We start from the raw sequence: 55,615 nt of genomic DNA on the forward strand, positions 1-55,615 counted from the left end.
CCCGAGTTCTGTTCGACGGGCCGAGATTTCTCGGAAATCCCATGGCGGCAGGAGATTTAGTGATGATGCGCAAGCAACTGCTCACTATCAAGGCGCTCGCCGAGCGCGAGGGGGCGCCGCGGGCTCGTCGCAGACGGGTGGCAGACGAGGATTCACGGCTTTTCGGCGGCCACTACGACTATGCGGACTCGTTCGAGGTCGACGTGCCCGAGGCCGACGCGCGCACACCGGAGCAGGCGTTCCGGGCGGCCCTCGCGCGAGGCCCGTCGGTCGCGCGGTACGTGCCCGTCGTCCCGGTCGTGCATCAACACATCCTCCGATTCCGGCTCGGCCCCCTCGACTCTGCGGATCATCTCTTCGGCTGGCAGGTGGTGACTTCCACTCCAACGGTGCTTCGCCTCGAGGCGGCCGGGCCGCTGCTGCGGGGGACCATCGTTGGGCGCAAGACTGATTCGTCGACTCTGGCATTCACGACGTTCGTCGACTACGTGCGGCCCGTCCCCGCGCGGGTCATCTGGACGCTCGTCAGCCCGCTGCACCGCCTCATCGCGCCGCACCTACTGGAGTGGGCCGCAGCACCTCAGGAGGTCAGCAGTGTGCGGACCTGATCGCTGAGCGCAACCCCGAGGTCATGGTTGTTCTCTGCGGTCAGATGCAGCCCGTCGACTCCGTCGGTGGTGATCACCGAACCCGCGTCGAAGAAGGGCACCTTCGCGAACCCGGCGAGCGCGCTGTACACCTCGGACAACTCGGCGGTTTTCTGGTGTGCGCCTTCGAAAATCAGAGCGAACCACGGGTCCGGCATGAGTGCCGTCGTCGGCGGCGAGACCACGAGCACTTTTGGTGCCGGATACACGGTGCCCACTCCGCCAGCGCTGGTGAGCACCTGTGTGAGGAGAACGCCCATCCCGAGACCGATGTCGAGCGACGTGCGTCGGAAGTACACCTTCGTGTCGTTGGTGCCGAGCAGCAGGATCACCAAATCCAGAGGCAGGTGGGTGGCCAGGCAGCCGGGCAGGTAGGCGGCCCCGTTGAGGCGCGGGTCGGTGGGGTCGTCGACGTTGGTGGTGCGGGCCGAGAGCCCCTCCTCGATGACCTCGTACTCGTCGCCCAGGCGGTCGGCCATCACTCCGGTCCACCGCACGTCGCGTGGGTAGCGCTGCGTGGGCATGCCGTCGGCGACCGGGATCCAGCCCCACGTCAGTGAATCGCCGAAGCACAGAACGCGTTTGCGTGGCATGGCCCTCCCGTCGCCGAACGTCGATTACCCGTCGAGATTTTGCGTAAAAATCGACGGGTAATCGACGTTCGCGCGTGTTCGGGAAGGACGTTACTTCAACTCGGCCGACGACAGGCCCAGAAGCCGGCGTGCCACCACCAGCTGCTGGATCTGCTGGGTGCCCTCGAAGATGTCGGTGATCTTGGAATCGCGGGCCCACTTCTCCAGCAGGGTCTGCTCGGAATACCCTATGGTGCCACACATTTCGACGGCCTTGAGGGTGATGTCGGTGGCCACTCGCGCCGCCTTGGCCTTGCCCATCGACGCTTCCTTGCTGTTCGGGATGTTGTTGTCGGCCTGCCACGCCGAGCGCACCGTCAGCAGGTAGCCCGCCTCCCAGTCGGCCTCCATCCGCAGGAATTCCGCGGCCGCGGCGCTCTGGGCGTGCGAGGGCTTGTCGTAGGAGATCTCGACGCCGGCCTCGGTGAGGACCTTGCGCAGCTCCTCCAACGCGGCCCGCGCCACACCGACGGCCATCGCCGCCACGATCGGCCGGGTGTTGTCGAACGTCTCCATGACGCCCGCAAACCCCTTCTCCACCTGGATGTCTGGGTTGCCGAGCAGAAAGTCCTTCGGGATGCGGGCGTTGTCGAAGCGGATCACCGCGCTGTCGGACGCCTTGATGCCGAGCTTGTGCTCAAGCCGCTCCACCGTCACCCCGGGATGCTCGCGCGGCACGACGAAGGACTTGATCGCTGCGCGACCCTTGGAATTGTCGAGCGTCGCCCACACCACGATGTGGCTTGCCCGTCCGCCTGCGGTGACGAAGATCTTCTCGCCGTTGATGATGTATTCGTCCCCGTCGAGCCGCGCTGTCGTCGTCACCGCGGCCGAGTCGGATCCGAATCCCGGCTCGGTGATCGCCATCGCCGCCCACACCTTGCCGAGCCGCTTCAGCTGCTCGTCGGTGGCCACGCCCGAAATCGCGGCATTACCCAAACCCTGGTAGGGCACGGACAACAGCAACGCGATATCGCCCCAGCTGATTTCGAGCGCATTCACCAGCGCCGACATGTTGGCGCCGTTCTGGTTCTCCTTATTGCCCTCGCCTTCGCGGAACGCATCGGTCCCGGCGAACGCCACGGTGTTGGCCTCGGTGACGCCCTCGAAAAGGTCTGCGAGAGTATCGAGTTCGACGGGATAGGCGTGCTCGGCCAGGTCGTACTTGCGCGAGATCGGCCGCAGCATTTCGGCCGCGCCCTCGTGCGCCATCTCGATCACTGCCTGCAGCTTGCGAGGCATTTCCAAGTTGATTGCCATGACTGAACTTTCAGTTCGATGAGGAATGACTACTCGTTCTAAATAACTACAACGCCCTCGGCGACGCCGAGCACGCGAAGATCGCGGTACCAGCGCTCGACGGGGTGTTCCTTGGTGTAGCCGTGCCCGCCCAGCAACTGCACGCCGTCCAGCCCGATCTGCATTCCCTTGTCGGTGCCCAGCCGTTTGGCCAGGGCGGCCTCCCGCGCGAACGACAGGCCCTGCTCGGCCCGCGCGGCGCCGCGCCAGGTGATCAGCCGCAAGCCGTCGAGCTCGATCGCGATGTTGGCGCACATGAACGCAACGGACTGTCGATGTGCGATCGGCTCCCCGAACGCGTGCCGCTCCTTGACGTAGGGAACCACGTAGTCCAGCACGGCATGGGATGTACCGACCGCCAACGCCGCCCAGCCCAGGCGCGACAGCGCGATGGCGTCGGAGTAGTCGGCGTCGGTGGCCTCGTCCTCACCCAGCCGCGCGCCCAGCGGCACGCAGACGTTGTCCAGTTCGACCTGTCCAAGCGCCGCGGCGCGGATGCCCATGCTCGGGTCGGCCTTGACCGACAGACCCTGTGCCGACGACTCGACGATGAAAAGTGCTGGCTTGCCGTTCAATTGAGCCCCGATGATGAACAGCTCGGCGTCCGCGGCCGCTGGCACGAGTGACTTCACCCCGGTGAGGCGGTAGCCGCTGGGCGTGCGTACGGCGGTGGTCTTCAGGGTCATCGGGTCGAACAGCGGTTGTGGCTCGGCAATCGCCACGCACGCCTGCGGCACGTTCTCGCCGGCGAACTCGGGCAGGTACGTCGCCTGCTGTGTGGCGCTGCCCCAGTTGGTGATCGCCGACGCGACGCCGCCAGGGGCGAGGATCGGAAGCGCCAGACCCATGTCGCCGTAGGCAAGTGCCTCTGCCACCAACGCGTTCGTGACGGTGTTGCGGTGCGCCGCGATTCCGTCGAAATCCTCGGGAATGTTGATCGCGGTGATGCCCAGCTCGGCGGCCTTGGCGATCAGATCCTTCGGGTAGGCGGCGGCGTCGTCGGCGTCGCGCGCAGCCGGCCGCAAGATCTCGGCGGCGAAGTCGTCGACCGTGTCGACGATCATCTTCTGCTCGTCGTCGGGGGTCAGGTCGAAGTAATCGCTGCCGCTGGTCTTCAGCCGCGTCGGTCCGCCGCGCAGGTCCTGCACGCGCTTGAACTGCCGGTTGCCGGCGCCGACGACCGAGAACGTCTGCTTGATCCCGTACCGCAGGGCACGGTTCAGGGGGTCACGCAGGCGGTGGCGGTCGAGGAATTCCTGGCCCACGATCGGGGTGATCAGCGCCAGCCCGATGGCCGTCGGAGTGCGCTTGTGCCTTTGCAGGCCGACAGCGCTTTCGCGGCCGGCCTTTTTGGCACGTCGTTTGCGGCGCGCGGAGCGCGGTTCAGTCATGTCTGCGGCCTCATTGTCAGTGGCAGTGCCGGGTAAACCGTACCTTACTCTGGAGTAAGGTCCGCTAGGCTAGGGCGCGCAATACCGCGTCGTGCAGCAGGCCGTTGGTTGCCACCGCGCTGCCGCCGTGCGGGCCGGGCGCGCCGTCGAGGCCGGTGAACGCACCGCCGGCCTCGCGGACCAGGAGGTCCAGCGGGGCCAGGTCCCACAGCGAGACCTCGGGCTCGGCCGCGATGTCCACCGCGCCCTCGGCCAGCAGGCAATACGACCAGAAGTCGCCGTAGGCGCGGTCACGCCACACCGCGTCGGTCAGCGCGATGAACTTGTCACGCCTGGGGCCCCATCCCGAGAGGCTGGAGAACGACAGGCTCGCCGCCGACACGTCGGAAACCGCCGAGACCGCAAGTCGCCGCGGCGACGAGCCCGCGACCGCCCCGTAGGCACCGTGCCCGGACGCCGCCCACCACCGCCGGCTCAGCGCTGGTGCGCTGACGATCCCGGTGACCGGCACTCCGTCGTCGAGCAGCGCGATCAGCGTGGCCCACACGGGCACGCCGCGGACGAAGTTCTTTGTGCCGTCGATCGGGTCGATAACCCACTGCCGGCCCGCGAATTCCGTTGTGCCACCATATTCTTCGCCCATGATGGCATCGCTTGGCCGTTCGCGGGACAACACCTCACGCAGCGCGGCTTCGACGGATCGGTCCGCGTCGGTCACGGGCGTGAGATCAGGCTTGGTGTCGACGCGCAGATCGACGGCGCCGAACCGAGCTGTGGTCAGGGCGTCGGCGCGGTCGGCCAACGCAAGCGCGAGCGCGAGGTCGTCGGGCCGGTCGCTCATGGGTGCAGTCCTACCATGAGGGTGTGTGGGAGATCCTATGGCTTGTCCTGATCATCGGCGCGATCGTGCTCGTTGCAGGCCCGTGGCTGATGCGGCGACGGCAGCCGGCAGGTGCGTTGCAGGGCACACTGCTGATCACCGGTGTGAGTCCGCGCCCCGATGCCACCGGCGAGCAGTTCGTCACAGTGACAGGGGTGATCAACGGCCCGAGCGTCAGCGAGCACGTGGTGTACCAACGGTGGGCCGTCGACGTCGAAAACTGGCCCAGCATGGGTGATCTCATCCCGGTGGTTTACTCGCCGAAGAACCCCGACAACTGGCGCGTCGCGCCTGAAGAGCCGCCCGCCTAGTAATGCGGCGTGTACGGATCGTAGGGCTGATATGGCGCATACGGTGCGGGCGCTGGAGTCTGGGCGGCGGGCACCTGGACCGGTATCGGGACCGGCACGAACGGCACGGTGATGTACGACGTCGTCATCGGATTCGTGGTTGACGTCGGGGTCGTTTCAGTCGTCGTCGTTGTGGTCGGGGTGGGTGTTGTGGTGGTCGTCGTCGACGTGGTGGTCGACGTGGTCGTGGTCGTCGTCGGGGTGGTGGCCTTTGGCGGGCTCGGGGTGATCAGCTTCGTGATCGTCTGCGTCATGGGCGGTGTTGGTGGCGGCGAGGGTGGCGGCGGCGGGGGAGGAGGGGCCGGTGGCGGGGTGCTGGGTTCGATCACCGCGGGCGCGACCGACGTCGGCGGCGCGACGGGGATTGCACTGGCCGGCGGCGGCGGGGCTGCCGTGACAGACGGGGTGGTCGCCGGTATGCGCCGTTCGTTACCGGTCAGCGTGAAGGCCAGCGCGCCGACGGTGACGAGGGGTATCAGGGCCGCGAACCCCACCAGCGCCAGCGGGCGGCGATGCCGGCGCGGCTTCGGCTTCTCGATCACGGGACCAGTCGCGGGCAGGAACTGCACCGCCGGGCGGGCGCCGAGGCCCTCTGTGGTGTAGTCCTCGCCGGTGTAGGGCACGAGATCGTCATCGGTGTCGGCGTCTTCCGACCACGCCAGCGCCCGGAACGTCGATGACCCAGCGTCGTCGACGGGTATCACGACGGCGTCGGTCGCCGATGACGCGACCGCAACCGACACCCCCGTGGCTGCATCTGGGTTCGGGCCGCGTGCGCTCATCAACGCGGCACCAATGGCCGCGTTGAGCTCTGGCCGGGGCGTCGACACCACCGGCACGCGGAATTCCTCCGAGAGTCGTTGGGTGATCACCGGAATGCTTGCCCCACCGCCCACGGTGGCGATGGCAGCGAGGCCAATATCGTTGCGTCCCAATACTTCCTGAACCGAGGAAAGCAAAAGTGTCAACGGGCCTGCGATTTGGTCTTCCAGCTCCGAGCGGGTCAGCTGAATCTGGCTGCGGTGGCCGGGAAGTTCGACGACGACCTCGGTCGTCGACTCAGCCGACAACGCTTCCTTGGCGCGCCGGCACTCGTCGCGCAGAAGTCGAAGCGCGCCGACGGCCGCGGTGGACAACGGGTCGAATCCGGTTGCGCCCGTGAGGCCGTTCACGACGTAGGTCAACAGGAATTGGTCGATGGCCTCGCCTGAGAAGTCGGTCAAGCGCACGGTCTCGTCGACGACGGCGAAGCCGGCCGCCGCGTCGGCCAGCGTGAGGCTTGTGCCACTGGCGCCGAAATCGAGAAGCGCGACGACGCCGTCCGACGGCAGGCCGGGGTCGGTTGCCAGCGCGGTCAGCGCTGCGGTCGCGTCGTTGACCAGTGGTGCGGCAACGCCGTTGGGCGCCAGGGTGGGATGGGATTCCATCGCCACTTGAAGCGCCGCCAACGCGCCGATGTTCCAGTGTGCGGGGTGGGCGATGGCGATATCCGATGCCGCACCCCCGGCGCCGACCATCGCGGCCAATGCGTCGGCCATCAACGTGTCCGCGCGATGTCGTGAGCCGTCGGAGGCGACCAGCGGAATCGGGTCGCCGACTCGCTCCACGAACCCGGTGATCGTGACGGCGCCCGCGTCGGGAGCCTGCGCACCGATTTCCGGCGCAGCGTCGTGGCGCAACGTCAGCGTCGCGCATCGTGTCCACGGCGGGCTTCCGACTCGCGCCGCGACCACGTTGGCCGTTCCGATCGACAACCCCAGCGGGCCGCTCATAGTGCACCTTGAGTCGACGACAGTCTTAGGCGGACACGATAACCGGCGATCGTGCTCAGAAGCCGCCGACACCCCGCCGCGAAACCTTAAGTGATGATGGCAATCCGCTGCGTGACTTAACGGGGCCCGGCCGTGGGGACGAGTAACTCGAGTATCTCCGAACTGGAGACCGGCCGGCAGAAGTGAAAGCCCTGGGCCATGTCACAGCCGTATTCGCGCAACCGGTCTGCGGTTTGGGAGTTTTCGACACCCTCGGCAACAGCGGCCACTCCGAGATCGTGAGCGAGATCGATGACCGCACGGACGATCGCCGCGGAGCGCGTGTCGGTCAATATGGATGCGGTGAAGTCATGATCCAACTTCACTTCGTCGATTGGCAGTTCGCGCAAGTTGCGCAATGCCGAATAGCCACTACCGAAGTCGTCGAGGGAGATCCGCACACCCGCCTCCCGCAGGGTGAGCAGGACGGTGCGTGCCCGCATCATGTCGTCGACCAACAGATCCTCGGTGATCTCTACGATCAATGCTTCGGGCTGCAGATCGCGCGCGGCCAGCGCATTCAGGATCCGGTCGGGCAGTCGCGCGTCACCAAGCGATGCGGCAAAGAGGTTGACCGCCACGGGTATTCTCCCGCCGTCGCGGTACCAGTTCAGCGCGTCGTCGAGCGCCATCTCGATGACGTGTTCGGTGACCGCGTGCATCAAGCCGTGTTGGCGCACCAGCGGGAGGAATTCCTCCGGGCCGAGGATGCCGCGATCGGGATTGGGCCAGCGCACAAGCGCTTCGACGCCGACGACCTCGAGCGTGACCAGATCGAACTTCGGCTGGTACACCGTGACGAGATCAGAATGTCCGATGGCGCGCCGCAATTCGCCGAGCAGCCGTACCGCCTCTGCCCCGTCGTGCAGCAATCTCGGATTGGACCCGTGGTTGCGGTGCGGCTCATCGAAGTCGGCCAAGTCCATGCCTGTGCCGAACGTCTGCAGTCCGCCGGTACGCAGCCGCTTCGCCGAATACATTGCCACGTCAGCTCTTTTCACCAGCACATCGCCGGCGATGGTGCGGTCGTCGTGGGAGGTGACGGCGAGCCCGACGCTCGGTTGCAGCAGAAGGTCTTGCCCGTCGATGTCGAACGGTACGGCGAACGCGTCGACAACCCGGCGCGCTACCGCATGCGCGTCATCGGCCGGGTCTTGGATCAGGACAACGAATTCGTCGCCGCCCAGGCGAGCAACCGTGTCGCCGTCGCGCACGCAGCCCTTGAGGCGCTCTGCCATCGATTTCAGCAACGCGTCTCCGGCGGAATGCCCCATGCTGTCGTTGACAACTTTGAAATCGTCGACGTCCAACGACAACACGGCGAGCGGGCGCTTGTGGGCGTGATAACGCGAAACGGCCTGCGCCAACTCGCTATCGAACAGGTCACGGTTCGCGAGCCCGGTCAAAGGGTCGCGCATCGCCCGGTCGGCGACGATTCCGAGCAGCCTCCGATTGTCGGTAACCACCACGAATTGGCGTGCCAGCACGACGATTACCAACGCCATGCCGATACCGAGCACCGGGCCCGATTGCACATGTTCGCGGTGCATGCCGGCGACGATGATGCCGGCGAGGATCAGCGGCACGTAGGGCAGCCACATCGACATCGACGCAGGCAACGACGCCCGACTTGGGGGTGTCTGTGTGGGTCGGCAGCCGACGAACGCCCCGAGGCCCAACGTGAGGATCCCGACCGCCCAGCCGGCCGCGACGAACCGCGCGCCTTCGGATGCGTGGTTGAAGGTCACGTGGACGAACAAGATGTCGGACACCGCCATTACCGCAAGGCCGGCGGCGAGCAAGACCAGCACCAAACGCTGGCCGGTGCGGGCGCGGCTCACTACCAGGACGGCCACCGTGATCGTCACCATGTCGGCAACAGTCGCCATCAGTGTCAGCGTCAGCGCCGACCGCGGTGCCGCACTGCTGTGGTACATCCGCTCCAGGACCACCACCCAGGCGATCAGGAAAAGCGAGCCCTCGACGATCAGTCCGTCGAGCAGGAATCGCCACTGCGATTGGCCGGCGTAGCCGACAGGGAAGGTGATGAGCGCGAGGCATCCCGCGATCGGCAGAGCGAAGGCCAGCACCCCGAGAGCCAGGTGGGGAACCTGGGGCAAGCCGAGGACCACGGTGTAGTAGGTCCAGACTGCGACCGCGGTGACCCAGCCGCCGATTCCCACCGCCAGGTAGGCCCAGGCCCGTCGCTGTCGGCCCTGCGAGCGTCTTGACGCCGCGATCGCGCAGCCGAGAGCAAAGCAACCGAACCCCAACAAGGTCAAATCGTTGACGGCGCGAATCGTCTGCGGATCGCCCCACCCGCCGATCCGGAATGTCGCGAAGATCGCGGCTGCAACGCACACGACTACGGGCAGCGCACCGGCCACAGGCCGCTTCACCCGTGACATCTCATGCGACTCCGAATCCGACTCAGACGACGGCCATGCAGGTCGTGAAATGCAAGCGATTGCCAGAGCGCTCTAGCAACCACCGAACGTACCTGAAAGCCTAGGGTTGTGCCAACTATTCGGTGTTTGCTGTGAGGCCGATGCCGAGGTTTTTACCGCGAGAATTCGGCTCGACCGCGTTGCCACCGTCGGTGTCAGCGAAATGGCGGCCGGGCAGGCGTCGCGCTAGCCGTGTCCGATGCGCAACAGGTCGGCGAGCTTTGCAAGCTTCACCCTCGGGCGGCCGTGCGGTTCGCCCGTGGTGCGCTCGTGGCGGTCGATCAGCTGCCAATGCTCGTCGGTCACCAGCTTCGGCTGCCGCTCGAGAAACCACTCCAGAAGCGTGTCGGAGTGCCCTTCGTCGAACTCGGTGTGAGTCCCGGCGGCCAGGTCGGCGGCCAGGGTGTCGACGGTGTGTTGCGAGTCGCTCTTGTTGCTTCCGATCACTCCCGACGGGCCGCGTTTGATCCAGCCGACGACGTACTCGTTGCGGCTGCCCTCGATACGGCCTTCGGTGTGCGGGATCGTGTTCGTGCGCTCGTCGAAGGGCAGCCCCGGCGTCGGCACGCCCTGGTAGCCGACGGCGCGTACCACCAGCTGCGCAGGAACAATCTCCCGTTCGCCGGTGTCTTTGGCGACCACGCGACCGTTCTCGTCGGCGATGAGTTCGTTGCGGCCGAGGACCACCTGCTCCACCCGGCCGTCGCCGCGGATTTCGATCGGCGAGGTGGCGAACTTGAAGACGATCCGGCGGTTGCCGGGCCGCGGCTTGGTCTTCGAGAACCCGCGCAGCACTTTGATGTTGTTGCGGACGGTCTTGCCGGCGGCGTCGGCCTGTTCGTCGGTGATGTCGGCCATGTCGGCGGGATCGACGATCACGTCGACGCCCTCGAGGCCCTTCAGGTCGCCCAGTTCACGCAGTTCCAGGGTCGTGAAAGTGGCCTGCAGCGGCCCGCGGCGCCCGATGATCACCACTTCCTCGACGCCGCGCGGGTCGAGGAGATCCAGTGCGTGGTCGGCGATGTCGGTGGTGCGCAGCTCGTCGGGATCGGTGACGAGAATGCGCGCGACGTCCAGCGCGACGTTGCCGTTGCCGACGACGATCGCGCGCTCGCCCGTCAGGTCCGGCGATATGTCCACGTACTGCGGGTGGGCGTTGTACCAGCCGACGAGCTCGGTGGCCGCCACGCTGCCCGCCAGGTCCTCGCCGGGAATACGCAACGGCTTGTCCGACTGCGCGCCGACGGCGTAGATCACCGCGTTGTAGCGCTCGGCCAGCTCATCAGCATGCACGTGCTCGCCGACCGCGATGTTGCCGAAGAACCGGAACTGCGGATGCGCGGCGGTCTTCTCGAACTGGGCGCTGATCGACTTGATCTTCGGGTGATCGGGGGCGACCCCTGAGCGCACCAATCCCCACGGCGTGGGAAGCATCTCGAGCATGTCGACGTGCACGTCCATCGGCTCGTCGGCCTCGGCCAGCTTCAGCAGCGATGCCGCTGCGAAGTAGCCCGACGGTCCCGAACCGACGATCGCCACGTAATAAGGACGCATCTTTGAGCCTCCCCCGGTTGCCCGGCCGCGCGATGGGGCTCTCGCTGGGCCGAGACGTTTCGGCTCCGATGGTAGACGGAGGCTACCCTTGTGCTCCGTGGATCCCGACCGTCAAGCCGACATCGCAGCGCTGGACTCGACACTGACCAGCGTCGAGGGCGTGCTCGACCTCGACGGATTGCGGGCCCGGATCTCCAAGCTCGAGCACCAGGCCGCCGATCCCAACCTCTGGGACGACCAGACGCGCGCGCAGAAGGTCACCAGCTCGCTGTCGCACGCCCAGGGCGAGCTCCGCCGGGTCGAGGACCTGCGACGCCGGCTCGATGACCTGCCGGTGATGTACGAGCTGGCCGCCGAAGAGGACGGAAGCGAAGGTGCCGATGCGCTAGTGGAGGCCGACGCCGAGCTGAAGTCCCTGCAGGCGGACATCGAGGCGATGGAAGTTCGCACACTGCTGTCCGGCGAGTACGACGAACGTGAGGCGCTCGTCACGATCCGCTCCGGCGCCGGCGGCGTGGATGCCGCCGACTGGGCGGAGATGCTGATGCGGATGTATGTGCGTTGGGCCGAGCAGCACAAGTATCCGGTCGAGATGTTCGACACGTCCTATGCCGAGGAGGCGGGCATCAAGAGCGCGACGTTCGCCGTGCACGCGCCGTACGCGTACGGGACGTTATCGGTGGAGCAGGGCACCCACCGGCTGGTGCGGATCAGCCCTTTCGACAACCAGAGCCGCCGCCAGACGTCCTTCGCGGAAGTCGAGGTGCTGCCTGTGGTGGACACCACAGATCACATTGACGTTCCGGAAAGCGATGTGCGCGTTGACGTGTACCGATCCAGCGGCCCCGGTGGCCAATCGGTGAACACGACGGACTCGGCGGTTCGACTCACGCACATCCCAACCGGTATCGTCGTCACTTGCCAGAACGAGAAGTCGCAATTGCAGAACAAAGTTTCGGCGACGCGGGTGCTTCAGGCAAAGTTATTGGAACGCAAGCGATTAGAAGAACGTGCCGAGCTGGATGCGCTGAAGGGCGACGGCGGCAGTTCGTGGGGCAATCAGATGCGCTCCTACGTGCTGCAGCCGTACCAGATGGTCAAGGACCTGCGCACCGAATACGAAGTCGGAAACCCGGCTGCGGTACTGGACGGAGACATCGACGGGTTCCTCGAAGCGGGAATCCGGTGGCGTAACAGAAAAGATGACGACTAACACCGACGCCTTTGGCGTCAATATGACCAGGGTCCTGGCTTTATCTCTGTCGGACCAGTGGCACACATTCTGGCGCGGCCAGATCGGCGAGTGGATCATCACCCGTGGGCTGCGGATCACGATGTGGGTGATCGCTGCGCTGATTCTCACCCGGTTCATCAACTGGACGGCTCAACGGATCACCCGCCGACTCGACGAAGGCTTCCAGGAGAGCGACGCCCTCGTCCGCTCAGAGGCCACCAAGCACCGCCAGGCCGTCGCGTCGGTGATCTCGTGGGTGTCGATCGCGATCCTGTACGTGATCGTGGTGGTGGAAATCACCGACATCCTCAACGTGCCGGTCGCGTCGCTGGTGGCTCCTGCCGCGGTGTTGGGCGCCGCGCTCGGTTTCGGCGCGCAGCGGATTGTGCAGGACCTGCTCAGCGGCTTCTTCATTATCACCGAGCGCCAGTACGGGTTCGGCGACTTGGTCTCGCTGACGGTCGCCGGGATAGCCGCGCCGGCCGAAGGCGCTGTCGAAGAAGTCACCTTGCGAGTCACCAAGCTCCGGTCCAGTGATGGCGAAGTGTTCACGATCCCCAATGGACAGATCGTGAAAACGGTGAATCTGTCGAAAGATTGGGCCAGGGCCGTCGTCGACATCCCGGTTCCGGTGAGCGCCGATCTGAACGCCGTCAACGAGGTGCTGCACGAGGTGTGTGAGAAGGCGACCGAGGACCGGCAACTCAAGGACCTGCTGCTCGACTCGCCGTCACTGATGGGCGTGGAGAGTATTGAGACCGAGCGCGTGACCCTACGCATGGTCGCGCGGACGCTGCCGGGCAAGCAGTTCGAGGTCGGCCGGCGGCTGCGTGTGCTCGTGGTCCGGGCTCTCGGCCACGCAGGCATCGCCGCATTTACGGAGTCGACGCCGATGGTGGCCGCGATCGCGTCCCCGGCGGAGACGTCTGCGGCGAAGGAAACCGGTGAGGGCGGCTCCGCGTGATCAAGGAAGACCGTGGCTGGCCCCGGTATCTGTTCGGTGGCCGGTTCCGTACCTCGACCGTGGGGCTGATCGTGGCTTTCGTCCTGTGTTTCTGGCTGTACCAGCAGTACAAGCCGCCAGCACCTCCGACGCCCGAGCCGGTTTCCAATATCGCGCCGCCGGACTACACGTGGGTGCCGCGCACAAACGTGCAGGAACCGCGCCGCACGCCCACCACGACGCCGACCACCACGACCACCCCACCGACGGAGACGACATCGCCGACGGACACCAGCGCCCCGACGCCCAGCGGAACTCCGACGAGCGGAACTTCGACGAGCGCACCCACCTCGCCGACGACCACGACGCCCGCGCCGCCGGGCGTGCCGCCGTCGGCCGTCCCGGGCCCCGGCCCAACAGTGCCGCCGTCGCGCTGACCGTGACCCTGTCGAGCCCCCGCTACACTGGCGTGCCGTGATGATCAGCCTGGACAGGGTCAGCAAGCAGTACAAGTCGTCGACTCGGCCTGCGCTCGACAACATCAGCGTGAGGATCGAAAAGGGTGAGTTCGTCTTCCTGATCGGGCCTTCAGGTTCGGGGAAGTCGACGTTCATGCGGCTGCTGCTCGCCGAGGAGAAACCCACCATGGGCGAGATCCAGGTGTCCAAGTTCCACGTCAACCGCATCCACGGCCGAAACGTCCCGCACCTGCGTCAGGTGATCGGCTGCGTGTTCCAGGATTTCCGGCTGCTCCAGCAGAAGACCGTGTTCGAAAACGTCGCGTTCGCCCTCGAAGTGATCGGCAAGCGGACCGAGGTGATCAAGCGGGTGGTGCCCGAAGTCCTCGAGATGGTGGGGCTGCTCGGCAAGGCCAACCGGCTGCCGCATGAACTCTCCGGTGGCGAGCAGCAGCGCGTCGCGATGGCACGGGCGTTCGTGAACCGGCCGCTGGTGCTGCTGGCCGACGAGCCCACCGGGAACCTCGACCCGGAGACCAGTAAGGACATTGTCGATCTGCTTGAACGGATCAACCGGACCGGAACCACGGTCGTGATGGCCACACACGACCACCACATCGTCGACGCGATGCGCCAGCGGGTCGTCGAACTCGACATGGGAAAGCTGGTGCGCGACGAGATGCGCGGCGTGTACGGGATGGACCGCTAAGTGCGCTGGCAATTCCTGCTTAACGAGATCTGGACTGGGTTTCGTCGCAACGTGACGATGACGGTCGCGATGATCCTGACGACCGCGATTTCGATCGGGCTGTTCGGCGGCGCGCTTCTGGTGTGGCGGCTGGCCGATCAGTCAAGCAAGATCTACCTCAGCAGGGTGGAAACCCAGGTTTTCATGGATGCTGATGTGTCCCAACGTGATCCGGATTGCCAGCAGAATCCGTGCCGGGCACTGCGGGAACTGCTCGAGAAAAAGAGCTCCTCCGAGGTCGAGCACGTCGTCTATCTCAACCCCGACAAGGCATACGACGACGCGATCAGCAGGGTCCCGTCGTTCAAGGATTTCGCGAGCAGATCAGCGTTTCCCGCGTCGTTCAAAGTGAGGCTGACGAATCCGGAGAACCCCGACGGATTCACCAAAGAGATGCTGGCTCAGCCCGGGGTAAAAGGCGTACTCAACCAGAAGGACCTCATCGACAAATTGTTCTCGCTGCTGTACGGAGTCCGCGACGCGGTGTTTGCGGTCGCTCTGGTTCAGGCGGTCGGCGCAATCTTGTTGATAGCCAACATGGTTCAGGTATCGGCCTTCAATCGGCGAACCGAGATCGGGATCATGCGGCTCGTCGGCGCGAGTCGCTGGTACACGCAGCTGCCATTCCTGCTGGAGGCGATGCTCGCGGCGTTGATCGGTGTGATCATCGCCGTCGTGGGCCTGCTGTTCGTCAGGGCATTCTTCCTTGAGAGTGCATTGAAGCGGTTCTACGACGTGCCGCCACCCAACCCGCCGCTGATTGCGCGCGTCGACTATCTGGACGTGCTGTACATCACGCCCTTTCTACTGCTCAGCGTGGTTATTGCGGGCGTCGCGGCGTATGCGACGCTGCGGATTTACGTGCGGCGCTAGCCGTGAGCAAGAAGAGCCCGGCCTCCAAGGGGCCGCCCAGACAGGTCGTCGCTACGAATCGTAAAGCGCGCCATGACTATTCAATACTCGACGTGTTCGAAGCCGGCGTGGTGCTGGAGGGCACCGAGGTCAAGAGCCTGCGCGAAGGCAAGGCGTCGCTGGTCGACGCGTTCGCGACCGTCGACGACGGCGAAGTGTGGCTGCGCAACGTCCACATTCCCGAATACCTCGCGGGCAGCTGGACCAACCACGCTCCGCGGCGGACCCGCAAACTGCTGCTGCACCGCCGCGAGATCGACGGGCTGATCGGCAAGATCCGCGACGGCAACCTGACGCTGGTGCCGCTGTCGTTGTATTTCACCGAAGGAAAGGTCAAGGTCGAGCTCGCGTTGGCCCGTGGCAAGCAGGCGCACGACAAGCGCCAGGACATGGCGCGTCGCGACGCCCAGCGTGAAGTCACCCGCGAGCTCGGCCGCCGTGCGAAGGGCATGACCTAGCCTCGGAGTTTGCTGTCTTTTGTGCCGGTGGGCGCCATTGGCGGTGGGCTAATTGGGCAGGTTGGGGCATCATGGCAGTTTGACGATCGCCAGGCAGCCCTACGGGAAGGAGTCGCGTGTCGGCAAATGCCTACCGGCTGCGGGTCGGACTGTTTGCCGCAGCCACCGTGCTGGTGTCAGTCAACGCGCTGGCCCTATGGGGGCAGGGCGTCGCGCGCTGGGGGGAACTGGCACTGCGGTCGATCGTCGGCCTCGGAGCTCTCGTCTGCGCGGTGGTGACGGCACGGCAGGTGAGTGGCATCGCGCGTTGGTGGCGATTGCTGGTCGTCGCGGCGTTTGTGAGTTGGCTGGTCGCCGAGCTTCTGTGGTGGTCGACTGGCACCGCACTCACCGGCGGCATCGCGCCGCCCGTGGCCGTCGCAGCGTATTTCCTCCCGCCGCTGGCCTCCTTCGCCGCGATGCTGCTGCTGGTGCGCGCGAGCAGCGGTGTGACCGGACAGCCCGACGGAATGTCACGCGGTGATTCGCCCGTCATCGCGGTCCTCGATGGGTTGGTGGCCGCCATCGCGTTCGCGTTGCTCGTGCTCATCGCAGGATTCGGCGCTTTGACCGGCAACTCCCTGCCACGATCGGGAAGCGCCGCCGTCGTGATCGCCTATGCCGCCTTGGAATTGATCGTGGTCGTCGCGGCGGAACTGATGGGACTGGCCTACCGGCCGGATCGCCCGTATCGATCGACCTATCTATTGCTCGCCGGCGGCGTCGTCGTCCTCGCGTCGTCCGACAGGATGGTCGCCTATTTCCAGAATGTCGGGGTGGAACGCGGCGAGCTGTGGGGCGGGATTGGATTCGTCCTCGGGCCGCTGTTGATCGCGTACTCACTGCTTGATCTGTCGCCCCGGCAGAAGCCCGACACGGCTCGTGGCCACGACGCCATGGACTGGGCACAGCTGGTGCTGCCGTACGTCGGGTTCACCGGAATCGCGCTGTTAATGGCCTACCACGTGCTGATCGGGCAGAAGCTGACCCCGGTGGTGATCGCAGGGGCGCTGGTAGTGGTGGTGCTGATCGCGGCTCGACAGGTGGTTGCCATGCGCGCGCAGCGGCTGCTGACGCTGCGGCTGTTCGAAGCGCAGAGCCGACTGGCCCATCAGGTACACCACGACGCGCTGACCGGACTGCCCAACCGGCTGTTGTTCGCCCAGCGGCTCGACGAGGCAATTCACGAGGGCCCGTTCGTGTTGATCTTCGTCGATCTCGACGACTTCAAAGACGTGAACGATCGGTTCGGGCACGCCGCAGGCGACGAGTTGCTTCGTGCGGTGGGGCAGCGGCTTCAGGGTTGCGTGGGGGATTCCGACACGCTGGCGCGCATCGGCGGCGACGAGTTCGCGATATTGGTCGACGGCGAACTCGAAGCGCCCGAAGTCGTCGCCGACCGCATCCGTGTGGCACTCCGCGATCCGTTCGCCATTCACGGGTCGTCGGTGCGAGTGCGGGCGAGTATGGGCCTGGTTCGTCCTGACGCGGACGAACCCACGCCGACGTCGGACGATCTGCTGAGGCGAGCCGACGTCTCGATGTACGCGGGAAAGCGGGTCGGCAAGGACACCGCCGTGGTCTATCGACCGTCGTTGGGGGTGTCCACGGATTTCGTCACCGCGCTGCGCCAGGCCGACGGTGGCATACCGCCTGGCTTCAGCCTCGTGTACCAGCCGGTCGTGCGGCTTCCGGATGAGACGCCGGTGGCGGTGGAGGCGCTGGCGAGGTGGACTGCGCCCGACGGAACCGAGATTCCCCCAGAGACTTTCGTGGCCGCCGCGGAGGCAGCGGGACTGGGGGCGACGGTCGACGGGTTGGTGCTGGATCTCGCTTGTCGGGACGTCGAAGCGGCGGGTTTGGACCTGCCCGTTCATGTGAACGTCAGCGCGGCCCGGCTGGGAAGTCTCGAGTTCGAGCAGCAGTTGCAGCACACGCTGATGCGGTGTGGCATGACGCCGAGCCAGCTCGTCATCGAGGTCACAGAGACGGTGCCGATCGTCGATCTCGCTGACGCGGCCGCGCAGATCGTCAGGCTGAGAGCAATGGGCATCACGGTTGCGCTGGACGATTTCGGCGCGGGGCACAACTCGCTGACGTACCTGCATGTGTTGCCGGTGCAAATCATCAAGCTCGACCGCAGCCTGGCGATCGCGGGCAGGCCAGGTGGACGATTGACGTTGTACCGCTCGGTGATTCGACTCTGTGCTGCCCTGGGCCTCGGGGTGATCGCCGAGGGCATTGAGTCGATCGATCAGGCCGAAACCGTGTTCGCCGCCGGATGTCGGTTGGCCCAGGGGCATTTGTTCGGGCGCCCGTCGGCGTTGGCGGACATCGACTGGTCGGCATCCGTGCGCGAGAGTCCGGTCAGGCAAACATTGTTTAGCCCCGGACCGGGCTAGCATCGTCCAATGGCCGAGCTGGACAAGCGCGCGGTACTCGAAGGGTTGTTCAAGTGCTGGGACGACCTAGAAGAGTTGCTTTCGGGGTTGTCCGATGAGCAGTGGGAAACGCAGACCGCCCTGCCCGGATGGCGGGTCCATGACGTCGTCTCCCACATGATCGGCACGGAGTCGTTCCTCATGGGGGTGCCGCCGCCGCAACCGGACTGCGACGTGTCGGCGCTGCCGCACGTGCACAACGAGATCGGCGTACTCAACGAGTGCTGGGTGAGGCACCTGCGCGACGAAGGGCACGGGGCGGTGCTCGACAAGTTCGTGTCGGTCACCGGAGAGCGGCGCAAGGTGCTGACCGACACTTCCGACGACGAGTGGAACGAGACCACCGCCACGCCGGCCGGCCCGGATACCTACGGCCGGTTCATGCGGATCCGCACCTTCGACTGCTGGATGCACGAACAGGACATCAGAGACGTGGTGGGGGTGTGGGCCAGCGATGACGTGGTGGCCGACGAGGCGGCGGAGCAGGTGTTCGACGAGATCACGTCGACGCTTGGGTACGTGGTCGGCAAGCTGGGCAAGGCGCCCGAGGGCAGCAAGGTCGCGTTCGAGTTGACGGGGCCACTGCAGCGGGCGGTGCGGGTGGCGGTGGATGGCAAGGCTCGCGTGGTCGACGAGTTCGATGGCGACCCGACGACGTCGATCCTGGTGGACGCGGTGTTGTTCACGCGTTTGCTCGGCGGGCGCACGACGGCGGCCCAGAACGTGGACGCGATCGAGATCACCGGCGATGTCGAGTTGGGGCGCCAGGTCGTCGACCGGCTGAGGTTCGTCATCTGATCTCCCGCGAGCAGACGCGGAATCGCGTTACCGCATGCGGTTTTGTGCGAGTTTGCGTCTGCTCGCGCGCGCGCCGGGATGGTTAATCGGTGGATTGTCGTTAGTGCATGGGTAAACTTGATTGTCCTGCCGAAATCCGGCAGGGGTGCGAGGGGCTGAAAGGTTTCGACTTCGCGCATCGAATCAAGGGAAGCGTGCCGGTGCAGGCAAGAGACCACCGTAAGCGTCGATGCAACCAATTAAGCGCCGATTCAAATCAGCGCGACTACGCTCTCGCTGCCTAAGCGACGGCTAGTCCGTCAGACCGGGAGTTCCCTCGGCCCGGAGCCTGACGTCAGCTAGAGGGATCAACCGGTGAGTCCGGTCGCGGGACTCATCGGGACATCTAACAGCGACTGGGATCGTCTTCCCGGCTAGTCCGTGAGACCGGGAGATCCGAGAAAGGCAAAGCGGACTGCGCACGGAGAAGCCTTGAGGACATGCCGTAGGACCCGGGTTCGATTCCCGGCAGCTCCACTCCACCAACGGCAGAGTGACGTGTTGCGCTGGGTGAGCAACGGACGTTCAGAGATGCAGCGGAGGCGCGCAACCTACGTGAGAAGGGCATCAACGCAACCGACATCGCGGGGCTGTTGAGTGTATCCCGCATCACGGTTTACCGGTACCTCGCCAGTAACGAGTCGCCTGTGTTGGCGACGGTTGAAAACCCGGCCAGTCGCGACGGGGTGGGTTCTAGTCAACGTCGCAACACTGACGGACCATTTGAGGCTAGCAAGGCAGCGAATAGGTCGGCGGGGCAACGGTCTTGGAGGACCATACGGGGACGGCGGTTGAGTTCGTTTTCAACGGCCAATAGGTGCTCTGGTGAGTGGTCGATGAGCGTGACGCCCTTGGGGAAGTAGTCGCGCAACAGTCCGTTGGTGTTCTCATTGCTGCCGCGTTGCCAGGGTGATCTGGAGTCGCAGAAGTAGACGGGGACCCCGAGTTTGTCGGTGGTGGCGAGGTGGCGCGCCATCTCGGTGCCCTGGTCCCAGGTAATCGACCGCATCAGCGCCGGTGGCAGATCCTGCATGCGAGCCACCAGAGCGGAGTGCAGGGAGTCGGAGTCACTGCGAGGCAAGTGCATCAGCCGCAACATCCGAGTCTGGCGTTCGACCAGAGTGCCGATCGCCGAGACGTGGTTGTTGCCGATGATGAGATCGCCCTCCCAGTGCCCGGCTTCAGACCGGTCGGCAGCCGGGAAGGGCCGGTCGTGGATGGTGAGCATTGGCTGCTGAAAACGCGGCCGCCGGCGCTGCTGGCACTGGTGCGCTCGGCGGTGATCCCGACCGGTGCGCAGCGGGGAACGTCGGTGCGGCGCCAACCGCGAGGGTCGCAAGAAGCGGGAATTCGGTTGGTATACAGCCTGATAGATACTCTCATGGCACAACCGCATCGACGAATCATCGGGGAAGCGGTGGCGAAGATGACGGCTGATCTGCTGCGGGCTCCACCGCTGACCAAGCAGCTCGGTGACCACGTCGCTGAGGTGATCGTTGGTGTCGACCCGGCGTCGATGGTGACGTGCTCGACGCGCGGTGGCACGCCGATGGGCATCGAAGGGCTGATATCCGCGGCCAGCTCGCGCGTTGCGCCGCAGCTCCCTCGAAATCGTCGACGGAGCTCGACCGAGCCGCGTGGCGATCGCCCGCAGGCTCAGCCCGGACTGACGCAGATCGGCGATCTCGATGCGCTCGTCCTGGGACAGGTATCGCGTGCTGATCTGGCGGACCGCTAGCCGATCCAGTGGCGGGACAAACCCGACCTCGACGCCGTTGCGGTAGGTCTTATAACCGCGCGTCCAGTTCGTCGCCGCGGACCGGGACACACCGACTTCGCGGGCCGCGGCGCGCACGCTCCACCCCCTAGCCCGCAATTCCATGAACCGCTGACGCTTGGCCGACTGCGGACGACGCCCCGGCCCCTTCTTCACACGACGCGACGATGCCAACACAACCTCCAGAACCTAGAGAAGTGTTGCGACCACGCCTAGAAACCACCCCGTCGCTTCTGGCCTAGGTTTGGACCGTCGTCAACAGCCTGCCGCCTGACGGAGCCATAGGGGTGTCCAAGTCGCGTGCCACCAGAACAGAGCACGGCGAGGCATCGTGTGCTTCGGCACTGCCAATCGCCTTTCCGCACTCGTCTCGATTCGTCGGCCTAGCCGCGCTTGGTCGCGCGGGGCACCGCGGCGTCTCGACGAGAGGCCCGCAGGCGCGGCGCACAGCTGAAGAACGCACGGGGCGCGGCGTCGAGGATTGTTTGCAGCAGGACACCTACCGGAGTTGTTCGATTGGGTGGCGCCGGAAGTACGAAGGCGGTGGCAGTCCCAGCACCGGTGGGAATCTGAATCGGCTGCCCAGGCGCACCGTAGACGCCGTCTCCGGTGCCCGCGAACATGTCGTTGATCCATCCGGCGGAAATCGTCTGTACCGCCTCGATGTTCTGTGGAAGCGAGAAGCCAGTGAACAGTTGAGCCGCCTTCTGGATCAAGACGTTTCCACTTTGCATGGCATCGATGTGCGATCCTCCAACTAGCGAAATGCCCACGAACTGGTTGGGTCGCGCCCGGACTAAATACCTACTGACGTCGCCGAGCTGGTTCCAAAAGTGCAGCGGTTCCGTGATCAGTAGCACCGGTCGGTTATTGACGCCGGTGAGTTTTGCCAGCGCCGTCGGCAGGGCGTTATTCAGCGAGACCGCGTCGAACAGCATCACGCCGGCCAGATCAGTAACCGCTCCGTTGTTGACACAGAAGCCGGCGGCGCCTGCAACGAGTCCACCGCCCATGGAATGGCCCGCGAGGACGAAGCGTTGCGGCAGCGTAACCGAGCTTCCCGCCGCCAACGTCGCACTGGCGGTAAGTGACACCCGCTCACCCACGAACAGGTCGGCCACCGCGTGTTGCAACGCCATCTCACCCAACCAGGCGGTGTCACTGGCGAAGAGGTTCGACGTCAACGACGGGGTGACAACGATGCTGTCGGTCCGCTGGGCTAGCACGGCGGCTGTGTAGCTGTACAGCGGGGCGCTGGCGAGGAAGCCGTGTTGCAGGTAGAGAAGCCGAGTCGGCGATCGTGGTTCCATCGGGAAGTACCAGTTCGCCGGCACGTCATGCCCTGGTCCGACGGGAATTTCCAACGTGGACCGACCAACGGTGACTGTGCTGCCCGGCGGAAGAGTCGGAGGTCCTTCGACAACCCTTATCACGCTGATCATGACGGTAAAGGTGATGTCGGGCCGGTGGGCTTCCCGCGCGTATGCCGATCGGATTGAATTGCTGCGAGCTGAGAGTTGTTACCTATCAACATGTTACCTACTCCTGATCGGAGCGCGGCAGCAACCTCGACGGTGGCAGAAGCATCGACTGTCGTGTCGGTAGCTGTCAGGCAGCCCCACGTTTGACCGTCGCTCATCCGTGTCATCGCGTCATGGTATCAAGTACTTGCGATTGATCTGAATAATCGATGGAAGCGATTTCTCAAGGCTTGCACGGTCGGCATGCGGTTGGGCTCACCTTTGGTATGAATCGGGAGACTCAGATGGAGCCAGCCGCAGGGTAATCCAGATGCTCGTCAGGCCGCCAAAAGCCGCTTGGCAGACGGTTACCGTGTAGATCCGCTCAGGGGCGTGCGGTGACGATCGCGACCGACCATCTATCGTCTTCGCCCGCTGAAATGAGCGCTTGTCCGGCTCTCTGCAAACTTGCCTTATCGCTATGAGAAAGTTCTGGCTCGACTAATCGGCAAACGGCCTGCTCAAATGGCTTGCGTGCGAACGAAGTCCCGGCCATCGCCAGAGCTGGCCTTTCAACTTCCTGCCACATCGTTGACGTCGCATAAGCCGCCGCCGAATCTGATGACATGGCAGGTGAGCCGCTCCTCCCAATAAGGACGCGTCAGAGACGAGCATTTTTTGCCGCTCGGCACGGAGAGCGAACATCTCCTATGTCAGTTAGAAAGTGGACCGAGGCGGATGTGCCCGACCAGACAGGGCGGGTGGCGATCGTCACGGGCGCAAACACCGGCCTCGGCTTCGACACGGCTCGGGTACTAGCGGAGCGCGGAGCCTCCGTGGTGCTCGCAGTTCGCGACACGAAGAAGGGCGACGCAGCCCAGGCCCGAATATTGAATACAGCGCCTCGTGCCAAAGTTACTGTTCAGCAACTTAACCTGGGATCCTTGCGATCTGTGCGCGCCGCTGCTGAAGCCTTGCGTGCCGAATATCCACGGATCGACCTGCTGATCAATAATGCCGGGGTAATGGTTCCTCCGAAACAGATGACACCGGACGGCTTCGAATTGCAGTTCGGCACGAACTATCTCGGTCATTTCGCACTCACCGGGCTTCTGTTCGATAATCTTGCTTCCGTCGATGGCTCGCGGATCGTCGTCGTCAGCAGCAACGCCCACAAACTCGGCGGTGCAATACATTTCGACGACCTCCAATGGGAGCGCCGCTACAACCGCGGGGCCGCCTATGCCCAGTCCAAGCTTGCCAACCTGATGTTCTGCTATGAACTGCAGCGGCGGTTAACTGCCGCCGATGTGCCAACCATCGCGGTTGCCGCCCATCCCGGATTTACCGATTCCGAACTGATCCGCCACGTGTGGAAGCCGGTTGCGCCCCTGATGAAGTGGTTCGGCCCAATGGTGGGCCAGGATCCCGCCAGGGGCGCGCTGCCTCAGTTGTTGGCGGCCACTGATCCTCAGGTGCGTGGGGGCCAGTACTGGGGCCCGGATGGACCGTTTGAACTTCGGGGTTTCCCCACCCTCGTTAAATCCAGTGCTAAGTCCTACGACGAGGCCGTCCAGAAGCGGCTATGGGGGATAGCTGAGGAACTCACCGGCATCACCTTCCCGGTCTGAATGCCGATGGGCCAGGAGTTTCATCCCGACTTGCGGCGGATTGCGCGCGTGCTGCCAGCCGGCGCCTACACGCGCCGCACTCTCCCAATTATCCGCGCGCTCACCAGATTACAGGCACTGCGTGTCTCGAAGAATGTCGAAGTCGCGGCTCTGCCCAGCGGAATCAACGTGCGGCTGCACCGACCCCAGAGCACTGACAACGCGGGCGGCGCACTGCTGTGGGTTCACGGTGGCGGCTACGTCATCGGATCGGCAGCGCAGGACGACCGGCTGTGCCGCCGCTTCGCCCACCGGCTAGGCGTGCCCGTCGTCGCCGTCGACTACCGCCTCGCGCCTAAACACCCTTACCCGGCTGCCCTACAGGACTGCTATGAAGCGTTTGCGTGGCTGACTCGCTTGCCCGGCATCGATCCCACGCGGGTCGCTGTTGGCGGCGCAAGCGCCGGCGGCGGCCTGACGGCGGCGCTTGCGCTGTTGGCGCGCGACCGCGGCGAATTGGTACCGCTATTTCAGCTCCTGGTCTATCCGATGGTGGATGATCGCTCCAGCGATCGCCCCGGCATCAGAGATCGGCCGTATCGGCTGTGGAGCCCCAACAGCAATCGGTTGGGATGGAGCGCTTATCTGCGCGGAGCTGATCCGCAGGTCGCCGTACCCTCGCGGCACACCGATCTCTCTGGCCTACCGCCGGGGTGGATCGGCGTCGGCACCCTCGATCCGCTCCACGATGAAAACGTCGAGTATGCACGCCGCCTGGAAGACGCGGGCGTGACATGCGATATCGACATCGTTAGCGGCGCGTTCCACGGATTCGACATTGTCGCACCAACTGCTGGGGTATCACGTGCATTCTTCGACCGCCAGTGCGAGGCTCTACGAAAAGCGTTCTCAAGCTGAAGCTTAGGGCTGTTTGTCAGCGGAACCCCAGCTCGACTCCCGTATGCATGTCGTTATGGTCGACTATGCGGCAATCTCACTGAGGATCTGGGCGCGTAGGTTGCGAATGGCAGGATGGCTCTCTGTACGAGGCCTGGCGCGTGTCATGCCGCGCGGTGTTACATATTGCCGGTCAAGTAGTTGGACCGCTAAGCACGGTCACTAATCTCGCGGCACCACAAGCTTTAAGGGCTCCTGGCGATTTCGACCATCTTGGCTCGGTCGGTGAACTTGTCGCGCGGTCGTCCGGCGGCGTTACCACGACGACGTTCGGCTTGGTCAATCGCGTGCCAGCCGGCCCCCGAAATAAGGTCCGGCTGACGAAGATAGAGAAGTCGCTGAAGTGAAAGCCGATCTCCGTCGGGTCGGCGCAGCCTCCCGGATATAAAGTCCGCAATAATGTTGTCGACCGTCTCGCGGGCGCAGTGCTTGTTGGTACCGATCGTGCCATTGGCCCCACGCTTGATCCATCCGGCGACGTAGACACCTGTGAGGGGCTGCCCGTCTTCGGCGATCACCCGGCCGGAATCGTTGGGGATGATTCCGCGATGCTCATCGAACGGCAGGCCGGGCAGTTGCCGGGCTCGGAAGCCCACTGAGCGCAGCACCATTGATGCCTCGATATCCTCGGTCTGGTCGGTCGCAACGGCCTTGATTGCGCCGTCAGTGTCGACGAGCTCGTTGGCGGTGATTCGCACTCCCTCAACGCGGTCGGTCCCGAGAATTTCGAGCGGGGAAACGCAGTAGCGGAATACGACGCGCTTGTTGTGCGGGTCCAGCGGACGGTGCGCGAACTCCTCGGCAAGCCTCACCTTTAGGGTGAGCGCCGGTTCCAGCGCGGGGTCTTCGAATTGGGCTCGGCTGGTTGGGTCGAGTGTCAGCTCGCGCTCATCGAGCACGACATCCACCCCCGGCAGGTGGTTGAAGGCCAGAAACTCTGTTGATGAGTAGGCAGCCTGCAGTGGCCCGCGTCGTCCCAGAAGCACGACCTCCCGAATGTTACTGCACCGCAGGGCGTCTAGCGCATAGTCTGCGATGTCGGTGTTCTGCAATTTGTCGGTGTCGAGGAGCAGGATTCGCGCCACATCCAAGGCGACGTTGCCGTTTCCGACCACCACGGCGCGCTGTCCGGACAAATCGAATGTCATGTCGGCGTAGTCGGGATGCCCGTTGTACCAGGCGACGAACTCGGACGCGGGATGGCTACCGGGCAGATCCTCACCGCGTATGTCGAGCCGGCGCTCCTCGAATGCGCCGACAGCGTAGATGACGGCGTGGTGGTGACGCATCAGCTCTTGATGCGTGATGTGCTTGCCGGCTTCGACGTTGAGGTGCAAACCCACAGCGTCTGTCACGAACCTCGCGCCGAAGGTCAGGCCCACATCCTTGGTGTCGGAGTGATCGGGTGCCACGCCGCCGCGAATGAGCCCGTACGGCGTGGGCAGCCTGTCCAGCAACTCGATCTCGACATCGGCCCGGGCCAATAGTTCGTCGGCCGCATAGCATGCGGCCGGTCCGGCGCCGACGATCGCGACCCGCAGGGTCCCCAGTTCCTTGGGTGGGCGTGAGGGCCTCTCGTCCAATCGTCGAGGATCTGCGTGCAGCGGGTGTCGCTCGAAGTAGGCGGCGTTGATGTCTTTGTATCGCTTCAGCGGTTCAGTCAGATCGACCTCGTAGCGGATCGCATTGGTCGGACAGACAGGCACGCATGCGCCGCAGTCGACACAGGCGTCCGGATCGATGTGCAGCATCTCGGTCGTGCTGAATTCGGGGTCCTCGGGCGAAGGGCGGATGCAGTCGACCGGGCACACCGACACGCAGCTGGCATCGTTGCAGCACCTCTGTGTGATCACGAAAGCCAAAGCGGGGCCCCCGATCTCGGGCAAGCGAATGCCGGCAGGTCAGTCTGCCTACCGCGTCGCCACGGTCGAATCGTCACGGTATAGCTGCCCAACGCGACCATCGACGGCCGCCACCGACCGCCGACACTAGTCTGGCGTGAACGCTGCGCCATCACCACCAGATCAGCTTGGTGAACGCCGAATGACATCGTCAACAAGACGCCACGAGGTTGAAAGGGGTCCGACTCCCGGTCAGCCACCTGCCCGACAGCGCGTACCTGCTGCACCTGCACAGATGGGTGAGAAATCGATAGAGTTTTCTCTCAGGCTGCGAAGGGCAAGTTACGACAGAATACAGATGCAGCTGGACCATCGAGTGCACGAACGCGGAGAACCCCGGTTGCGGCTGCTAGCGCTAGCTGAGCGATGGATCAACAAAGCGTCTTACAAGCGCGTGCTCCATTTCACGGTCCTCAGCTGGCCAATACCACAGCGCCAGGGTTACCCGCAGCAACCACTGCGCGGCCAACGGGTCGTCGTAACCGATCACTTCCCGAGCCAGACGGGCCACGCCCGGCGACGCTGTCAACCATTCGCCTTCGTGGGTCGGTCGTATCGAACCCATCATCAGGTCACCGAGCGGCTCTGCCCGGATGTGCTCTAGCGCAACCACTATGGCCGTTACTACACGCTCAGTGCCTTGTAAACCCTTGATCGCCTCACGCACTAACCCGACGATTCGTGACGAGGTGCGCATGGTCACGGCTTCACGGATCGCAGCCTTGCCGCCGGCGTGACGATAGATCGTGGCCGGCGAACAATGCACCTTGGCGGCCAGTGCCTCAATCGTGAACGCCTCGAATCCTTCGCGCGAGACCAACTCTGATGCCGCAGCGTAGATCCGGTCGGCGGCTTCGCTGCCTCGGTCGCGGCCGACCAACCAATCCTCACGTGTCATGACACCTTGTCCCCGTCCAACCGCAGATAAAATTCGCGCTCTCGCGTTGAGAATTGTCTTGAGTGTTCCAACCGACTCACATGCCTGTCGTGAGAAATCATCAAACTACTCCCGTCACTGGGCCTCTCAACCTAGACCCGCGCAGTCAACGACGTGATGCTCAGGAGCCCACGACGCATTGACGACTTCGACGAGCTCAGGGCGGGCACATCGAGCCCGACTCCCCCACCGAGAATCGCACGTCCCGGGCATCCTGGATCCGCAGAATAACTTGCGCACATGCAACCGTTCCTTCGAGCGACGAGGCAACTGGCTTTATCGTAGTGAGAATCGTGGACAGGATTCTATAAGCGAACGCGCAGGTCAGATAGTGCAGCTGCGAAACGCTTCCTGACTAGCATCCGAACGGACCTTTCAACTTCGTGTCGCGCCGTTGACGATGTAGGCAGCAGCGCCGAACCTGATGGCATGACGGTGGAGCGCCATCACTTCTGGTCGGCGGGCGCGCCACTCGCCCTGCACGCCCGCTCATCGACGAGCTTAAGGAGACCCTTGCTTTGGCGCACAACGCTTTTCACCCCGACCCGCGCGGTACCGCCTCGCCGGCCCACCTTTGCGTTCTTTAGTAACGGGCGAAAGCTGCAACGGTCATGGCGGTGAACAACAGCCCGCGCGGCATCCTTACATTACTTAAACCGCTTGGCAGCGCCGTCGAGATGAATCTCGCCGGGGCGATCCGCACACACCGGCAGGGCTATCGAGGCTGGACTGGCGCGGTCAACACCGACTACGACCCGCTGGACCCCACCACCGCGGCTCAGCCGCACGAGGCCTACCGAGCGCTGCACCGCAGCGGGCGCGTGCATTACAACCCCAAACGCGCCACCTGGATTTTAAGCCGACTCAATGACGTCCGCGCCGCGTTACGCGACACGGAGCAGGTCACCAGCGCCCGGGGCGTAACGCGAGTCAGGATGGCGGCCGACCTCTTAGTGCTCACCGACGGCGATCAGCACGCCCGACTACGCAAGCAGGTCCAGCCCGGCTTCACCCGCCGCGCGCTGGAAAACTGGCAGGAGATAACAGACAAACTTGCAGCCGAACTGGTATCCAAGGTGATCAATGAGCCCGGTTGCGACGTGGTAGAACGGCTTGCGATACCAATGCCGATGCGTCTCATCGCCGCGATCCTGGGGGTACCAGACGGCGACGTCGCCGACTTTCGACGATGGTCAGAAAACAGTGTTCGAATCATCAATTTCTCACCAACACCCAAAGGTGTTGTCGAGATCGCAAACTCGATGCGCGCAGTCCTCGCGCTACGACGATATTTCCTCCGTCACCTCGCCACCGGTGAGCTCAAAGATTCGGGCACCATGCTTGGGCGGCTGCTGGAACACAACACCGAAGGCAGCCTGAGCAACGATCAGCTGTTCTACGTTGCCCTGTTGCTGCTCATCGCCGGCAACGAGACGACTACCAATCTACTCGGTGGGCTATTCGAGACGTTGGCCCACAACCCAGACCAATACGATCTCATCCGCGCCAATCCCGATCTCATTCCCATCGCCGTCGAGGAACAGTTGCGGATCTCAAGCCCTATCCAGAACCTCTATCGCTATACCCGTGAGGACTATCAGGTCGGCGAGGTAACGATTCCCGCCGGCGCTCGCGTGCTCCTGTCTTTCGGTGCAGCTAACCGCGACCCGCTCGTCTTCGACAATCCAGACGAATACCGCGCAGACCGCAACCCTCGCATGCATGTCGGCTTCGGCTATGGCGCACACATGTGCGTCGGAGCTCCTCTGGCACGCATGGAAGCCCAGGCAGTGCTGCGTGAACTTGTCGACCGGGTCACCCGGATCACCGCCGTCGGCCCGACGACTTGGTCGACCAACAGCTCGCTGCGTGGTCCGACGCATCTGCCCATCAGGCTGCACAGCAGCTGAGTCTGGTCCTTCACGCTGCGCAATGAATCCAGCTAACCGCCAGCGGCCGCGCGCTGCAGGCGTCGTCTTCGCGGCCTCCGCGGCGCCGCACGAAAACCCCGCGTTGGCCGCGGAGTGTTCGCGGCGCAGGCGGCCGGCGCCTTCGGCCTGCGTGCGACAACTTCCAAGTGGGTCAATCGAAGAGCCGACCTGGTCGCGGTCGCAGGTGGATTCCCTGTCTTCGAAGCGCACGAGCGACAGTCGTAGGGGAGATGCCACCGTACCGAGCAGCAATCCACGCCAGTGAGCGGCCGACATTGTAGAAGGTGGCGGCTTCCCTAGCCTGCTCGTCCGTCAGGCCTTGGCGACGGATTGTCGCACCTTCCTCGCGCAGCACCGCCGAGATTCGGGATTTCGATACGTGGTACATCGCACCGAGGTCGGTCGTGGTGATGCCGGAGTTGTATTTGGCGATGATGTCGGCGGTGTCTTCGGCGCTCAGAGATCGTTTGTGACGACGTGGCAGAGACTGATCTGCCGACAGGGATCCACGTGCGGGCAAGGCGGCGATGCGTTCTAGCAGGTCAGACCATTTCCTTGACAAGTGCGCAAGGTTCGAGTTTCTTCCTATTGCCTCCACCAAGATAGGACCAGTTCAGAGCGTTAGAACAGAGCGATCGAATTCTGCATGTCAACACCAGGTCAGCGTTCGTGGCTATGACGTCGACTGTGGCATCGATACGCAGCAGCTCTCGCAAGGATGGAACGACGTATTACGCCGTCTGGTGTCGGCACACCGGCAAAGCAGATGCCGACCAGCTTCGAGGATGTGGAGGCCGCCGAGAGGTTTATGGGACTCGCCGACATTTCCATGCAGTTCGACCGATGCATGGGAGCATCGTCGCTATGACGGTGGTTCTTGCCTTGCGCTGCGCCGACGGACTTGTGCTCGCTTCGGATTCTCAAATCACCGATCCGGTGCGAGGTCTCAGCTACCCAGCGCAGAAATTGCACAGGTTGGGTGACCGCGCGGCGTGGGGAGGCAGCGGATCGCGCGCAGTGCTTTACGACCTGAAGCAGATATTCGACACCGAACCCGATGCTGTGGTTGAGGCGCCCGACATCGGTCACGCCCTGCAGCAGCGGGTCCTTCCCGTGCTACAGCATCACTACACGCACTTCATTGAGGAGGTGCCCGGGGGAAAGCCCGGTGCCACCCCGGCGACCTACGTGATTGCCGCGGGTTACGCGGGCGATCGTCCGTTCATCGTCGACATCGATCCTCACGGACTGATCGGGCATTACGAAGAGACCGGGTTTCAAGCCGTCGGCAGCGGCGCACCGATGGCCCAGCAGGCCTACGCACTGCTCGCGCATTTCCAGATGGCCGAGCGCCCCGTCGATTATGGCGTGGTGGCGGCGCTGCGGGTGCTGGACGCACTCGATGCTTCCTCGCCCAGTATCGGCGGCCCTATGGATGTCTGTCGGATCACGACCGACGGGGCTCACCACTTTGAACCCGAAGAAATCGCAACCCTTCGCAACCACGTGGCTCGTTGGATTGAGCTTGAACAGCGAGCTCTGGACGAGTTGTTCGCCTAACCGGTCCGATCGCCGAGCCCATTGACGCCCGCCCGCCAGCGCGGTAACCGCAGCGAGTGGTGAGGCGCAATGACTTTCGGCCGCAACGGGTTCGGGCTGATGGCCGGGCACCGGCTGTGGGTTGGAGGTCCGCATCTGTTGACGCCGTCAACACCATTCGCGTATTCCCGGGTGTTTTCGCGTACTTTCGCGTCGTTTTGCGTACTGAAATCTCGCGTTTCCGCAGGTCAGTGCCATTTAAGAGCCGGATTCGATTCCCGGCAGCTCCACAGGAGTAAAAGCAGGTCAGGGTGTGTTTTAGCCCTGACCTGCGTCTTTTGTGGGCATTTGCGCACACCCCGATACCAGGTCGTCCATTTTGTTGGCTATGTCGTCGAGAATTAGCCCGTCCCGCGCTCGTTGAGAAATTCCGTGACGTCGGCTGCGAATTCGGCGGCGTGCTGGAACAGGAATCCGTGAGCGGCGTCGGGGTAGATCTTGACCCTGGCTTGGGGGATGAGACCGGCCAGTAGATGGGAGAAGTGCGGCGGGATCATGGGGTCGCTGTCGCCGTTCGCGATGAACACTGGATGATCGATCGCGCTGACGCGCTGGAGCGCTGCATGATTGGGGATGCCCCAGTCGCATACAGCGTCGTACTGCGCCTGCCTGGTCGCCCAGGTGGTAGCTTCATCGACCTCGGTGGTGCGCGCATATATGCGTCCCAATACCTCCTGGCCCGCTTGACGGCTCGCGGGGGAGGAAGTGAAAAAGACGTCGAGATAACCGTTGGGGTCGGGCTGGGGCTGACCCACTGCTTTGATTACCTCAGGGGCCCAGCCATGCATCCCGGTCCCGCCTCGCGGTGCTGACGAGGCCAGTACGAAGCGGCGAACGAGGTCGGGCCGAATGAGCGCGATCTCTTGGGCGACGAAGCTGCCAATCGAGAACCCAAGCAGATCAACACGTCCCACGTCCAGCGCGGCGATAAAGGCAATGGCGTCACGAGCCATCTGCTCGATCGTGTCAGGTGTTGTTCCGGTTGTGGCTCCAACACCGGCATTGTCGAATGCCACGACGCGAGTATGTGAGGCCAGAGCGTCGACCAGTTGTGGGTCCCAGTTCTCCAGGTTGCCGCGGAAGTGTTGCAGCAGCACCAACGGGACTGCGCCGGTGCCGATTTCACGGCATGCATAATCAATGCCGTTGTCGGCCTGAATGACCTGATTGGGCGTGGTGCCGTAGCTAAGTCCCGATGTGGTGGTCATGTCGTCCTTTCGACCGCAGCCACGCGGTGTTCAGTGAGTCCGCGGTGCTGTGCGTTGACTGAATACCGATCATCCGCCACCCCGCCGGCCGTCGCGCCAGCTCGAAATGTGCCGCTTGACGGTCGATTTCGCTCCCATCAGTTCGACAGCGCGACAAGATCGCCCCAATCGCCGCGCCATCTCGGTGATAAACCGTCACCTCGTGATCCGGGACGGCTGTGGACGCAAACCCCTGACCGCGCAGTCGGTCATGGGTCTGTGCCGAGACGCGCACCACCTCTGCTGGGTTGAGAAGCCACTGGGTTGTTCGGTCAGTGGCGTAATGCAGTGGTACCGACCAGTAGTCGAGGATAAAGTCGGGTCCGCGAGCAATCGCGCCAGTCCCCACCGCAACCCAGATGGCGAGGTAATCGTCGAAGAACCACTGTGTCACTTCGTCGTGGACCGGCGACAGGGCACGAAGGTTATTCATAGCCGTTGTGAATCCCGTAAAGCCGGGAGCAGTTTGTCGATCGTGATCGGGAACTCTCGGACGCGCGCCCCGGTGGCGTTGAACACGGCGTTGGCCACGGCGGCGGCGGATCCACAGATGCCGAGCTCGCCGAGCCCCTTAACGCCGATGGCGTTGGCCTTGTCGTCGAACCCGTCGACAAAGACGGCATCGATGTCGGTGACGTCGGCGTGCACCGGCACCAGATACTCGGCTAGGTCGGCGTTGACGAAGGCACCGGTATGCGCATCTGGCACGGCGCCTTCCAGTAGGGCCATTCCCAATCCGAACGTCATGCCGCCAATCAGCTGCGAACGTGCCGTTTTCGCATTGAGGATTCGGCCCGGCGCAAAAACGCCCAGCATGCGGCTGACGCGGACCTCCGCTGTGTCACTGTCGACGCGGACCTCGGCGAAGTGCGCACCATAGGTCGCGATGGAGTAGTCGGCGTAGTTGGGGTCCTGCATCATGTTGACGCAAATGCCCTCGGCCTCCAGGCCTGCGGGATGATTTCGCGCCATGACGTCTGATAGCGGTTCCGATAGGGCTCCGTCGCTGAGGCGCCCCTCCGAGAACACCGTGGGCGTGGTCTCCTGACCGTGCAACGGGGAGCGTGGATCGTTGCTTGCTGTGTGAGCCAGCATCTGGCGAAGTTTCTCGCAGGCGTTGTGCAGCGCCACGGTCGCGCTCGCGGCGCCCCATGACCCGGCCGACCCCATGCTCTTCGGCAGGTCGGACCGTCCGAGTTCCACGCGGACAAGCTCCATAGGCAGACCCAGCTCTTCGGCGGTGAGCTGGGTCAAGATGGTGTAGGTGCCCGTGCCGATATCTGTCATATCCGATAGGACGACGGCATTGCCGTCGGGCTCGATGCGCACGCGTACCGCCGCATCCATGATGGGTTGCACCCGCGTCGCCGACGCTGCCCCGTAGCCGATGAGCCACCGGCCGTCTCGAACACTAGCGGGTCTGTCCGGACGGCGGCTCCAGCCGAAGCGGGCCGCGCCTTCCTTCAGGCACTCGACCAAGAGCCGTTCAGAGAAGGGCACATCACGCTCGGGGTCGCGTGCGGGTTCGTTGCGGATCCGCAGCTCGACAGGGTCGACGCCGACCTCGTGCGCGAGCTCGTCCATCGCGCACTCGAGTCCCAGCAGACCGGAGGCCTCGCCAGGGGCGCGTACATCTTCGCCGTCCAGCATGTCCAATTGCACCAAGCGGTGTCGGGTACGCCGGTGCGGCGCGGCGTACAGGCTGCGAGTTGACACAGCGATCGGATCGGCGAACTCCTCCTTCGGGTTGGTGTGGGTTATGGCTTCGTGTGCCACAGCGATGAGGCGACCGTCCTCGCCGGCGCCCAGACGTATCCGCTGAAGTGACGCAGGACGCGCACCCACCACCTCGACGATCTGCCGGCGGGTCAGCGTCACCTTCACCGCCTGATTCAGGTGTTGTGCTGCCAGCACCGCAAGAATCGCTTCGGCATGCACGCGCAGCTTGGAACCGAATCCTCCGCCGACAAAGGGGCTGATGACGTGAATGCGTTCAGGGTCCACCCTTATGGTGGCGGCAATCGAAGCTCGCGACGCATCAACGATCTGGGTGCCAACGTAGACGAACAGATCGTCACCGCGGGGTACGACGGTACAAGCGTTTGGCTCCATGGGTTGTGCGAAGTACCACGGCAACACATAGTGCTGATCCACCTTGTACGGCGCGGCGGCGAATCCTTGGTCGAAGTCGCCCAAGTCGGTATCGGGCGGAAATCCAGCCGGCAGTGCCGCGGGAGCGTACGCCTCGCTCATTCTTTGGTGTAGGTCGAAATGGCCTGTCGCTGATTTGTATTGGACCTTGACGAGCCGCGACGCGGCTTGCGCTTGTTCGAGCGTGGTGGCGACGACGAGGCCGATGGCGTCGCCGTAATGATGGATCTCGGTGCCGCTGATCGTGGGGTGAGCGCGCCAGTACGCCCATGGAATTGACTCGTCGCGCACCCCCTGGGCGGGGACGTTCTCATGGGTGAGCACCACGCGCACACCGGGTGCCTGCTCGGCCTTCGACACGTCGATCGTCTGGATCTGGCCGCGCGCAATTGTTGCCGTGATAACAACCCCATAGAGAGTGTCGTCCGCGTGGTGCTCGTAGGCATAGGTTGCCTGGCCCGTTACCTTGGCCGGACCGTCGACTCGACTGACGCCACGCCCGATCATGAGGGCCTCTGGTCGATCATGGCCGCAACGTCGGTCAGGGTACGGCGCAACGTGTTTCGAGCGAGCTCGATCTTGAAGTCGTTCTCTCCACGGCCAATCGCCCCGTCGATCGCGATGTCGGCAGCGGATTGGTAGGTCGACGGAATCGCCGGTCGCCCCCTTAACGCGGCTTCGGATTCGGTGGAACGCCAAGGCATGTGCGCGACACCACCGAACGCAACCCGTGCCTCGGTTATCGTGTCGCCCTCGATGTCCAGAATCACCGCGACCGACACCAGGGCGAACTCGTATGACGCTCGATCACGGACTTTGCGGTAGCGCTGTCTGCCCGGCGGTGGCGGGGGCACGGTTATGGAGGTGATTAATTCATTGGTAGCCAAGTTAGTTTCGAGATGCGGCGTCGTGCCAGGCAGACGATAGAACTCATCAATCGGTAGATCGCGGGTCGTCGTTTCCGGGCTAAGAAGTCCGACCCTAGCTCCCAGCGCCGCTAGCGCGACTGCCATGTCGGAGGGATGCGTGGCGATACACGCGTCACTTGCGCCCAGGATGGCATGGTTACGATTGGCGCCGTTGAGGGCAGCGCAGCCCGAGCCGGGCTGACGCTTGTTGCAACTCGCGGCGGTGTCGTAGAAATAGTGGCAACGTGTGCGCTGTAGCAGATTACCGCCAACCGACGCCTTGTTGCGCAGCTGCCCCGACGCACCGGCGAGCAGCGCCTCAGTGAGAACCGGATACCGGCTGCGCACAACCGGATTCGCGGCGACATCGGAGTTTCGCGCCGAAGCGCCGATTCGCAGCTCACCCTGGGACAGCTCTTCGATCGCCGTCAACGGAAGCCGGCTGACATCGACCAGATGGGCTGGGGTTTCAATCTCCAGCTTCATCAGGTCGATCAGATTCGTTCCACCACTGATGAACTTGCTATCGGGGCGTGCCGCGGCGGCAGAACAGGCTGTGCTCGGATCTGTCACACGTTCGTAGGTGAACGATCTCACTTTGCGACCCCACCGCGTACATGGCGGATCGCAGCGACGATGTTTGGATACGCCGCACAGCGGCAGATGTTGCCGCTCATACGCTCCCGTATCTCAGCCTGTGTCAGCTCAACCGGTTCGACGCCCACGTCCTCCGTCGCGTGGCTGGGCCACCCAGCGTCTGCCTCGGCGAGCATGCCTACGGCTGAACAGATCTGACCCGGAGTGCAGTAACCGCATTGGAAAGCGTCGTGTTCGATGAAGGCAGCCTGCAAGGGATGCAAGGAATCTGGGGAGCCGAGGCCCTCGATGGTGATGACGTTATCGCCGTCATGCATCACGGCCAGTGTCAGACATGAGGTGATGCGACGGCCGTTGAGCAGTACCGTGCAGGCACCGCACTGGCCGTGATCGCATCCCTTCTTCGTTCCCGTCAGTTGGAGGTTCTCGCGCAGAAGGTCAAGCAGGGAGGTGCGCGGGTCGACTGCGAGTTGGTATGGGCGGTCATTGACGGTCAGCTCCACGGTATACACCAGCTCCTCGGAGTGATGCTCGCTGGCGTTTGGGCCGGTTTCATCAGTCATGTTTGTACCGGTTTCTCTTGGGCTTCAGCTGTTGAGGAGCAGTCGTGCGTTGGCCAGGAAGAGGTCTCGCGCCAACCAACTCTTCGGGGCCCTGACTCATTCACCCCAGCGCGAGGCCGCGACGTTCAGTTCTAGTTGTGAGAGATGCGGTGGGGTTGACCGTTCACGCGCCAGCACGGCGCCGAGCGAGTACCCCGGCCCGCGGTCGGGAACCTCGCGAACCTGTTCCACGATGTCGTCGACGATGCTGCGGCCAATCGCCAGCCGTGGGTAGGCCGCGTGAATGGCCGCGGCCTGCTCGTCGGTCACCAGCTCGGTGGAATACCCGAGGTCGATGCCGACGCCGGCACGTACGAGCATCGACAGCGGACCGCGACGCTCGGAGATGCCGTCCGATGTGTGCACTGCGATCGCTTCCCAGACCTTGTCCACCTCTGCGGCTTCCAGTCCGTGTGCTGTAAGGAATTCGGCGGCGCGGTCAGCGCCATCGATCTCGAAGCGGACCGGTTCGCGCGCGCCCCGGCGCAGTCCAAGGTCGTGCAGGACCGTCGCGGCGAACAGCAAGGACTCATCGACCTCGCCAGCGAGGGCCAAATGATTGCGCAGGATTCGTGCGAAGGCCCAACTGCGCACACTGTGATTGGCGACCGGGCGATTCTCCTCACTGAACACCAAGTCCAGCGCGGCCGCCGCCCACGGAATCGGGGGAGGCGTATGGGGCGACTCTGTCTCTGAGGGCGCGTGCTCAGTCGTCATGGCATCCAGTGTCGTCCCGACGTCCGCTTGCGGCCACTGGCTATAAGCCATTGTTCAATATATTCAAGCCAACTTCTTGAGCGGTGACACCGCCCGTGATGGGGAGATGAGTGGTGGCTTGAAATCCTTGATCAATATAATCAAGCCCATGGATCAGCACCGTGTGGTCGTCCTTGCACTAGACGACGTAATTCCACTTGACTTCGCGCTGCCGGTTCAGGTGTTCTCGCATCTGCCCTATCGGATGCGGGTGTGCGCCCCGACGACCACTGTGCGCACCACCGCCGGATTTACGATCACGCCCAACGTAGGTCTGCGTGCGTTGGCGCGCGCGGACACCATAGTGGTGCCGGGTTACCGCCCGCATGACGTACCTCTGGATCCGTCGGTGCTATCAGCCCTTCGCCGCGCGCACGCCCGCGGCGCGCGGATGATCTCGATCTGCGTGGGCGCCTTCGCTCTTGCTGAAGCCGGCATCCTCGATGGGCGACCTGCCACCACGCACTGGCAATTCGCCGCCCAACTGGCCAACCGGTACCCCGGCGTCGACGTGCGTCCTGACGTCCTCTACGTCGACGACGGCGACGTCCTCACATCGGCGGGTGTCTCCTCGGGGCTCGATCTGTGCCTCCATGTCGTGCGCAAAGACTTGGGAGTGGACGTCGCGCGCCGCGTCGCTCAGGCGCTCGTAGCCGCCCCACATCGCGAAGGAAACCAAGCGCAGTTCATCCCACGCCCCCTCGACGTGACGGGCACCGGACCTATTGCGGCACTCTGCACCCTGATCAAGGACAACCCGCGAGATGAATTCACGCTCGAAGGCATGGCAGCGCGATGCTCGATGTCAGCGCGTACGTTCACGCGCCGGTTCCGCCATGCCACCGGGGCTACTCCGCTGCAGTGGGTGCTCTCCCAGCGGATGGATAACGCTCGGCGAATGCTGGAGACTACGGATCTGTCTGTCGACGAAGTCGCGGAGCGATGCGGTTTCGGCACGACGTTGAACCTGCGGACCCACTTCCGGCGCCGGCTCGACACCACACCGACGGCTTATCGGCGCAGCTTTCGCGCGGGCGTCGCGTAAGCATTTGATCGCAACGAAACGGGGCCTCTATCCTCGAGATGCGCCAAAGCTGTTGAACTACAGCCGATATCGCTGACTATTGTTGCTCTCGGCCTACCTCGCATGCCGCACGAATCGGCCGCTCTAGTGAGCGCAACTGCGCGCTGTCAGTCGAGGGGCTTGCTGGGCACATTTTGGGCACATTTGGTGTCCACAGAGGTCAATTCTGGTGAATTTCACCAAAATGTTGTTTCGCAGCTCAGCGCCGGTCCGGCTCAGGGACCTGCACCCCGAAACGGGTTCGATTCCCGGCAGCTCCACCAGAGAAAGGCCGCAGAGTTGCGGCCCTTTTTCTTCGGTTCAACGGGCGAGATCGACGGTCAGCGGTTCGGCAAGTTCAGTCGGGACGGATCGACCACGTAGCACAGCCGAGCCTCGGAACACCCAGTGCTGTTGCTCGGTTGGCGTAGCAGATCTAATCGCACTGCCGGAGGCCAGGATCCGCGAATCCCATTGCTTCGCGTGGCCCGCCCGAGCGAGCTGCCTCATTCACCGCATCACCAATCACGGTGTATTCGTAGCGGTGCTCTGCGCCGATGTTGCCGGCGAAGACGGAACCAGCCGAGACTCCGATGGCGAAGTCGAGCTGAGGCGGCCTCCTCAAACTTTGCGTTGACACACGAGCCGTCGCCAGCGCGGCTTACGCTGGCTCATCGATGGCAAGCGGCGCGCCGAAGACTGCCAGGGCAGCATCACCTTCGACTTTGTTTCTCAGCCCATCGCGGTCGTCGACTGCAGCGACCACCCAATCGGAAGAACTCATTCAGTAGTTCGGCTACCGCCTGCGGCGGTCGCGAACTAGCCAACGACGTCGAGTCGACCAAGTCCACGTAGAGCACTCCGACCTCGCGGACATCGCCACTGAGTGACGTTCCGTGTTCGATTGCGCGTCGGGCCACATCGGTTCCGACATGCCGCCCGAGCAGATCTCGGGGCGCACACTGCGCACCAGGAATGCCCGGATAAAGTAGCGCTGATCATCGGCGACTTCCTGGCCGAGGTTGATCGAGGTAATGGGAGAGTGCGCCATGGCGCGACAAAAGGCGGTTGAGCCGAAAACCAACGGTGACGAGCGAGTCGACGCGAACGTACCCAGCTGGCAGCGTGACAGTGTCGATCGATCACTGCGAAACGCGATCGATCGCGCCCGCAAGCGCAGCGATCGGTTCGTTGACGCCGGTATCGAATTGCTGTCCGAACGCGACGAGAGTGACTTCTCCATCCAGGACGTGGTCGACCGCTCAAGTCAATCGCAGCGCACCTTCTACACGTTCTTCGACAGCAAAGACAGCCTGATGCTGGCCGTATACGAGACGATTCTGCGCAAGACCGCGATGCCGATCTTGCAAAAGCAATGCGAGGGCATCGACGATCCGGTGCTGCGGCTTCGGGCGCTCCTGGATGCGTTGTCGGAGATCACCGAGATGCCCGCGCGGCTGGCACGTGGGTTGAGTGTCCTGCACCTTCGACTCGCGGAGATGCGGCCAACCGAACTCGCCAGCGCACTGGAACCCTTGCACAGCTTCATCGTCGAATTGCTCACCGGCATCGCCAAAGCGGGCCGGCTGCGGGAGGACCTACCCCTGCATACACAAGCGGCGCTCCTTCAGGAATTGCTGCTGGCGTCGACCCACTCCAGGGTGTTGAGCGGCGGCAGTCAGACCAGCGTCGACGACCTATGGGCGTTCTGTTCGGCCGCGATACTGCGGCGCGAGGATTGAGCGCCGAGGCAGCATGCCCGAATCAGGTCACGGCGCCTGCGATCTTGAGGGCAATCAAGTCATCAACCACACGTTGACACGATGGGTTTCTCGACGGCGATAGCGTCGAAGACTGCAGGCCGTTCCGGCTGACCTCAAGCCTGAATCTCAGGTGCTGGGAACGGAACTCCCGCGGCGTCGCACCATCGGCTGAGCATCTTCAGCATCGCATCGGGGTTGTAGATGTCCTCTTCCCGCCACCACTGATTGTCTCCCGCATACTGCAACAGCGTCCAGGACTCCACTGAGAACGGTTCTGAGCCGTTTATATGTGGCATCTCGTTGCCGACGGCGAAGACGACCAGACCGGCTTCTTCGTCAAACGTGCGCCAGCGCAACGGATATCGCATCTGCGACCACATCGACATCGCCGGGATCAGCCACGCCTTGATCTCCTCGCGCCCGTGAAACGTGCCCACGAAGTGCTCGACGTAGACCGCATCCACGGTGAACAGTTCGCAATAGGCCTCCCAGTCGCCGCTTTCCTGGGCCGACCGGCTCACCGCCATGAAGTGGTCGTGGGCGGCGGCAAGTTCTTCTCGAGTGAACATTACTGACTCCGTTTCATTTTCGTGTCCTCAGAGCAGTCCGCGTGCACCGTGTGGTGGCAGGTCCAGGTAGGTGAGTACGCCAGGCGCCGCGTCACACACCGCAGGGATGGCATTGGTTACCGGGGTGACCGCGACGATGTAGCCGGCGTGAGTGGTGTCTCCGAAATCTGACGTCAACAACATATCGACCTTGATGTTCGGCTCGCCGTCGATGATGACGCGGTAGACGTCGTCGAGGCCATGCTCGCGGAAGTCTTCACGCCGTAGCTTTGTGATGTGCTCGATCACGATGCGCGGCTGGCCATCGACGATCCCGTTGATCGAGAACGACATTCCGGAAACGGTTCCCTGAGTGATGCGGCCGGAGGCGATGTCGAAATCCTCGTCGGCGTAGATCACCCGGTGGGCCTCCTCGATACCCTCCAACGTCACACCGATTGCGTCGGCGAGCATCGCAATGCTGGGACCCCAGATACTCGATGTCACGCCGGGCGAAAGAATCATCGAGGACGAGGTGTCAGGCTTGCCGAAGCCGTAAAGGTCGAGCTGCGGGTTGTTCCAGGGCCCGTAGTTGTAGATCTCGAACAGCTTGATCGAGCGGACCTGCTGGGCGATAGTCAGCGGCGCCAACGCAAGTCCGAATCCCGCCCATCCGGGATCCCCGCCACTGGTGTAGAACGACGACGCCCCTGCTAGGCAAGCCTCATGCAGACGGTCATAGACGTTGCCGCCCTTTGCCTTCGGATAGACAAGAGCCGGGTCCGATGCGTTGACGACGTTCTTCCCGGCCCGTAGCATGCGGACGCAGTCGTCGACGACCTCGTCGTCTCGACCCATGCTGCTAGCGGCGTACCAGATACAGTCCGCGTCGCCGGTAGTCAGTGCGTCGGCGTCCTGCGTTGCGAGGAGTCCGATCGGCGGCAACCCGCAAAGCTCACCCACGTCGCGGCCCGCCTTCTCCGGTGACGACACCCACGTGCCGATCAGCTCCAGATCAGGGTGCTTGAGGATGGTTTGCACGGCGAGCGCTCCGAGATTACCCGTACCCCATTGGACGACTTTGTATGTCACGTTCGTTCTCCGATCGGATCAGCAGGACCCATCGGCGGTCAACATGCGTACGAGACCTTGGCGGTCGATCTTGCCGGTGGGCAGCATGGGCAGGTCGTTCTCCGCGATCAGCCGAATGACCTTGGGCACCTTGAACGTCGACAGGTTGCGGCGAGCGTGGGCGACGATGACCTCGACCGACAACTGCGCCCCACTGGCGGGCACGACAGCAGCCCCGACTACCTCTCCGCGGACGGGGTCCGGCAGGGCGACCGCGAAGCTGTGCAGGACCTCAGGCATCGAAGCCAACACCGACTCGACCTCCGCGGGTGACACGTTGGATCCCGCCGTCTTGATGAGAGTGCTTGCGCGGCCGGTGAAGTGCAGGTGGCCGGCGTCGTCGAACCATCCCCGGTCCCCAGTGGCATACCAGCCGTCGGGGCCGAACACCTCGTGGCGTTCCTGTTTGTAGATGCCGTTCATCAGGATCTGACCACGCACCTGGATTTCGCCCTCGTGACCCGCGGTGGCCTCGGCGCCCGTTGCCGGGTCGACGATCCGGTGCGACACCACACCAGGTAGCGGAATTCCGAAGGAGCCGCGTCGTTCCGGTGACAGCGGGGTGTCGGGCACCTCGGCCATCGTGTGCGGGCCGCCGGTCTCGGTCATGCCCAGCATGTTGGACATCAGGTCGGGCTCGCGTGGTCGCCGATCGGGTGGCAGCGCCTCAAGCATGGTGCCGCCTCGCACGCTGGAGAGGTCACGTTTAGCGAAGTCGGGATGGTCGGCCATCGCCCGGCTGGCCTGCAGCCAGCACGAGATGTACGTCGCTCGTTCCCGCTCCAACAGGCCTAACGTGCTGCCCGGCTCGAATACATCCTGCGCGAGGATCGCCGCGCCGGTCGAGAGTGCTTGCAGCACAACCATCGTCAAGCCGCCTACCCAGAAGAACGGCATCGGGGAGTAGACGCGGTCGGTCGAGGTGACACCGCGATGGTGCGCCAGAATGTAGGCGTGCCGCACCAGGCTGCCATGAGTGTGCACAACGGACTTCGGCAGCGCCGTCGTCCCCGACGTGGTGACCATGACGAGGTCATCGGCGGGCCCTACCTCGGCTTCGGCCGAAGCTGTCAGCGATGCAACAGATTCCGCTCGCCGCGGCCACGGTGATGCCCAGGAGTGGTCACAGTCGGGCCAGACGTGGACACGCCGCAGAAAGGGCGCTGCCGGCTCGGCGATCGCGGCGCCCCCATCTGTCAAGCCGGGCAGCGCTTCCTGCACCCGCTCGACGAGGTCGCGGCCGGCGATCGACTGGCCCATGAGCACCACCTGGACATCGGTGTGCCGCAACAACCGCGCGAGTTCAGCGCCGGGGGCGAACGTTGACAAGGGAACAGTGAGCGCGCCGATTCGTGCCGCTGCCAGCCAGGAGATCAGCCACTGGGCGCAGTTAGGAAACAGGATGCCAACCCTGGTTCCCTTGCCGACACCACCGGCCAGCAAGGCGTCTGCCAATTCCAGCGACGCGGTATCGGCCTCGGCAAAGGTCAGCCGCTCGTCGTCGGTGATGAGGAACGCGCCGTCGGGCGCGTCACGCCTGAGGGCGAGAAGCTCGGGGATGCTGGCCGGCATGGCGCTGGGCGTCGAATCGCCGGCCACCGCATGGGCCCCGGCCATCAGCCGACGTGGACGGGGATGTGGGAGTAGCCAGCGACGTTGGACATGGTGACCCGGCGCAGACCGTCGGTGTCGACGTCGAATCGGGGCCAGCGCTCGCGCAGCTGGTGGAAGGCGACGCGGCTCTCGAGTCGCGCGAGCCAGGAGCCCAGGCAGCTGTGTGCGCCGTACCCGAACGCCAACGTGGTGGCCCCGCCTCGGCGGATGTCGAACGCGTCGGGCCGCTCGTAGGCACGCGGGTCGCGGGTAGCGGCGCCGGTGACCAACAACGTCGGAGAGCCCTCGGGAATGGTCCCGCCGTCCAACGTGACGTCACGGGTGGTGAATCGGCCCTGATACTGCGACGGCGGGTTGAGTCGCAGCATCTCCTCGATCGCTCCCGGGATCAGGTCGGCGTCTTGGAGCACCAGCTCCCACTGGTCGGGATTGTTGTGAAAGGCCATGACGCCGTTGCCCATCAGCTTGGTGACCGTTTCACTGCCGGCCGAGGCAAGCAGCACCGAGAACGTGGCGATGTCCTCGTCGGTGAGCCGGTGCGTGACCCCGGACTCATCCTCAACGGTCGTGGTCACCAGCCGGCTGATGATCAGGTCGTCGGGTTTGCGCCTCTTTTCGCGCGCCAAGTCCAGGAAATATTCGCCCATCGCCGCCGAATCCGCCACCCCGCTCTCGGTGGCGAACGGATTGTTCTCCTCGCGGTGCAGGAACCCGTCGGTCCACAGCCGGATCTGCTGGCGTTCCCCGTCCGGCACGCCCAGCATCGAGGAGATGATCTCGACCGGGAACAGCGCCGCGAAGTCGGCAACGAGGTCGAAGTGATCCTCGCCCGCCAGCGCCTGCACATGCGACGTGACGATGTCGGTCACCAATGGCTCGAGGTTTGCGATCGCTGCCTTAGTGAACACCTGGCGCACCAGCTTGCGCAGCCGCTCGTGCTCTGGCGGATCCATCAGGATCAACATCTTGAGTTCGTCGAACCTGTGGCGCATCGACAAAGCGTCCAGGGTAACACCGTAAGCGCTGCTAAAACTCTCCCAGTCCCGGTGCGCGGCAACGACATCCGCGTTGCGGGTGAGGGCGTAGAAATCCCACCTCTCGCTGTAGTACACCGGTGCCTCGTCACGCATCCAGCGATAGGTGTCATACGGGTCGTCGAAGAAACTGTCGGAGTATGGGTTGAACTCCATAGGGGAGGCGTCGTCGCGCGGTTTGGTTGCAGATGCCGCATCCTGATCGGTCGACATATCAGGCGCCCACCTGCATCAGGTTCGACAAATTGCTGCCCATCACCATCGCGATCTCGTCGTCGCCCAGTTCGGGGTGGCGATCGGCGTAGCTGAGCGGAACGGCGAGGCCTTCGGGATGTGGGTAGTCCGAGCCGAAGAGGATGTGGTCGATTGGGACCAGTTTGGCGAGCTCGGCCACGTTCTCCTCCCAGAACGGATTGAAGTAGACACAACGCCGGATCGCCTCCACCGGGTCCTCACCGTAGAGCTGCGGCATTTTCTTGTGGGTATCGCTGAGGTTCTGTAAAAGCCTTGGCAGCCAGGTTGTTCCGTTCTCCACCATGGCGATACGCAGTTCTGGGAATCGGGTGAGCAAACCGTGACAGGCCATCGCGGCCACGGCGTCCTCGGCAGGGTTACGGGCCAGGGTGTAGTACGAGCGGAACGGTGTGGACTGGAAGGGTCGGAACTCCCCGGCGCCTTCCCAGTCGCCCGCGTAGCGGGAATACCCACTGTCGGACGCGTGCATGATGACGAGCACGCCGGTCTCGACCACCCGCTTCCAGAACGGGTCGAACTCGGGCAGGGCGAATGACCGCGGGCCGTGGAGTCCGGGGACCGGTGCCGGCCGGATGAGTATGGCGCGCGCACCGCGCTCGACCACCCAGTTCAGCTCGTCGATCGCCTTCTCGACGATGGGCAGGGTGATGATCGGTGTGGTGAAGATGCGGTCCTTATAGGTAAAGGACCAGGTCTCGTCCAGCCACTCGTTGAGGGCGTGGATGATCGTGTGGGTCGCTTCTGGGTGTTCGCGGAACCGTTCCTCCACCAGGCTGGCCAGCGTGGGGTACATCATCGACTTGTCTATGCCCTGCTCGTCCAGCAGCGCCAGTCGGGGCCCGGGTTCACGCATCGCGGGGGTCGACTCGATCGCCTTGCCCAGGATCTCGCGCTGGCTCTTGCCTTCGGGGTTGCCGTTGTGGAAGTAGTCCTCCTGAGCGCCCGGCGCGGCGACCTTGTCGAAGGTCGGGTTGGGAATGTAGTCGCTGATCTGTCCCAGCGTGGCGATCTTGGTGCGTCCGTCGACTTCGACGTACCGGATCGCGCCCTTGTACTCCGGCGGCAGGTACTTCGTCAATGCGTCGCGGGTCTCGTACATGTGGTTGTCGCCGTCGAAGACCGTGAATCCCAACTTCTGTGTCATCGAACTCCTCCTTGTGCTGGCCTCGTCGACACCTCGAGCGGTGATTGCGTAGGTTGCCACTCCGCGCCAGAGTAGGTCGTGTGCTCGTTTACTCTAACATCGGGTGCGTACGAAGAGAATATGCCTTTACTCTAGTGAGGTGTATCTCCGCTGATATGGGTAATGTAACTCTCTGCGCTGCTCGCCCGTCGTCCTCGAGCCGTCGCGTGTAGGTGCCCAACTCACGAGGAGGAGCCCGGTGGATCTGCGCCTGAGCGAGGAGCAACGCGCCGTCCGAGACACGTTTGCGGCCCTGTTCCGCAAGGAATCCACGCCCCAGCGGGTCCGGATCGCCGAGGTCTCGGGTTTCGACGAGCCGTTGTGGCGCGGTTACGCCGACATCGGCGCGGTGGGGATCGGTGTTCCAGCAGATTGCGGGGGCGCCGATGGCGGCTTGCTGGAGCTTGCGCTGGTAGCGGAGGAAGCGGGCCGCCGCCTCGCTCCGATACCGGTTGCCGAGACCGCGGCGGCGGCCCGGCTGTTGGGCCGGTTGCGGGAAAAGCAGCTGTTGGGACCTATCTTGACGGGATCGAGCATCGTGTCGTTGGCGACGCGGCCCGCACCGGTGGGACAGCAGTGGCTCGTCGACGGGGCGATCGCCGACGGCGTATTGGCGCTGGACGGAGAGTCACTTCTGTACGTGACACGCCCTGATGGATTGCCGAAAATCCCCCGACGCAACCTTGGCGGCCTGGCTGTGGAGCGCTGGGACAGCACCGATTGTGAGCGCACGCCGCTCGCGGAAGGGGATCAGGCCTGGGGACTGTTCGCTGAGGCTCTTGACGAGGTTCGGGTGCTGCGGGCGGCGGCGCTGATCGGGCTGGCCGCCGAGGCGGTGCGCATCGGCTCTGATTACGCGAAGGTGCGTCACGCGTTCGGGCAGCCGATTGCGATGTACCAGGCCGTCGCTCACCCCTTCGCCGACGCTGTCGCGGCGTTGGACGGGGCGCAACTGTTGATCCACAAGGCCTGTTGGGCACTGGATTCGGGGTACACCGACGGGGCGGCGCTGGCGTCGATGGCCTTCGTATTCGCCGCCGAGACCGCGTATCAGGCGAGTCAACACAGCCTTCATGTCCACGGCGGGTATGGCTTCATGGAGGAGTACGACATCCAGCTCTACTACCGACGTGCCAAAGCGTGGGCGGTCGCATTCGCCGATCCGCGGGGCGAACTGCTCACCCTCGCCGACAGGCGCTTCGGCCCGGTGAGCACAGGAGGCCGCTGAAACATGGACTTCACTGAACCCGAGAACTGGGCCCGAATCCGCAGCGACGCAGAAGAGTTCGTCGCACAGTACGTCACCCGCAAGGTGATCGAAAACGAGCGACGCACCGGAGACGGCGCCGACCGGGAGCTGACGCGAAAATTGGGGGAGCGCGGATGGATCGCCCCGGCCTGGCCGGTGGACGAGGGCGGGGCCGGACTCGATCAATTCGAGACCGCTGTGCTGCTGGATACGCTGCGCCGGGGAGGCGTTCCCACGATCGGGCCCGGGACGACGATGCTGCCGGCCAACGCGATCAGGGCCGCGGGCTCCTCAGAGCTCAAGGCCAGAATTCTGCCGGGCGTTGCGGCCGGCGAGATTCTGATCTGCCTGGGCTACACCGAACCCGCGGGCGGATCTGATGTCTTCGCCTGCGCGACCCGCTCCGAGCGAGACGGTGACGAGTGGATCGTCAACGGGCAGAAGATCTTCACCACCTTCGCGCATCTGGCTGACTACTGCTTTCTGCTGACCCGCTCAGAACCGGGCTCCGCCGGTACCCGGGGCCTGACGATGCTGCTGGTACCGCTGGATTCACCGGGCATCGAAATCCGGCCCGTGCACACGATTGGCTATGAACGCACCAATATTGTGTTCTACAACGACGTGCGGGTCGCCGACGCCAACACGGTCGGCGAAGCGCACCAGGGGTTTTCGGTGATGCTGGCCGCGTTGGAGGCCGAGCAAAACGTCGCGCCCGCCTCGCGGACGGGATTGGTCGCCGCCGATGCACTCGAATTCGCCCGCACTCACTCCGGACCTGACGGCACCGCGCTCATCAGCGATCCACTGGTGCGGGAACGACTGGCACATATGACGATGGAAGCCGAGGTAGCCGACCTGCTCGCTTTGCGGGTGGCGTTCCTGGACGCCGAAGGCGACAAACCGGGCCCGGTGTCGGCGCTGTTCGGGCCGGAAAGCTATGTGCGGGCGTCGGCCGTAGCCGCCGACATCGCCGGAACCGCGGGCATGCTGGATTGGACTGATCCAGACGCTCCCGTTGACGGCGCGCTCAATGCCCATTACCGCAGCGCAGTTGCGACGACAATTTACGGCGGTTCCAGCGAAGTGCTGCGCAGCCTGATCGTCGAGAACAGGTTAGGGCTACCCCGCAGCCGTCCACGCCGCTGATCGCAGCCGGCACGACCTTGGTCATACAAAATCGCTGCCACCGTCGACGTTGAGGTGCGCACCGGTCATATAACCGTTGGCACGCGACGCGCAGAATGTGATCACAGCGGCGACTTCGTGGGGCAGGCCCATTCGGCCTAGATCCACCGACATGTGATGGGCGCGCTGCAGCAACCTAAATGCCGCGACCGCGTCGTCCATCTCGATTTCGGCCGCGGCCAGCATCGGTCGCGCCCAATCGGTGAGGATCGGGCCCGGGGCGACGGCGTTGACCAGGATGCCCTCGGCCGCTAGGTTGCGGGCGAGGTTCTTCGTGACGCCGAACAGCGCGCTTTTCGCCGCGGTATAGCTGATCAATCCGGTCGACTGGCGCTGCACCGACATCGCCGTCACATTGACGATCCGCGCCCAGTCCGCGGCGCGCAGCAGCGGCAAGGCCGCTCGCACGCAGCGCACCGCCGAGAGCACTCCCTGGTCGAACGCGTCGAACCATCCTGCGTCGTCGAGCTCCTCGAAGCGTCCCGCCCCGCCCGGCCCTACAGCATTGACCAGTACGTTGAGTGTGCCCCAATGCATCTGGACTTCCTCGAAGACGGCGTCGACATCGGAGATCGAGGCCAAGTCGGCCGGCAACTGCAGCACCTCCGGGCTACCAGCAGCCTGCAGCGCATCCGCGGCATCCCGCAACCGACCCTCGTCTCGGCCCACCAGGCCGACCCGACAACCCTCACCAGCCAGACACACCGCCGTAGCAAGTCCGATGCCACGAGTACCCCCCGCGATCACCGCGGTCGCACCGGCGAACCCAAGATCCACGACGGGCGCCTACTACTTCGGGCCGAAACGCTGGCCGGCGTCGAGGCGAATCGCACCGCCGTTGAGCATTTGGTTCTCGGCGATGGCCACGGCGAGGGCGGCGTACTCGTCGGGTCGCCCCATCCGTCGAGGGAAGGCAGCTTCGCGAGTGAGGGCAGCGGCCATGTCGTCGGGAATTCGCGACGTGATGCCAGTCGCGAACAGGCTCGGCGCTATCGAGGTGACCCGGATACCTAGGCTGCCGAGATCGCGCGCCATCGTCAGCGACATCCCGGCGATCCCGGCCTTGGCGGCGGTGTACGCGACCTGGCCGATCTGGCCCTCGAACGCCGCGATCGAGGAAGTGTTGACGATGACTCCGCGCTCGCCGTCAACGGGTTCGTTGCGGCTCATGTGCCACGCCTGCCAGCGGTTCAGATTGAATGTGCCGATCAGGTTGAGGTCAATCACCGACCGGAAGGCTTCCAGCGAGTGCGGACCGGTCTTTGCCAGCGTGCGCTGCGACGTACCACCCCCGGCGGTGTTGACCGCAATGTGCAGGGCACCCAAGTCCTCGACGGCGGCCTGCAGCGCCTGCTCAGCACCGTCAGTGTCCATCACATCGCACGGATGAAACGACGTGTCGCCGCCCAGTTCCCCGGCGACGGTGGCCCCGTCGGAGTCCGGCAGGTCCAGGACTGCAACGCGGGCACCGAGTTCGACCAGCCGCTGTGCGGTTGCCCGCCCCATCCCCGAGGCACCACCGACAACCACGGCCTTGCTGTCCTTGATCTTCACGCGAAACCGTCACCCCTATCCATTGATGGGCCCACTATCCACTTGATGACAGCGGACTGTACATGTAAGTAGATTTAACCTCTACCACATGAGCCCATATGGACTGCGAAATCCGAAGGCTGCCCACTCACGGAGGTGTCATGACCAGAGTCGGTCCCGGCGAGCCGGTCAAGCGACCCGCTCCCCAGCCCACGATCAGCAGCGAACCGTTCTGGGCCAGCGGCGCCGATGGTCGGCTCCGGATCGCCCGATGCTCTAGCTGTAAGCGTTACCACCACCCGCCGCAGCCGATCTGTCCCGAGTGCCGCGGCGCCGACGTCACGATGGCGCCGGTGTCGGGGCGGGCGACGGTTGCCGGGTTCACCGTCAACCATCAGCAGTGGCTGCCCAAGTTTCCGCCGCCCTACGTCGTCGCGGTGGTAGCTCTGGAGGAGGACGCGTCGGTCCGTCTGACGACGAACATCGTCGGCTGCGATCCCGATGACGTCGCGATCGGGATGCAGGTGCGAGTCCTGTTCGAGCAGCACGACGACGTTTGGATTCCACTGTTCGAACCCCACCCGCAAGACACCGGGCCGGGGCCGGTTCCCGAGCCACGCGACCTCACGTCAGCGCTGCGGCCGATGGCATCGGTCTCCAAATTCGAGGACAAGGTGGCACTGACCGGCGTGGGCGCATCGACGATCGGCCGGCGTCTGATGGTGGATCCGCTATCCCTCACGGTCACAGCGTGCCTACGCGCCGTAGAGGACGCCGGCTTGTCCCTCGACGACATCGACGGCCTGGCCACCTATCCCGGCGGTCACGTCGGGGGCATGGCCGAAGGTGGGGTGACCGCCGTGGAAGAGGCGCTGCGTATCCAGCCCACCTGGATCAGTGGCGGCGCCGAAACTCCGGGGCCCTCCGGAAGCATCGTGTCCGCAATGCTCGCGGTCGCCTCCGGGCTGTGCCGCCACGTGCTGTGCTTTCGCACCGTGTGGGAGGCGACCCACACCGAACTCGTGCGGAGCGGAAAGATCCGCACCGGCGGCGGACGGCCCTCAGGCATGTTCGAATGGCGGTCACCCTTCGGGGCGATGTCGGCCGCCAACTGGATCGGCATAAACGCCTCGCACTACTTCTGGCGCTACGGCGGCGACCGGGCATCGACACTGGCCCCCATCGCACTCACCGCACGGGCCAACGCAGCGCGCAATCCCGCGGCGATCTACCGCGACGCCTTGACCATCGATGACTACCTCGACGCGCGGATGATCAGCTCACCGTTCGGCCTCTACGACTGCGACGTGCCCTGCGACGGCGCCATCGCCGTCGTCGTGTCCTCGGTCGACACCGCAGCCGACCGACCCAAGCCGCCGGTGCTCGTCGAAGCGGTGGGCACCCAAGTGCTCGACCGGATCTCCTGGGACCAGGACACGCTGACCCACGAACCGCAGGTGTTCGGTCCGGCCACGCATCTATGGACCCGGACCAGCCTGCGGCCCAACGACGTTGACGTCGCCGAGCTCTATGACGGGTTCACCTTCAACGCGGTCTCGTGGCTGGAGGCGCTGGGCTTCTGCGGCATCGGGGAGGCGGCCGACTTCCTGGATGGCGGAGCGACAATTGCGCTGGACGGCAAGCTGCCGCTGAACACACATGGCGGTCAGTTGTCCGCCGGACGAACCCATGGCTTCGGCTTCGTTGCCGAGGCCATGCGACAACTGCGCGGGGAGGCCACCGGCCGCCAGGTGACAGACGCCCGGGTCGCGGTCGTGACCACCGGCGGGGGCACACCCGGGGGAGCTCTACTACTGCGACGAGGGGACTAGGAACGGGGAGTGGACGCGGGTCAGACGAATTGCCGGGTGAGCCAGTCTGTGCTGTCGCGTGCGGCACATTTGGCGACCGCGCAGTCGTCGAACATGTCGAAGCCGTGGACGGCGCCGGCGTAGACGTGGAGCTCGGTCGAGACCTCTGCCCGGCACAGGCGCGCGGCATAGTCGATCGCCTCATCGCGAAGGCAGTCAACGGTACCCACGCTGATGAAGGTCGGCGGCAGGCCGGCAAGCTCCGAGGCCCGGGCCGGCGCCGCATCCGACCGCACATCGTCGGTGCCGCAGCGGTCACCCAGATAGCTCCGCCAGCCGAATGCGTTGGATTCGCGGCTCCACACAGGCAGTCCGTCGATTCGCCCCGACGGCGTATCCATCCGGTCGTCGAGCATGGGGTATTCCAGATATTGAAAGGCCACTGAGTGCTCTCGGCTACCGCGCCAACGCAATGCGAGAGCAGCGGCCAGCGCCCCGCCGGCGCTGCGTCCGCCGACACCGATCTGGTCGCGGTCGATGCGTAGCTCGGCCGCGTGATCAAACACGTAGCGCAACCCCGCATCGCAATCGTCAAGGGGCACAGGATAAGGCGCCTCCGGCGCCAGTCGGTAGTCGACGCTGACGCATGCGCACCACACCGAGCGGCACCATTCATTGAGGCGTGCGTCGTCCATGTGGCGGTTGCCTATCACCATGCCGCCACCGTGCATCCAGTACAAGAGGGGCAGGTCGCCAACGGCATCGCGGGGACGAAGCAGGGTCATTTCCACACCGCAGTTCGGTGCGGTCGTGAGCTCGATGCGCTCGATGTCCGGAGCCGGCACCGGTGGGAACACCGCGTTCTCCCGCATCATCGGCACGGTGTCGGCTGAGAATACGAAATCTGGCAGCTCTCGGATCGCTGCCCGGATTTCAGGGTCGAGTTGTTCCGGACGCAGTGTGGGCATCAATCGACGCCGAGCATGTGCTTGCCGGCGCCGATCAGACCACCGTCGACGCGGATGTCGCACCCGGAGATGAACGCCGCGGCGTCGGACTCGAGGAAGGCGACCGCCGCGGCGATGTCCTCAGGGCGACCTGGCAGGGGACGCTCGGGTCGTTTGACCGCTGTCACGTCGATCATCAGCGGAATGATGGGCTGACGCTCCAGTTCCATCCTGCCCATGGGCGTGTCAATCAGGCCCGGCGAGATGGCAACTGTGCGTCCACCTTTGGCGCCCCACGGCGTGGCCAGCCGTTCGGCCAGCCGCATCACTCCTCGCTTGGCGAGCACATATGCCGTCGAACTGTCCAGCGGCTGGCCCACCGCCTGTTCGACGGCGGCGAAAAACCCTTCGGCCAGCGGTTCGTCGAGCAGCTTCTCCACGGCGGGCTCCACGTCGCTGTAGCCGGCGATCGAGCCGATCAGAATGGCGGAGCTGCCGGCTACCACCAACGGGAACACAGCGTCGGTGATGCGGACGCTGCCCACCAGATCTACCTCCAGCACCGTGGGCGCCTCGGCCATCTCCGGGGAGACCCCGGCGGTGTGCACGAGGCACCGGAAACGCCCCAAGGCCGCCACCCGCTCGGCCACCGCCGCGGTGTCGGCGGCCGAGGTCACGTCGCATCGCAGCGTCTCAACGCGTGCGCCCTCTGAGGTCAACGTGGACCGGGCAGCTTCGAGCTGCTTCTCGCCGAGGTCCACCAGCAGAAGCAGACCGCGATCGGCCAGTTCGCGCGCACAGGCCAGGCCCATCCCACCGGCGCCGCCGGTGATCACCAGAACGTCGTCAGTTGCCATTGCGTACTCCTATAACCGCTCGATGATCGTCGCGTTCGCCAGGCCGCCACCCTCGCACATCGTCTGCAAGCCGTAACGGCCGCCGGTGGCCTCCAATTGGTTCAAAAGTGTTGCCAGCAGGCGGGTTCCGGAGGATCCGAGCGCGTGGCCCAGGGCGATGGCCCCGCCGCGCGGGTTGAGTTTGGCCGGATCGGCGCCCAGCTCGTGCGCCCAGGCCAGTGGCACACACGCGAACGCCTCGTTGACCTCGTAGGCGTCGATGTCATCCAGGGTCAGGCCGCCGCGGCGCAGCACCTGCTGGGTTGCCGGGATGGGTGCGGTCAGCATGTATAGCGGATCGTCTCCGCTGACCGAGAAGGCGTGGAACCGCGCCCGCGGCCGCAGGCCGCAGGCCAGTGCCGTCCGCTCACTCATGATCAGCGCGGCGGACGCGCCGTCGGTGAGCGGGGAGGAATTCCCCGGTGTGATTCTCCAGTCGATCGCCGGGAAGCGTGCGGCTGCTTCCGCCGAGAAGAACGAGGGCTTCAGCGTGGCAAGGGCCTCGGCTGTGGTGCCTGCACGGATCGTCTCGTCGACGGTGTGCTCGCCGCGGCTGTCGTCCCCGTCGGCGACGGGCATCGCCACGACTTCGGGTGTGAACCAACCGGCGTCCGCCGCGGCCGCCGCACGCTGGTGGGAGATCACCGCGTACGCGTCGAGCGCGTCGCGATCGAGTTTCCACCGTGCCGCGACGAGTTCGGCGGCGACGCCCTGCTTGACCAATCCCTCGGGATAGCGTGCCGCGATGCTCGGGCCGAACGTGTCGGCCCCGGAGGAGGAGGTGCCCATCGCAACGCGGCTCATCGACTCCACGCCGCATGCGATCACAATGTCGTAGGCACCCGCGATCACGCCCTGCGCCGCGAAGTGGACCGCCTGCTGGCTAGAACCGCATTGGCGGTCGACGGTGGTCGCGGGTACCGACTCCGGGAATCCCGCGGCCAGCACGGCGCTACGAGCAATGTTGAAGCTCTGTTCGCCGACCTGTTCGACGCATCCGGCGATGACGTCGTCCACCTGGGCGGCCTCGATGTCGTTGCGCGCGACGAGTTCGGACAACACCTGGCGCAGCAGCTCCACCGGGTGCCAGCCCGCCAGCGCCCCGCCCCTCTTGCCCTTCCCGGCGGCCAGACGGACGACGTCCACGATGACTGCGTCGTTCAATTCGGTACCCCCAGCGCCCTCGGTAGGTCTGCGATCGTACGCAGCATATGCGGACAACGATAGTGCCGTTGTACTCATTAGCACATGATGTTCTACTAAGGATATGAAGGTCACTGTTGATCCGCTACTATGCGAAGCCAACGGCCTGTGCTGCGCCGCGGCTCCTGAAGTCTTCGAGCTGGCCGATGACGACGATGGCGGCGGCGTTCAGATCCTGATGCCGACGCCGCCGGTCGAGCTCCAGGACTCGGTGCACGAGGCGGTCGACGCGTGCCCCAAGCAGGCGCTTCGGATCGTGACGGAGTGAACGGCACGTTGCGTTGCACGCAATTAACGTTCTACTGTTGAGAAACTGATGTATTCAGGAGGATTCCGCAATGCTGCCTGACGACGCAAAGATCATCTCGGTCGACGACCATGTCATCGAGCACCCCCGCGTTTGGCTGGATCGGCTGCCCTCGAAGTATGCGGACGTGGCGCCGCGCATCGTGAAGCTGCCCGACGGCAACGACACCTGGCTCTACGAAGGCAGGCAGTCCGGCAACTTTGCTCTGAACGCCGTGGCCGGCAAGCATCCGCGCGACTTCGGGATGGACCCTCGCAGCTATGACGACATGCTGCCCGGCTGCCACGAAATCGAGGACCGCATCAAGGACATGGACATCGAGGGCACGTGGGCCCAGCTGTGCTTCCCAAACTTTGGCGGCTTCGCCGGCAGCACG

46 protein-coding genes, 1 other RNA gene and 5 pseudogenes are annotated in these 55,615 nt (G+C 64.4%); 24 read left to right on the top strand and 28 right to left on the bottom strand.

The window, feature by feature from the left end:
* A pseudogene (locus tag QOH60_RS21290) lies at positions 1 to 608 on the top strand (hypothetical protein); the annotation flags it as partial.
* Here the strand turns inward: QOH60_RS21290 and QOH60_RS21295 are convergent.
* The 4 genes from QOH60_RS21295 to hisN form a co-directional block, all read right to left on the bottom strand.
* Positions 581 to 1,240: an SGNH/GDSL hydrolase family protein gene (locus tag QOH60_RS21295; RefSeq protein ID WP_526423858.1), complete on the bottom strand. Its 660-nt coding sequence runs from the start codon at positions 1,238 to 1,240 to the stop codon at positions 581 to 583. The pseudogene QOH60_RS21290 and the gene QOH60_RS21295 sit on opposite strands and share 28 nt — an antisense overlap.
* A gap of 90 nt (positions 1,241 to 1,330) precedes the next feature.
* A complete protein-coding gene (locus QOH60_RS21300; protein WP_526423859.1) occupies positions 1,331 to 2,539 on the bottom strand; it encodes an acyl-CoA dehydrogenase family protein in 1,209 nt (402 codons plus the stop codon).
* Between the two features lie 38 nt (positions 2,540 to 2,577).
* Positions 2,578 to 3,969 (bottom strand): acyl-CoA dehydrogenase family protein, encoded by a 1,392-nt coding sequence (locus tag QOH60_RS21305; RefSeq protein WP_526423860.1) that lies wholly within the window; start codon positions 3,967 to 3,969, stop codon positions 2,578 to 2,580.
* 64 nt (positions 3,970 to 4,033) lie between these two features.
* Positions 4,034 to 4,810: a histidinol-phosphatase gene (gene hisN, locus QOH60_RS21310; protein WP_526423861.1), complete on the bottom strand. Its 777-nt coding sequence runs from the start codon at positions 4,808 to 4,810 to the stop codon at positions 4,034 to 4,036.
* A 23-nt stretch (positions 4,811 to 4,833) separates the two neighbouring features.
* On the opposite strand from hisN, the gene QOH60_RS21315 reads away from it, so the two are divergent.
* On the top strand, positions 4,834 to 5,160 hold the full coding sequence (locus tag QOH60_RS21315) for a hypothetical protein (RefSeq protein ID WP_526423862.1): 327 nt from the start codon (positions 4,834 to 4,836) through the stop codon (positions 5,158 to 5,160).
* On the opposite strand, the gene QOH60_RS21320 is transcribed toward QOH60_RS21315, so the two are convergent.
* The 3 genes from QOH60_RS21320 to QOH60_RS21330 form a co-directional block, all read right to left on the bottom strand.
* Positions 5,157 to 6,971 (bottom strand): Hsp70 family protein, encoded by a 1,815-nt coding sequence (locus QOH60_RS21320; RefSeq protein ID WP_526423863.1) that lies wholly within the window; start codon positions 6,969 to 6,971, stop codon positions 5,157 to 5,159. The two genes, QOH60_RS21315 and QOH60_RS21320, sit on opposite strands and share 4 nt — an antisense overlap.
* Before the next feature lie 116 nt (positions 6,972 to 7,087).
* Positions 7,088 to 9,409, bottom strand: coding sequence for a putative bifunctional diguanylate cyclase/phosphodiesterase (locus tag QOH60_RS21325; protein ID WP_526423864.1), 2,322 nt, complete (start codon positions 9,407 to 9,409; stop codon positions 7,088 to 7,090).
* Positions 9,410 to 9,643: 234 nt separating this feature from the next.
* Positions 9,644 to 11,011: an FAD-dependent oxidoreductase gene (locus QOH60_RS21330; RefSeq protein WP_526423865.1), complete on the bottom strand. Its 1,368-nt coding sequence runs from the start codon at positions 11,009 to 11,011 to the stop codon at positions 9,644 to 9,646.
* A gap of 97 nt (positions 11,012 to 11,108) precedes the next feature.
* On the opposite strand from QOH60_RS21330, the gene prfB reads away from it, so the two are divergent.
* From prfB to QOH60_RS21385, 11 genes and pseudogenes are all read left to right on the top strand, one after another.
* Complete coding sequence (gene prfB, locus QOH60_RS21335) at positions 11,109 to 12,224, top strand: peptide chain release factor 2 (protein WP_526423866.1); 1,116 nt, start codon at positions 11,109 to 11,111, stop codon at positions 12,222 to 12,224.
* Positions 12,214 to 13,209, top strand: coding sequence for a mechanosensitive ion channel family protein (locus QOH60_RS21340; RefSeq protein WP_526423867.1), 996 nt, complete (start codon positions 12,214 to 12,216; stop codon positions 13,207 to 13,209). The genes prfB and QOH60_RS21340 overlap by 11 nt, the downstream gene beginning before the upstream one ends.
* Positions 13,206 to 13,352: pseudogene (locus QOH60_RS21345) on the top strand (Rv3103c family proline-rich protein); the annotation flags it as partial. The gene QOH60_RS21340 and the pseudogene QOH60_RS21345, both read left to right, overlap by 4 nt.
* A 26-nt stretch (positions 13,353 to 13,378) precedes the next feature.
* Positions 13,379 to 13,666, top strand: a complete 288-nt coding sequence (locus QOH60_RS21350) for a hypothetical protein (RefSeq protein ID WP_526423903.1) — start codon at positions 13,379 to 13,381, stop codon at positions 13,664 to 13,666.
* A complete protein-coding gene (gene ftsE, locus QOH60_RS21355) occupies positions 13,666 to 14,355 on the top strand; it encodes a cell division ATP-binding protein FtsE (protein WP_526423901.1) in 690 nt (229 codons plus the stop codon). The genes QOH60_RS21350 and ftsE overlap by 1 nt, the downstream gene beginning before the upstream one ends.
* Positions 14,356 to 15,267, top strand: coding sequence for a permease-like cell division protein FtsX (gene ftsX, locus QOH60_RS21360; RefSeq protein WP_526423868.1), 912 nt, complete (start codon positions 14,356 to 14,358; stop codon positions 15,265 to 15,267). It begins immediately after the preceding gene.
* Positions 15,268 to 15,269: 2 nt separating this feature from the next.
* Positions 15,270 to 15,764, top strand: coding sequence for an SsrA-binding protein SmpB (gene smpB / locus QOH60_RS21365; RefSeq protein WP_526423869.1), 495 nt, complete (start codon positions 15,270 to 15,272; stop codon positions 15,762 to 15,764).
* A 116-nt stretch (positions 15,765 to 15,880) separates the two neighbouring features.
* Complete coding sequence (locus tag QOH60_RS21370; RefSeq protein WP_526423870.1) at positions 15,881 to 18,205, top strand: putative bifunctional diguanylate cyclase/phosphodiesterase; 2,325 nt, start codon at positions 15,881 to 15,883, stop codon at positions 18,203 to 18,205.
* A gap of 9 nt (positions 18,206 to 18,214) precedes the next feature.
* Complete coding sequence (locus tag QOH60_RS21375) at positions 18,215 to 19,042, top strand: maleylpyruvate isomerase family mycothiol-dependent enzyme (protein ID WP_526423871.1); 828 nt, start codon at positions 18,215 to 18,217, stop codon at positions 19,040 to 19,042.
* 151 nt (positions 19,043 to 19,193) lie between these two features.
* Positions 19,194 to 19,561: a transfer-messenger RNA gene (gene ssrA / locus QOH60_RS21380) on the top strand.
* A 26-nt stretch (positions 19,562 to 19,587) separates the two neighbouring features.
* Positions 19,588 to 19,704 (top strand): annotated as a pseudogene (locus QOH60_RS21385) (helix-turn-helix domain-containing protein); the annotation flags it as partial.
* 74 nt (positions 19,705 to 19,778) lie between these two features.
* Here the strand turns inward: QOH60_RS21385 and QOH60_RS21390 are convergent.
* A complete protein-coding gene (locus tag QOH60_RS21390) occupies positions 19,779 to 21,014 on the bottom strand; it encodes an IS30 family transposase (protein ID WP_526423872.1) in 1,236 nt (411 codons plus the stop codon).
* A gap of 227 nt (positions 21,015 to 21,241) precedes the next feature.
* Entirely contained in the window at positions 21,242 to 22,300 is a 1,059-nt protein-coding gene (locus QOH60_RS21395; RefSeq protein WP_526423873.1) for a hypothetical protein, read from the bottom strand.
* 728 nt (positions 22,301 to 23,028) lie between these two features.
* On the opposite strand from QOH60_RS21395, the gene QOH60_RS21400 reads away from it, so the two are divergent.
* Together QOH60_RS21400 and QOH60_RS21405 are read left to right on the top strand one after the other, a co-directional pair.
* Entirely contained in the window at positions 23,029 to 23,949 is a 921-nt protein-coding gene (locus QOH60_RS21400) for an SDR family oxidoreductase (protein WP_526423874.1), read from the top strand.
* A gap of 6 nt (positions 23,950 to 23,955) precedes the next feature.
* A complete protein-coding gene (locus tag QOH60_RS21405) occupies positions 23,956 to 24,846 on the top strand; it encodes an alpha/beta hydrolase (protein WP_526423902.1) in 891 nt (296 codons plus the stop codon).
* Between the two features lie 224 nt (positions 24,847 to 25,070).
* Here the strand turns inward: QOH60_RS21405 and QOH60_RS21410 are convergent, their stop codons facing one another.
* Entirely contained in the window at positions 25,071 to 26,747 is a 1,677-nt protein-coding gene (locus QOH60_RS21410; RefSeq protein ID WP_526423875.1) for an FAD-dependent oxidoreductase, read from the bottom strand.
* A 394-nt stretch (positions 26,748 to 27,141) separates the two neighbouring features.
* Positions 27,142 to 27,684, bottom strand: a complete 543-nt coding sequence (locus tag QOH60_RS21415) for a TetR/AcrR family transcriptional regulator (RefSeq protein ID WP_526423876.1) — start codon at positions 27,682 to 27,684, stop codon at positions 27,142 to 27,144.
* A 650-nt stretch (positions 27,685 to 28,334) separates the two neighbouring features.
* Between QOH60_RS21415 and QOH60_RS21420 the strand changes: the two genes are divergently transcribed.
* Together QOH60_RS21420 and QOH60_RS21425 are read left to right on the top strand one after the other, a co-directional pair.
* Positions 28,335 to 29,633, top strand: a complete 1,299-nt coding sequence (locus QOH60_RS21420; RefSeq protein WP_526423877.1) for a cytochrome P450 — start codon at positions 28,335 to 28,337, stop codon at positions 29,631 to 29,633.
* An 885-nt stretch (positions 29,634 to 30,518) separates the two neighbouring features.
* On the top strand, positions 30,519 to 31,214 hold the full coding sequence (locus QOH60_RS21425) for a proteasome protein (protein ID WP_526423878.1): 696 nt from the start codon (positions 30,519 to 30,521) through the stop codon (positions 31,212 to 31,214).
* Between the two features lie 380 nt (positions 31,215 to 31,594).
* Here the strand turns inward: QOH60_RS21425 and QOH60_RS21430 are convergent, their stop codons facing one another.
* From QOH60_RS21430 to QOH60_RS21455, 6 genes are all read right to left on the bottom strand, one after another.
* Positions 31,595 to 32,461 carry an alpha/beta fold hydrolase gene (locus QOH60_RS21430; RefSeq protein ID WP_526423879.1) on the bottom strand — a complete coding sequence of 289 codons (867 nt, stop codon included), beginning with the start codon at positions 32,459 to 32,461 and terminating at the stop codon, positions 31,595 to 31,597.
* Entirely contained in the window at positions 32,439 to 32,933 is a 495-nt protein-coding gene (locus QOH60_RS21435; RefSeq protein ID WP_526423880.1) for a DUF6841 family protein, read from the bottom strand. The genes QOH60_RS21430 and QOH60_RS21435 overlap by 23 nt, the downstream gene beginning before the upstream one ends.
* On the bottom strand, positions 32,930 to 35,158 hold the full coding sequence (locus QOH60_RS21440; RefSeq protein WP_526423881.1) for a molybdopterin cofactor-binding domain-containing protein: 2,229 nt from the start codon (positions 35,156 to 35,158) through the stop codon (positions 32,930 to 32,932). Before QOH60_RS21440 ends, QOH60_RS21435 begins: the two co-directional genes overlap by 4 nt.
* Positions 35,155 to 36,156, bottom strand: a complete 1,002-nt coding sequence (locus tag QOH60_RS21445; RefSeq protein WP_526423882.1) for an FAD binding domain-containing protein — start codon at positions 36,154 to 36,156, stop codon at positions 35,155 to 35,157. Before QOH60_RS21445 ends, QOH60_RS21440 begins: the two co-directional genes overlap by 4 nt.
* Entirely contained in the window at positions 36,153 to 36,719 is a 567-nt protein-coding gene (locus QOH60_RS21450) for a (2Fe-2S)-binding protein (RefSeq protein WP_526423883.1), read from the bottom strand. Before QOH60_RS21450 ends, QOH60_RS21445 begins: the two co-directional genes overlap by 4 nt.
* A gap of 96 nt (positions 36,720 to 36,815) precedes the next feature.
* Positions 36,816 to 37,475 (bottom strand): HD domain-containing protein, encoded by a 660-nt coding sequence (locus QOH60_RS21455; protein WP_526423884.1) that lies wholly within the window; start codon positions 37,473 to 37,475, stop codon positions 36,816 to 36,818.
* Positions 37,476 to 37,623: 148 nt separating this feature from the next.
* Between QOH60_RS21455 and QOH60_RS21460 the strand changes: the two genes are divergently transcribed.
* A complete protein-coding gene (locus tag QOH60_RS21460; protein ID WP_526423885.1) occupies positions 37,624 to 38,559 on the top strand; it encodes a GlxA family transcriptional regulator in 936 nt (311 codons plus the stop codon).
* Positions 38,560 to 38,898: 339 nt separating this feature from the next.
* On the opposite strand, the pseudogene QOH60_RS21465 reads toward QOH60_RS21460, so the two are convergent.
* A pseudogene (locus QOH60_RS21465) lies at positions 38,899 to 39,530 on the bottom strand (adenylate/guanylate cyclase domain-containing protein); the annotation flags it as partial.
* A gap of 96 nt (positions 39,531 to 39,626) precedes the next feature.
* Here QOH60_RS21465 and QOH60_RS21470 point away from each other — a divergent pair.
* Positions 39,627 to 40,319, top strand: coding sequence for a TetR/AcrR family transcriptional regulator (locus QOH60_RS21470; protein ID WP_526423886.1), 693 nt, complete (start codon positions 39,627 to 39,629; stop codon positions 40,317 to 40,319).
* Positions 40,320 to 40,453: 134 nt separating this feature from the next.
* On the opposite strand, the gene QOH60_RS21475 is transcribed toward QOH60_RS21470, so the two are convergent.
* From QOH60_RS21475 to QOH60_RS21495, 5 genes are read right to left on the bottom strand one after another with little or no spacing between them, the layout of a single operon-like run.
* Positions 40,454 to 40,909 carry a nuclear transport factor 2 family protein gene (locus tag QOH60_RS21475; RefSeq protein WP_526423887.1) on the bottom strand — a complete coding sequence of 152 codons (456 nt, stop codon included), beginning with the start codon at positions 40,907 to 40,909 and terminating at the stop codon, positions 40,454 to 40,456.
* 27 nt (positions 40,910 to 40,936) lie between these two features.
* Positions 40,937 to 41,980: an NAD(P)H-dependent amine dehydrogenase family protein gene (locus QOH60_RS21480; RefSeq protein WP_526423888.1), complete on the bottom strand. Its 1,044-nt coding sequence runs from the start codon at positions 41,978 to 41,980 to the stop codon at positions 40,937 to 40,939.
* A gap of 18 nt (positions 41,981 to 41,998) precedes the next feature.
* Entirely contained in the window at positions 41,999 to 43,636 is a 1,638-nt protein-coding gene (locus QOH60_RS21485) for a class I adenylate-forming enzyme family protein (RefSeq protein ID WP_526423889.1), read from the bottom strand.
* On the bottom strand, positions 43,636 to 44,880 hold the full coding sequence (locus QOH60_RS21490; protein ID WP_526423890.1) for a cytochrome P450: 1,245 nt from the start codon (positions 44,878 to 44,880) through the stop codon (positions 43,636 to 43,638). Before QOH60_RS21490 ends, QOH60_RS21485 begins: the two co-directional genes overlap by 1 nt.
* Before the next feature lies 1 nt (position 44,881).
* Positions 44,882 to 46,066, bottom strand: a complete 1,185-nt coding sequence (locus QOH60_RS21495; protein WP_526423891.1) for an amidohydrolase family protein — start codon at positions 46,064 to 46,066, stop codon at positions 44,882 to 44,884.
* A gap of 238 nt (positions 46,067 to 46,304) precedes the next feature.
* On the opposite strand from QOH60_RS21495, the gene QOH60_RS21500 reads away from it, so the two are divergent.
* The gene (locus QOH60_RS21500; RefSeq protein ID WP_526423892.1) at positions 46,305 to 47,333 is read left to right on the top strand and encodes an acyl-CoA dehydrogenase family protein; all 1,029 of its coding nucleotides are present in this window, start codon (positions 46,305 to 46,307) and stop codon (positions 47,331 to 47,333) included.
* 3 nt (positions 47,334 to 47,336) lie between these two features.
* Positions 47,337 to 48,503: an acyl-CoA dehydrogenase family protein gene (locus tag QOH60_RS21505; protein ID WP_526423893.1), complete on the top strand. Its 1,167-nt coding sequence runs from the start codon at positions 47,337 to 47,339 to the stop codon at positions 48,501 to 48,503.
* Positions 48,504 to 48,524: 21 nt separating this feature from the next.
* Here QOH60_RS21505 and QOH60_RS21510 read toward each other — a convergent pair whose 3' ends face one another.
* Positions 48,525 to 49,319 carry an SDR family NAD(P)-dependent oxidoreductase gene (locus QOH60_RS21510; protein WP_526423894.1) on the bottom strand — a complete coding sequence of 265 codons (795 nt, stop codon included), beginning with the start codon at positions 49,317 to 49,319 and terminating at the stop codon, positions 48,525 to 48,527.
* A gap of 12 nt (positions 49,320 to 49,331) precedes the next feature.
* On the bottom strand, positions 49,332 to 50,096 hold the full coding sequence (locus QOH60_RS21515; RefSeq protein ID WP_526423895.1) for an SDR family NAD(P)-dependent oxidoreductase: 765 nt from the start codon (positions 50,094 to 50,096) through the stop codon (positions 49,332 to 49,334).
* A 140-nt stretch (positions 50,097 to 50,236) separates the two neighbouring features.
* Between QOH60_RS21515 and QOH60_RS21520 the strand changes: the two genes are divergently transcribed.
* Entirely contained in the window at positions 50,237 to 51,907 is a 1,671-nt protein-coding gene (locus QOH60_RS21520; protein ID WP_526423896.1) for a thiolase C-terminal domain-containing protein, read from the top strand.
* 20 nt (positions 51,908 to 51,927) lie between these two features.
* Here the strand turns inward: QOH60_RS21520 and QOH60_RS21525 are convergent, their stop codons facing one another.
* The 3 genes from QOH60_RS21525 to QOH60_RS21535 are packed head-to-tail and all read right to left on the bottom strand — an operon-like array spanning position 51,928 to position 54,893.
* Positions 51,928 to 52,854, bottom strand: a complete 927-nt coding sequence (locus tag QOH60_RS21525; RefSeq protein ID WP_526423897.1) for an alpha/beta hydrolase — start codon at positions 52,852 to 52,854, stop codon at positions 51,928 to 51,930.
* Complete coding sequence (locus QOH60_RS21530; protein WP_526423898.1) at positions 52,854 to 53,690, bottom strand: SDR family NAD(P)-dependent oxidoreductase; 837 nt, start codon at positions 53,688 to 53,690, stop codon at positions 52,854 to 52,856. The genes QOH60_RS21525 and QOH60_RS21530 overlap by 1 nt, the downstream gene beginning before the upstream one ends.
* A gap of 9 nt (positions 53,691 to 53,699) precedes the next feature.
* A complete protein-coding gene (locus QOH60_RS21535) occupies positions 53,700 to 54,893 on the bottom strand; it encodes a thiolase family protein (protein ID WP_526423899.1) in 1,194 nt (397 codons plus the stop codon).
* A gap of 103 nt (positions 54,894 to 54,996) precedes the next feature.
* Here QOH60_RS21535 and QOH60_RS21540 point away from each other — a divergent pair, with 103 nt between their 5' ends.
* On the top strand, positions 54,997 to 55,200 hold the full coding sequence (locus tag QOH60_RS21540) for a ferredoxin (RefSeq protein ID WP_526423900.1): 204 nt from the start codon (positions 54,997 to 54,999) through the stop codon (positions 55,198 to 55,200).
* 70 nt (positions 55,201 to 55,270) lie between these two features.
* Positions 55,271 to 55,615 (top strand): annotated as a pseudogene (locus QOH60_RS21545) (amidohydrolase family protein); the annotation flags it as partial.

The organism is Mycobacterium sp., from assembly GCF_032159765.1.
GTDB lineage: Bacteria > Actinomycetota > Actinomycetes > Mycobacteriales > Mycobacteriaceae > Mycobacterium.

Coding starts and splice junctions, on each gene's coding strand:
- QOH60_RS21295 (WP_526423858.1), bottom strand. CDS start 1,240: ATGCCACGCAAACGCGTTCTGTGCTTCGGCGATTCACTGACGTGGGGC.
- QOH60_RS21300 (WP_526423859.1), bottom strand. CDS start 2,539: ATGGCAATCAACTTGGAAATGCCTCGCAAGCTGCAGGCAGTGATCGAG.
- QOH60_RS21305 (WP_526423860.1), bottom strand. CDS start 3,969: ATGACTGAACCGCGCTCCGCGCGCCGCAAACGACGTGCCAAAAAGGCC.
- hisN (WP_526423861.1), bottom strand. CDS start 4,810: ATGAGCGACCGGCCCGACGACCTCGCGCTCGCGCTTGCGTTGGCCGAC.
- QOH60_RS21320 (WP_526423863.1), bottom strand. CDS start 6,971: ATGAGCGGCCCGCTGGGGTTGTCGATCGGAACGGCCAACGTGGTCGCG.
- QOH60_RS21330 (WP_526423865.1), bottom strand. CDS start 11,011: ATGCGTCCTTATTACGTGGCGATCGTCGGTTCGGGACCGTCGGGCTAC.
- QOH60_RS21340 (WP_526423867.1), top strand. CDS start 12,214: ATGACGACTAACACCGACGCCTTTGGCGTCAATATGACCAGGGTCCTG.
- ftsE (WP_526423901.1), top strand. CDS start 13,666: ATGATCAGCCTGGACAGGGTCAGCAAGCAGTACAAGTCGTCGACTCGG.
- QOH60_RS21375 (WP_526423871.1), top strand. CDS start 18,215: ATGGCCGAGCTGGACAAGCGCGCGGTACTCGAAGGGTTGTTCAAGTGC.
- QOH60_RS21395 (WP_526423873.1), bottom strand. CDS start 22,300: ATGATCAGCGTGATAAGGGTTGTCGAAGGACCTCCGACTCTTCCGCCG.
- QOH60_RS21400 (WP_526423874.1), top strand. CDS start 23,029: ATGTCAGTTAGAAAGTGGACCGAGGCGGATGTGCCCGACCAGACAGGG.
- QOH60_RS21405 (WP_526423902.1), top strand. CDS start 23,956: ATGGGCCAGGAGTTTCATCCCGACTTGCGGCGGATTGCGCGCGTGCTG.
- QOH60_RS21415 (WP_526423876.1), bottom strand. CDS start 27,684: ATGACACGTGAGGATTGGTTGGTCGGCCGCGACCGAGGCAGCGAAGCC.
- QOH60_RS21420 (WP_526423877.1), top strand. CDS start 28,335: ATGGCGGTGAACAACAGCCCGCGCGGCATCCTTACATTACTTAAACCG.
- QOH60_RS21425 (WP_526423878.1), top strand. CDS start 30,519: ATGACGGTGGTTCTTGCCTTGCGCTGCGCCGACGGACTTGTGCTCGCT.
- QOH60_RS21430 (WP_526423879.1), bottom strand. CDS start 32,461: ATGACCACCACATCGGGACTTAGCTACGGCACCACGCCCAATCAGGTC.
- QOH60_RS21435 (WP_526423880.1), bottom strand. CDS start 32,933: ATGAATAACCTTCGTGCCCTGTCGCCGGTCCACGACGAAGTGACACAG.
- QOH60_RS21440 (WP_526423881.1), bottom strand. CDS start 35,158: ATGATCGGGCGTGGCGTCAGTCGAGTCGACGGTCCGGCCAAGGTAACG.
- QOH60_RS21450 (WP_526423883.1), bottom strand. CDS start 36,719: ATGACTGATGAAACCGGCCCAAACGCCAGCGAGCATCACTCCGAGGAG.
- QOH60_RS21455 (WP_526423884.1), bottom strand. CDS start 37,475: ATGACGACTGAGCACGCGCCCTCAGAGACAGAGTCGCCCCATACGCCT.
- QOH60_RS21460 (WP_526423885.1), top strand. CDS start 37,624: ATGGATCAGCACCGTGTGGTCGTCCTTGCACTAGACGACGTAATTCCA.
- QOH60_RS21470 (WP_526423886.1), top strand. CDS start 39,627: ATGGCGCGACAAAAGGCGGTTGAGCCGAAAACCAACGGTGACGAGCGA.
- QOH60_RS21475 (WP_526423887.1), bottom strand. CDS start 40,909: ATGTTCACTCGAGAAGAACTTGCCGCCGCCCACGACCACTTCATGGCG.
- QOH60_RS21485 (WP_526423889.1), bottom strand. CDS start 43,636: ATGGCCGGGGCCCATGCGGTGGCCGGCGATTCGACGCCCAGCGCCATG.
- QOH60_RS21490 (WP_526423890.1), bottom strand. CDS start 44,880: ATGTCGACCGATCAGGATGCGGCATCTGCAACCAAACCGCGCGACGAC.
- QOH60_RS21495 (WP_526423891.1), bottom strand. CDS start 46,066: ATGACACAGAAGTTGGGATTCACGGTCTTCGACGGCGACAACCACATG.
- QOH60_RS21505 (WP_526423893.1), top strand. CDS start 47,337: ATGGACTTCACTGAACCCGAGAACTGGGCCCGAATCCGCAGCGACGCA.
- QOH60_RS21520 (WP_526423896.1), top strand. CDS start 50,237: ATGACCAGAGTCGGTCCCGGCGAGCCGGTCAAGCGACCCGCTCCCCAG.
- QOH60_RS21525 (WP_526423897.1), bottom strand. CDS start 52,854: ATGCCCACACTGCGTCCGGAACAACTCGACCCTGAAATCCGGGCAGCG.
- QOH60_RS21530 (WP_526423898.1), bottom strand. CDS start 53,690: ATGGCAACTGACGACGTTCTGGTGATCACCGGCGGCGCCGGTGGGATG.
- QOH60_RS21540 (WP_526423900.1), top strand. CDS start 54,997: ATGAAGGTCACTGTTGATCCGCTACTATGCGAAGCCAACGGCCTGTGC.